The 52,235-nt window shown below is 59.8% G+C and carries 49 protein-coding genes (1 of these 49 only partly in view); 25 read left to right on the top strand and 24 right to left on the bottom strand.

The features are described 5' to 3' along the window. Positions 1 to 104 precede the first annotated feature (104 nt). On the bottom strand, positions 105 to 1,304 hold the full coding sequence (gene tyrS / locus ACI77D_RS23975) for a tyrosine--tRNA ligase (RefSeq protein WP_064454362.1): 1,200 nt from the start codon (positions 1,302 to 1,304) through the stop codon (positions 105 to 107). Between the two features lie 209 nt (positions 1,305 to 1,513). Here tyrS and ACI77D_RS23970 point away from each other — a divergent pair, with 209 nt between their 5' ends. Continuing rightward, positions 1,514 to 2,926, top strand: a complete 1,413-nt coding sequence (locus ACI77D_RS23970; protein ID WP_221295751.1) for a peptidoglycan DD-metalloendopeptidase family protein — start codon at positions 1,514 to 1,516, stop codon at positions 2,924 to 2,926. Positions 2,927 to 2,929: 3 nt separating this feature from the next. Further along, positions 2,930 to 4,021, top strand: coding sequence for an anhydro-N-acetylmuramic acid kinase (locus tag ACI77D_RS23965; RefSeq protein ID WP_262666372.1), 1,092 nt, complete (start codon positions 2,930 to 2,932; stop codon positions 4,019 to 4,021). 78 nt (positions 4,022 to 4,099) lie between these two features. Here ACI77D_RS23965 and erpA read toward each other — a convergent pair whose 3' ends face one another. Both erpA and argC read right to left on the bottom strand, forming a co-directional pair. After that, complete coding sequence (gene erpA / locus ACI77D_RS23960; RefSeq protein ID WP_003176443.1) at positions 4,100 to 4,450, bottom strand: iron-sulfur cluster insertion protein ErpA; 351 nt, start codon at positions 4,448 to 4,450, stop codon at positions 4,100 to 4,102. Positions 4,451 to 4,604: 154 nt separating this feature from the next. After that, positions 4,605 to 5,639 (bottom strand): N-acetyl-gamma-glutamyl-phosphate reductase, encoded by a 1,035-nt coding sequence (gene argC, locus ACI77D_RS23955; RefSeq protein ID WP_407017614.1) that lies wholly within the window; start codon positions 5,637 to 5,639, stop codon positions 4,605 to 4,607. 136 nt (positions 5,640 to 5,775) lie between these two features. On the opposite strand from argC, the gene hemJ reads away from it, so the two are divergent. The 6 genes from hemJ to coq7 all read left to right on the top strand — a co-directional run bounded on the left by hemJ (position 5,776) and on the right by coq7 (position 10,227). Then, positions 5,776 to 6,204, top strand: coding sequence for a protoporphyrinogen oxidase HemJ (hemJ, locus tag ACI77D_RS23950; protein ID WP_064454366.1), 429 nt, complete (start codon positions 5,776 to 5,778; stop codon positions 6,202 to 6,204). Between the two features lie 24 nt (positions 6,205 to 6,228). Continuing rightward, positions 6,229 to 7,191 carry an NAD(P)H-dependent flavin oxidoreductase gene (locus ACI77D_RS23945; protein ID WP_407017613.1) on the top strand — a complete coding sequence of 321 codons (963 nt, stop codon included), beginning with the start codon at positions 6,229 to 6,231 and terminating at the stop codon, positions 7,189 to 7,191. 69 nt (positions 7,192 to 7,260) lie between these two features. Beyond that, positions 7,261 to 8,226, top strand: a complete 966-nt coding sequence (locus tag ACI77D_RS23940; protein WP_064454368.1) for a DUF805 domain-containing protein — start codon at positions 7,261 to 7,263, stop codon at positions 8,224 to 8,226. A 63-nt stretch (positions 8,227 to 8,289) separates the two neighbouring features. Beyond that, positions 8,290 to 9,078: an SDR family oxidoreductase gene (locus ACI77D_RS23935; protein ID WP_064454369.1), complete on the top strand. Its 789-nt coding sequence runs from the start codon at positions 8,290 to 8,292 to the stop codon at positions 9,076 to 9,078. A gap of 45 nt (positions 9,079 to 9,123) precedes the next feature. Next, positions 9,124 to 9,462: a histidine triad nucleotide-binding protein gene (locus tag ACI77D_RS23930; RefSeq protein WP_003210943.1), complete on the top strand. Its 339-nt coding sequence runs from the start codon at positions 9,124 to 9,126 to the stop codon at positions 9,460 to 9,462. Positions 9,463 to 9,579: 117 nt separating this feature from the next. Then, positions 9,580 to 10,227 (top strand): 2-polyprenyl-3-methyl-6-methoxy-1,4-benzoquinone monooxygenase, encoded by a 648-nt coding sequence (coq7, locus tag ACI77D_RS23925; protein ID WP_053258296.1) that lies wholly within the window; start codon positions 9,580 to 9,582, stop codon positions 10,225 to 10,227. 64 nt (positions 10,228 to 10,291) lie between these two features. On the opposite strand, the gene ACI77D_RS23920 is transcribed toward coq7, so the two are convergent. Beyond that, the gene (locus ACI77D_RS23920) at positions 10,292 to 10,714 is read right to left on the bottom strand and encodes an OsmC family protein (RefSeq protein WP_017138086.1); all 423 of its coding nucleotides are present in this window, start codon (positions 10,712 to 10,714) and stop codon (positions 10,292 to 10,294) included. Between the two features lie 249 nt (positions 10,715 to 10,963). Between ACI77D_RS23920 and crp the strand changes: the two genes are divergently transcribed. After that, positions 10,964 to 11,608 (top strand): cAMP-activated global transcriptional regulator CRP, encoded by a 645-nt coding sequence (gene crp / locus ACI77D_RS23915; protein WP_064454370.1) that lies wholly within the window; start codon positions 10,964 to 10,966, stop codon positions 11,606 to 11,608. Here crp and ACI77D_RS23910 read toward each other — a convergent pair. The 4 genes from ACI77D_RS23910 to ACI77D_RS23895 all read right to left on the bottom strand — a co-directional run bounded on the left by ACI77D_RS23910 (position 11,605) and on the right by ACI77D_RS23895 (position 14,924). Beyond that, a complete protein-coding gene (locus ACI77D_RS23910) occupies positions 11,605 to 12,300 on the bottom strand; it encodes a biotin/lipoate A/B protein ligase family protein (protein WP_407017612.1) in 696 nt (231 codons plus the stop codon). The genes crp and ACI77D_RS23910 overlap by 4 nt on opposite strands. Before the next feature lie 138 nt (positions 12,301 to 12,438). Beyond that, a complete protein-coding gene (gene trpC / locus ACI77D_RS23905) occupies positions 12,439 to 13,275 on the bottom strand; it encodes an indole-3-glycerol phosphate synthase TrpC (protein WP_064454372.1) in 837 nt (278 codons plus the stop codon). Then, positions 13,272 to 14,321 carry an anthranilate phosphoribosyltransferase gene (trpD, locus tag ACI77D_RS23900; RefSeq protein WP_407017611.1) on the bottom strand — a complete coding sequence of 350 codons (1,050 nt, stop codon included), beginning with the start codon at positions 14,319 to 14,321 and terminating at the stop codon, positions 13,272 to 13,274. Before trpD ends, trpC begins: the two co-directional genes overlap by 4 nt. Positions 14,322 to 14,330: 9 nt before the next feature. Then, a complete protein-coding gene (locus tag ACI77D_RS23895) occupies positions 14,331 to 14,924 on the bottom strand; it encodes an aminodeoxychorismate/anthranilate synthase component II (protein ID WP_053258301.1) in 594 nt (197 codons plus the stop codon). Positions 14,925 to 15,347: 423 nt separating this feature from the next. Here ACI77D_RS23895 and estP point away from each other — a divergent pair, with 423 nt between their 5' ends. Next, positions 15,348 to 17,270, top strand: a complete 1,923-nt coding sequence (gene estP / locus ACI77D_RS23890; RefSeq protein ID WP_407017610.1) for an esterase EstP — start codon at positions 15,348 to 15,350, stop codon at positions 17,268 to 17,270. A 132-nt stretch (positions 17,271 to 17,402) separates the two neighbouring features. Here the strand turns inward: estP and trpE are convergent, their stop codons facing one another. From trpE to ACI77D_RS23840, 10 genes are all read right to left on the bottom strand, one after another. Next, positions 17,403 to 18,884: an anthranilate synthase component I gene (trpE, locus tag ACI77D_RS23885; RefSeq protein ID WP_128589081.1), complete on the bottom strand. Its 1,482-nt coding sequence runs from the start codon at positions 18,882 to 18,884 to the stop codon at positions 17,403 to 17,405. 68 nt (positions 18,885 to 18,952) lie between these two features. Next, entirely contained in the window at positions 18,953 to 19,771 is an 819-nt protein-coding gene (locus ACI77D_RS23880; RefSeq protein ID WP_053258304.1) for a phosphoglycolate phosphatase, read from the bottom strand. After that, the gene (gene rpe / locus ACI77D_RS23875) at positions 19,768 to 20,442 is read right to left on the bottom strand and encodes a ribulose-phosphate 3-epimerase (RefSeq protein WP_236379111.1); all 675 of its coding nucleotides are present in this window, start codon (positions 20,440 to 20,442) and stop codon (positions 19,768 to 19,770) included. Before rpe ends, ACI77D_RS23880 begins: the two co-directional genes overlap by 4 nt. A gap of 83 nt (positions 20,443 to 20,525) precedes the next feature. Next, positions 20,526 to 21,674 carry an iron-containing alcohol dehydrogenase gene (locus tag ACI77D_RS23870; protein WP_064454377.1) on the bottom strand — a complete coding sequence of 383 codons (1,149 nt, stop codon included), beginning with the start codon at positions 21,672 to 21,674 and terminating at the stop codon, positions 20,526 to 20,528. A 215-nt stretch (positions 21,675 to 21,889) separates the two neighbouring features. Further along, positions 21,890 to 22,714, bottom strand: a complete 825-nt coding sequence (locus ACI77D_RS23865) for an ABC transporter permease (protein ID WP_407017609.1) — start codon at positions 22,712 to 22,714, stop codon at positions 21,890 to 21,892. 12 nt (positions 22,715 to 22,726) lie between these two features. Next, positions 22,727 to 23,959 (bottom strand): ABC transporter permease, encoded by a 1,233-nt coding sequence (locus tag ACI77D_RS23860; protein WP_053258306.1) that lies wholly within the window; start codon positions 23,957 to 23,959, stop codon positions 22,727 to 22,729. Positions 23,960 to 24,156: 197 nt separating this feature from the next. Continuing rightward, positions 24,157 to 25,197: an ABC transporter substrate-binding protein gene (locus ACI77D_RS23855; protein WP_064454379.1), complete on the bottom strand. Its 1,041-nt coding sequence runs from the start codon at positions 25,195 to 25,197 to the stop codon at positions 24,157 to 24,159. Positions 25,198 to 25,240: 43 nt separating this feature from the next. Next, entirely contained in the window at positions 25,241 to 26,353 is a 1,113-nt protein-coding gene (locus tag ACI77D_RS23850; protein ID WP_064454380.1) for an ABC transporter ATP-binding protein, read from the bottom strand. Between the two features lie 214 nt (positions 26,354 to 26,567). Then, the gene (locus tag ACI77D_RS23845; RefSeq protein WP_064454381.1) at positions 26,568 to 27,197 is read right to left on the bottom strand and encodes a response regulator transcription factor; all 630 of its coding nucleotides are present in this window, start codon (positions 27,195 to 27,197) and stop codon (positions 26,568 to 26,570) included. 18 nt (positions 27,198 to 27,215) lie between these two features. After that, on the bottom strand, positions 27,216 to 29,210 hold the full coding sequence (locus tag ACI77D_RS23840) for an ATP-binding protein (protein WP_064454382.1): 1,995 nt from the start codon (positions 29,208 to 29,210) through the stop codon (positions 27,216 to 27,218). Positions 29,211 to 29,287: 77 nt separating this feature from the next. On the opposite strand from ACI77D_RS23840, the gene ACI77D_RS23835 reads away from it, so the two are divergent. Continuing rightward, a complete protein-coding gene (locus tag ACI77D_RS23835; protein ID WP_221295759.1) occupies positions 29,288 to 30,262 on the top strand; it encodes an alpha/beta hydrolase family protein in 975 nt (324 codons plus the stop codon). Positions 30,263 to 30,406: 144 nt separating this feature from the next. Here ACI77D_RS23835 and ACI77D_RS23830 read toward each other — a convergent pair whose 3' ends face one another. The 3 genes from ACI77D_RS23830 to ACI77D_RS23820 are packed head-to-tail and all read right to left on the bottom strand — an operon-like array spanning position 30,407 to position 32,875. Beyond that, positions 30,407 to 31,174, bottom strand: coding sequence for a TerB family tellurite resistance protein (locus ACI77D_RS23830; protein WP_064454384.1), 768 nt, complete (start codon positions 31,172 to 31,174; stop codon positions 30,407 to 30,409). Between the two features lies 1 nt (position 31,175). Next, positions 31,176 to 31,853, bottom strand: a complete 678-nt coding sequence (gene murU, locus ACI77D_RS23825; RefSeq protein ID WP_262666379.1) for an N-acetylmuramate alpha-1-phosphate uridylyltransferase MurU — start codon at positions 31,851 to 31,853, stop codon at positions 31,176 to 31,178. Then, positions 31,850 to 32,875 carry an aminoglycoside phosphotransferase family protein gene (locus ACI77D_RS23820; protein ID WP_262666380.1) on the bottom strand — a complete coding sequence of 342 codons (1,026 nt, stop codon included), beginning with the start codon at positions 32,873 to 32,875 and terminating at the stop codon, positions 31,850 to 31,852. The genes murU and ACI77D_RS23820 overlap by 4 nt, the downstream gene beginning before the upstream one ends. 130 nt (positions 32,876 to 33,005) lie before the next feature. Between ACI77D_RS23820 and ACI77D_RS23815 the strand changes: the two genes are divergently transcribed. The 11 genes from ACI77D_RS23815 (at position 33,006) to ACI77D_RS23765 (ending at position 47,062) form a co-directional block, all read left to right on the top strand. Then, positions 33,006 to 35,831 (top strand): LPS-assembly protein LptD, encoded by a 2,826-nt coding sequence (locus ACI77D_RS23815; protein ID WP_064454387.1) that lies wholly within the window; start codon positions 33,006 to 33,008, stop codon positions 35,829 to 35,831. After that, positions 35,812 to 37,146: a peptidylprolyl isomerase gene (locus ACI77D_RS23810; RefSeq protein ID WP_064455018.1), complete on the top strand. Its 1,335-nt coding sequence runs from the start codon at positions 35,812 to 35,814 to the stop codon at positions 37,144 to 37,146. The genes ACI77D_RS23815 and ACI77D_RS23810 overlap by 20 nt, the downstream gene beginning before the upstream one ends. Further along, positions 37,143 to 38,132, top strand: coding sequence for a 4-hydroxythreonine-4-phosphate dehydrogenase PdxA (pdxA, locus tag ACI77D_RS23805; protein WP_064454388.1), 990 nt, complete (start codon positions 37,143 to 37,145; stop codon positions 38,130 to 38,132). Before ACI77D_RS23810 ends, pdxA begins: the two co-directional genes overlap by 4 nt. Then, positions 38,129 to 38,941, top strand: a complete 813-nt coding sequence (gene rsmA, locus ACI77D_RS23800; protein WP_064454389.1) for a 16S rRNA (adenine(1518)-N(6)/adenine(1519)-N(6))-dimethyltransferase RsmA — start codon at positions 38,129 to 38,131, stop codon at positions 38,939 to 38,941. The genes pdxA and rsmA overlap by 4 nt, the downstream gene beginning before the upstream one ends. Positions 38,942 to 39,047: 106 nt before the next feature. Further along, positions 39,048 to 39,428, top strand: a complete 381-nt coding sequence (gene apaG / locus ACI77D_RS23795) for a Co2+/Mg2+ efflux protein ApaG (protein WP_064454390.1) — start codon at positions 39,048 to 39,050, stop codon at positions 39,426 to 39,428. Next, positions 39,428 to 40,276, top strand: a complete 849-nt coding sequence (locus tag ACI77D_RS23790; protein ID WP_262666382.1) for a symmetrical bis(5'-nucleosyl)-tetraphosphatase — start codon at positions 39,428 to 39,430, stop codon at positions 40,274 to 40,276. The genes apaG and ACI77D_RS23790 overlap by 1 nt, the downstream gene beginning before the upstream one ends. Positions 40,277 to 40,285: 9 nt before the next feature. Continuing rightward, the gene (gene glpE, locus ACI77D_RS23785) at positions 40,286 to 40,615 is read left to right on the top strand and encodes a thiosulfate sulfurtransferase GlpE (protein ID WP_221295762.1); all 330 of its coding nucleotides are present in this window, start codon (positions 40,286 to 40,288) and stop codon (positions 40,613 to 40,615) included. Positions 40,616 to 40,899: 284 nt separating this feature from the next. After that, the gene (locus ACI77D_RS23780) at positions 40,900 to 42,822 is read left to right on the top strand and encodes a PrkA family serine protein kinase (RefSeq protein WP_003194732.1); all 1,923 of its coding nucleotides are present in this window, start codon (positions 40,900 to 40,902) and stop codon (positions 42,820 to 42,822) included. Positions 42,823 to 42,938: 116 nt separating this feature from the next. Further along, positions 42,939 to 44,210 (top strand): YeaH/YhbH family protein, encoded by a 1,272-nt coding sequence (locus tag ACI77D_RS23775; RefSeq protein WP_407017608.1) that lies wholly within the window; start codon positions 42,939 to 42,941, stop codon positions 44,208 to 44,210. Next, the gene (locus tag ACI77D_RS23770) at positions 44,207 to 45,769 is read left to right on the top strand and encodes a SpoVR family protein (protein WP_407017607.1); all 1,563 of its coding nucleotides are present in this window, start codon (positions 44,207 to 44,209) and stop codon (positions 45,767 to 45,769) included. The genes ACI77D_RS23775 and ACI77D_RS23770 overlap by 4 nt, the downstream gene beginning before the upstream one ends. A 63-nt stretch (positions 45,770 to 45,832) precedes the next feature. Beyond that, positions 45,833 to 47,062, top strand: a complete 1,230-nt coding sequence (locus tag ACI77D_RS23765) for a multifunctional CCA addition/repair protein (protein WP_407017606.1) — start codon at positions 45,833 to 45,835, stop codon at positions 47,060 to 47,062. On the opposite strand, the gene folK is transcribed toward ACI77D_RS23765, so the two are convergent. Beyond that, entirely contained in the window at positions 47,057 to 47,575 is a 519-nt protein-coding gene (folK, locus tag ACI77D_RS23760; RefSeq protein WP_064454394.1) for a 2-amino-4-hydroxy-6-hydroxymethyldihydropteridine diphosphokinase, read from the bottom strand. The two genes, ACI77D_RS23765 and folK, sit on opposite strands and share 6 nt — an antisense overlap. Further along, complete coding sequence (gene folB, locus ACI77D_RS23755; protein ID WP_053258324.1) at positions 47,566 to 47,919, bottom strand: dihydroneopterin aldolase; 354 nt, start codon at positions 47,917 to 47,919, stop codon at positions 47,566 to 47,568. The genes folK and folB overlap by 10 nt, the downstream gene beginning before the upstream one ends. Before the next feature lie 72 nt (positions 47,920 to 47,991). Between folB and plsY the strand changes: the two genes are divergently transcribed. After that, positions 47,992 to 48,561 carry a glycerol-3-phosphate 1-O-acyltransferase PlsY gene (plsY, locus tag ACI77D_RS23750; RefSeq protein WP_064454395.1) on the top strand — a complete coding sequence of 190 codons (570 nt, stop codon included), beginning with the start codon at positions 47,992 to 47,994 and terminating at the stop codon, positions 48,559 to 48,561. A gap of 33 nt (positions 48,562 to 48,594) precedes the next feature. Here plsY and tsaD read toward each other — a convergent pair whose 3' ends face one another. Then, positions 48,595 to 49,620: a tRNA (adenosine(37)-N6)-threonylcarbamoyltransferase complex transferase subunit TsaD gene (tsaD, locus tag ACI77D_RS23745; protein ID WP_407017605.1), complete on the bottom strand. Its 1,026-nt coding sequence runs from the start codon at positions 49,618 to 49,620 to the stop codon at positions 48,595 to 48,597. A 203-nt stretch (positions 49,621 to 49,823) separates the two neighbouring features. Between tsaD and rpsU the strand changes: the two genes are divergently transcribed. Next, the gene (gene rpsU, locus ACI77D_RS23740; protein WP_002551877.1) at positions 49,824 to 50,039 is read left to right on the top strand and encodes a 30S ribosomal protein S21; all 216 of its coding nucleotides are present in this window, start codon (positions 49,824 to 49,826) and stop codon (positions 50,037 to 50,039) included. A gap of 441 nt (positions 50,040 to 50,480) precedes the next feature. After that, positions 50,481 to 52,235, top strand: the 5' portion of a protein-coding gene (gene dnaG, locus ACI77D_RS23735) for a DNA primase (protein ID WP_262666384.1). The gene runs 216 nt beyond the window's last position; only the first 1,755 of its 1,971 coding nucleotides appear in the window; it begins with the start codon at positions 50,481 to 50,483; its stop codon lies beyond the right edge, outside the window.

The following is a 52,235-nucleotide window of genomic DNA, read 5'->3' as shown; positions in this document are numbered from 1 at the left end:
CCTGCGTAACTCTTTGTTTACCAAGGAGTTTTCCGTTTCGACTGCGCCGGAAGTGGGGCGAATTATAGACAGATATAAATCGCCGTCAACACCTAATTCCAGCTTTATTCGGATTTGAGCGTAATACGCGCAAATGCCTTCTTGCCGGCCTGGCAAACGTGGGTAGCGCCCAGCTCGTATATAAAGGTGCGATCCACAACCTCACCATCTATACGCACACCACCGGAACCCAAAAGGTCGCGAGCAACCGCGGAATTCTTCACCAGACCCGCCTTATTAAGGACGGCAGCAATCGGCATCGCCTCAGCAGCAGTCAATTCGATCTCCGGCAGATCATCCGGCAGCTCGCCATCCTTCATACGGTTACCCGCTGCACGGTGAGCATTGGCCGCAGCCTCCTCACCATGGAAGCGCGCCACAATCTCTTCCGCCAACTTGATCTTCACATCACGCGGATTGGCGCCCGCCTCGACTTCAGCGCGCAGTGCATTAATCTCGTCCATCGAGCGGAAGCTCAACAGCTCGAAGTAACGCCACATCAATGCATCTGGAATCGAAACCAGCTTACCGTACATAACACCCGGCGCTTCTTGGATACCCACATAGTTACCCAAGGACTTGGACATCTTCTTGACGCCGTCCAACCCCTCCAGCAACGGCATGGTCAGAATGCACTGGGCCTCTTGACCGTATGCGCGCTGCAGCTCACGCCCCATCAGCAGGTTGAACTTCTGGTCAGTGCCGCCCAGCTCAACGTCTGCGCGCAATGCCACCGAGTCATACCCTTGTACCAGCGGGTAGAGGAACTCATGGATAGCGATAGGCTGATTGGTGGAGTAGCGCTTGTCGAAGTCATCACGCTCAAGCATGCGCGCTACGGTGTACTGGGATGTCAGGCGAATGAAATCCGCCGGCCCCATCTGATCCATCCAGGTGGAGTTGAATGCCACCTCGGTCTTGGCCGGATCGAGAATCTTGAACACTTGGGTCTTATAGGTCTCGGCATTATCGAGAACCTGCTCACGAGTCAACGGCGGACGCGTCGCGCTCTTGCCGCTCGGATCACCGATCATCCCGGTGAAGTCACCTATAAGGAAGATCACCTGGTGCCCCAGTTCCTGGAACTGGCGCAGCTTATTAATAAGCACGGTGTGACCCAGGTGTAGATCCGGCGCTGTCGGATCAAAGCCAGCCTTGATACGCAGGGGTTGGCCACGCTTGAGCTTTTCGATCAGCTCGGCCTCGACCAACAGTTCTTCCGCACCACGTTTTATCAGCGCTAGCTGCTCTTCAACCGACTTCATAACAGACCCGCAAGGCTCAGATTCAAAAGGGAACCAACCATACAAGATCAGGGACTAATTACAAGTTTTGCCCTGCGCACGGACACCGTTCAGCAAGCCCAGCGTTCGCGAGCTTGCGCCACAGATGATTTGGTTATATTTTATACAGTTATTTCATCTTCATCATGTCATTCATCTTTTCCATTTCATCTTCAAAGTCAAAATTACTTATGACCACAGAACCGTCTAAAGCGCCGCCGCTTTACCCGAAGACCCACCTGCTCGCCGCAAGTGGTATCGCCGCCCTTCTCAGCCTGGCACTCCTGGTATTCCCTTCCAGTGACGTAGAAGCCAAACGAACATCCCTGAGCCTTGACCTGGAAAGTCCAGTTGAACAACTGACACAAGATCAAGACGCTTCCGACGCGCAACAAGCCACAAACGCACCAGCCGAATCACCATTTGCACAGATAGAAAGCACTCCCGAAGACACTCAACACGCCGCTCAAGAGCAGCCTGCTGCGGTTGTCCCAAAGAATCCCCTGCACCGCGAAGTAATCGTCGCCAAAGGCGATACGCTTTCAACGCTGTTCGAAAAGGTCGGCCTGCCCACTGCTACTGTTAATGAGGTGCTGGCCAGCGATAAACAAGCCAAGCAATTCACCCAGCTCAAACACGGCCAGAAGCTTGAGTTCGAATTGGCACCCAATGGCCAGTTGAAGAACCTGCACAGTAATGTCAGCGACCTCGAGAGCATTACCCTCACCAAGGGCGCCAAAGGCTTTGCCTTCAACCGCATCACCACCAAACCGGTTATGCGCTCCGCCTACGTACACGGTGTGATCAACAGTTCATTGTCACAATCGGCCGCCCGCGCCGGCTTGTCACACAGCATGACCATGGACATGGCCAGCGTGTTTGGCTACGACATCGATTTCGCCCAGGACATTCGCCAGGGTGACGAATTCGACGTGATATACGAACAAAAAGTCGCCAACGGCAAGGTGGTCGGCACCGGCGCCATTCTTTCCGCGCGCTTCACCAACCGTGGCAAGACCTACACCGCTGTGCGCTACACCAACAAACAAGGCAATAGCAGCTACTACACGGCTGACGGCAACAGCATGCGCAAAGCCTTCATCCGCACGCCAGTGGACTTTGCTCGCATCAGCTCGCGCTTCTCCATGGGTCGCAAGCATCCAATCCTGAACAAAATCCGCGCCCACAAAGGCGTCGACTATGCCGCTCCACGCGGCACGCCAATCAAAGCGGCCGGTGATGGCAAGGTCCTGCTGGCCGGACGTCGCGGTGGCTACGGCAATACCGTAATCATCCAGCACGGCAACACCTACCGCACGCTGTACGGCCATATGCAAGGGTTCGCCAAAGGCGTCTCCACGGGCAGTAACGTGAAGCAAGGCCAGGTGATCGGCTACATCGGCACCACGGGCCTGTCCACCGGCCCGCATTTGCACTATGAATTCCAGGTGAATGGCGTCCACGTCGATCCATTGGGTCAGAAACTGCCGATGGCCGACCCCATCGCCAAAGCCGAGCGCGCGCGCTTCCTGCAACAAAGCCAGCCGTTGATGGCACGCATGGACCAGGAGCGCTCCACCCTGCTGGCCTCGGCGAAGCGTTAAGGTATGCCGCTCTATATAGGTGTGATGTCCGGGACCAGCCTTGATGGCCTGGATATCGCCCTGATCGAACAAAACCCGGCGATCAACTTGATCGCCACGCACTACATCCCTATGCCAGACACCCTGCGCGCAGAGCTGCTAAGCCTGTGCGCCAGCGGCCCGGACGAAATCGCTCGTTCGGCCATTGCCCAGCAACACTGGGTGACACTTGCAGCCCAAGGCATTCACGCCTTGCTGGGCCAGCAGCACCTCATGCCTCATGACATTCGCGCAATTGGCAGCCACGGCCAGACTATTCGCCACGAACCTGCACGCGGCTTCACCGTACAGATCGGCAACCCGGCCCTGCTGACCGAGCTGACTGGCATTACTGTCGTCAGTGATTTTCGCAGTCGCGATGTCGCCGCCGGGGGCCAGGGCGCACCATTAGTGCCTGCCTTTCATGAAGCATTGTTCGGGGAACATACCGGTAACCGCGCGGTGTTGAATATCGGCGGGTTCAGCAACCTTAGCCTGATCGAGACCGGCAAACCTGTAGCCGGCTTCGACTGCGGCCCAGGCAACGTCCTGCTCGACGCCTGGATTCACCATCAACGTGGCGAACAATTTGATCGCGACGGCCAATGGGCCGCCAGTGGCAAAGTCGAGATTCAGTTGCTTAACGCGCTACTCAGCGACCCATTCTTCCTGACCCGGGGCCCCAAAAGTACCGGGCGTGAAGTCTTCAACTTGGGATGGCTGCAACATCACCTTGGCAGATTGCCAGCCTTCCAACCCCGGGATGTACAAGCAACCCTGCTTGAACTGACCGCGTTGACCATCGTCGAGTCCCTGCAAGCGGCACAAGCCGACACCGAGACGTTACTGGTGTGTGGCGGCGGCGCGCATAACGCAGCAGTCATGAGCCGTTTGGCGGCGCTGTTGCCGTCCACCCAGGTCAGCAGCACCGCGACTTACGGCGTGGACCCCGACTGGGTTGAAGCCATGGCCTTCGCCTGGCTGGCCCATTGCTGCCTGGAAGGCATCGCCGCCAACCGCCCCAGCGTCACCGGCGCACACGGGCTGCGGGTACTGGGCGCGATCTACCCCGCCTGACTACCCCTTCAGAATCTGCAGACAGCAAAACGCCGCTTGGCCTATTAAGCCAAGCGGCGTTTTTGTTTCCGTTGCCGATCAGATCGAGAACGAAGACCCGCAACCACAGGTCGTGGTGGCGTTAGGGTTTTTGATCACGAAACGCGAACCTTCAAGACCTTCCTGGTAATCCACCTCGGCACCTGCCAGGTATTGGAAGCTCATCGGGTCCACGACCAGGCTGACGCCCTCGCGCTCAACGATGGTGTCGTCATCGGCTACATCTTCATCGAAGGTAAAACCGTACTGAAACCCTGAACAACCGCCGCCCGTAACGAATACGCGCAGCTTCAAGCGATCATTACCCTCTTCATCGACCAGGCTCTTCACCTTGTGCGCAGCACCGTGGGTGAATTGCAAAGCCGTGGGGGTGAAGGATTCAACGCTCATGCTGATAATCTCCCGGCGTACCGCCGCCATATGCGTAATGACGGGCATTATCCGCTTCTCCTAGAAAAGCGGTCAACTATTATGGGAGCAGAGGCCAGCTTCAAGCCGTTAAGCTTCAAGCTGGCCGCTGACAACTTGAGGCTATCAGCTGCTTTTAAGGCAACATGCCTCCGTGGGACAGGCCCAGCTTCTCATCCAGGCCAAACAAGATGTTCATGTTCTGTACCGCCTGGCCCGACGCGCCCTTGACCAGGTTATCGATCACCGACAACACCACCACCAGGTCGCCATCCTGCGGCCGATGAACCGCAATACGGCACACGTTTGCACCGCGCACGCTGCGGGTTTCGGGGTGACTGCCGGCAGGCATCACATCGACGAACGGTTCATTGGCATAGCGCTTTTCAAACAGCGCCTGCAGGTCTACCGAGCGATCGACAACGGTTGCGTACAGCGTGGAGTGAATGCCACGGATCATCGGCGTCAGGTGCGGAACGAAGGTCAGGCCCACATCCTTACCGGCAGCACGACGCAGCCCCTGGCGGATTTCAGGCAAGTGACGATGCCCTTTTACTGCATAGGCCTTCATGCTTTCCGACGTCTCGGAGTACAGAGAACCCACTGCAGCACCACGACCGGCGCCGCTGACACCCGACTTGCAGTCCGCGATCAGGCGCGAAGTATCCGCCAACCCCGCTTCCAGCAATGGCAGGAACCCCAACTGCGTCGCGGTTGGATAGCAACCTGGCACCGCAATCAGGCGCGCTTGCTTGATTTGCTCGCGATTGACTTCCGGCAGGCCATACACCGCCTCCTCCAACAACTCAGGGGCGCCATGCGGCTGGCCGTACCACTTGGCCCACTCATCGGCGTCCTGTAAACGGAAGTCAGCCGACAGGTCGATGACTTTGGTACCCGCAGCAAGCAGTTCGCCAGCCAGTGCATGGGCCACCCCGTGCGGGGTAGCAAAGAACACCACATCACACGCGCCAAGGGTCTTGATGTCCGGAACGCTGAACGCCAGGCCGTCGTAGTGGCCTCGCAGGTTCGGGTACATATCGGCAACGGCCAGCCCGGCCTCGGATCGGGAAGTGATGACCACCACCTCAGCTTGCGGATGCTGAGCCAACAGACGCAGCAATTCGACACCGGTGTAACCCGTGCCGCCGACGATACCGACCTTGACCATAAACCTGCCCTCAACGAACCCACTGGAAAGCCGTCGATAATAGGGGCCGTATCGTCCTGCGACAACCGCCAACGTGACGTAAGGGCGCATGAGCCACTACTATCTTCAGTTACCGTGAACCTGGGAATAACTAGAAATGCTCTATCTATGGGTCAAAGCCTTCCACATCGTCAGTATCGTCTGCTGGTTTGCCGCGCTGTTCTACCTGCCACGCCTGTTCGTCTACCACGCCCAAAGTGAAGACACCGTCAGCAAAGAACGCTTCAGCATCATGGAGCGCAAGCTCTACCGCGGCATCATGGGCCCGGCGATGATTGCCAGCCTGGTGTTCGGCGGCTGGCTGATCTACCTCAACCCCGCCATCTTTCAATCCGGCGCGTGGATCCACGCCAAGCTGACGCTCGTGGTGCTGCTCATCGGCTACCACCATATGTGCGGCGCCCAGGTAAAACGCTTCGCCCGTGGCGAAAACACCCGCAGCCATGTCTTTTATCGCTGGTTCAACGAAGTGCCCGTTCTGATATTGCTGGCTATCGTAATTTTGGTCGTGGTCAAACCGTTCTAATTTCAATTACTCGGGGTACCTCCAATGTCACTGCCTGCTTTGCTCGAACAACGTCTGCGCCTGCCCGTGGTGGCGGCGCCGATGTTTCTGATTTCCAACCCGCAACTGGTCCTGGCGTGCTGTCGCAATGGGGTGGTCGGGAGTTTCCCGGCGCTCAACCAGCGCGAGAGCAGCGGCTTCAAGGCCTGGCTGGAAGAAATCGAAGCGGGCCTGGCGCAACTGGACAACCCTGCGCCATATGCCGTGAACCTGATCGTGCACAACAGCAACCCACGCCTGGAAGCCGACTTGGCGATTTGCGTCGAGCACAAAGTGCCGATCGTCATCACCAGCCTGGGCGCAGTAAAGGAGTTGGTCGATGCCGTGCACAGCTACGGCGGCCTGGTGTTTCACGACGTGACCACTCGGCGCCATGCCGAGAAAGCCGCAGAAGCCGGTGTTGATGGCCTGATTGCCGTGGCCGCAGGCGCCGGTGGCCATGCCGGCACGTGGAGCCCATTTTCTCTGATTGCCGAGATTCGCCAATTCTTCGATAAAACCCTGCTGCTGGCCGGCTGCCTCAACCATGGGCACGAGATCCTCGCCGCCCAAGTGCTGGGCGCAGACCTCGCCTATTTCGGCACGCGCTTTATCGGCACCACTGAAAGCCACGCCACGGATGCCTATAAAGAGATGCTGCTCACATCGCGCGCCGCCGACATCGTGCACACTCCCGCAGTCTCCGGCGTACCGGCGAGCTTCATGCGCCAAAGCCTGGAAAACGCCGGTTTCGACCTCGCTGCCTTACAAGGCAAAGGTGAAGTAAACTTCGGCTCCAAGCTCAAGCCGTTGAGCGACGAAGCCAAAGCCTGGAAGACCGTATGGTCCGCCGGCCAGGGCGTCGGTGAGATTAATGATTTGCCCAGCGTCGATGAACTGATTGCCCGCCTGGATGCCGAATACCGCAAGGCACGCGAGCACTCGGCACAACTTCGCTGGCCACGCTGATAACCGCCAGGCCTGCTGACCGAAGTCGGCCTGTACTCCTTCCCTGATTCAAGTGACAAGGATGCCCGCATGAGCGACAACCGTTTCAAGATTGTGTTTGACGGAGCCCTGCTCCCGGGTGTCGAAAGCACCACTGCCAAGCTGAACCTCGCCGAACTGTTCAAAAGCGATGTGGCAGCCATCGAAAAGCTTTTTACCGGCCGCCCGGTCGCGCTCAAGCGTGACCTGTCCCGCTCCGATGCCGAAACCTACCTCACGGCGCTGAAAAACGCCGGGGTCGATGCACGTATCGAACCTGAGCAACCCGTGGCCTTCAGCCTGGCCGAAGCTCACGAGACGGATACCCGCGCGTCTGACTTCTCGCGTTCCGCTGCTTCGCCCTATGCTCCGCCGCGTGCGGCAGTGGGTGACCACACCGAGGAGTACTCGACACTCAAGGTCTTCACCATCAACGGGCGTATCGGCCGTCTCCGGTATCTCGCCTGGACGCTGGTGTTGACCCTGGCAATGCTGGTCGCTGGCGGCATCATCAGCACCGCGAGCTTTGCCGTGGCGACCGCCTCACCGACCGCCGGCATCATTCTCGGCTCGCTGCTGGGCTTCGCGCTGGTTGTTGCGATTGTCTGGGTCAGTGTGCAAATCGGTGTGCAACGCCTGCACGACCTGGGTTGGTCGGGCTGGCTGTGGTTCCTGCACCTGGTGCCTTTGGTGAACAGCGTCTTCCCGATCCTGTTGCTGGTATTGCCGGGTAATGCAGGCGCCAACCAATACGGCGCGCCGCCTCCGCGCAACTCCACCGCGGTAAAAGTGTTGGCTGCCCTGTGGCTGGCATTCATTCCGGTGATGTTCGCCATTGTGGTGGCGCTGGGTATGAACGGCTACTTGAACCAACTCGAAGCCAATATGGACAGCAGTTACGAAAGCAGCTCCATCACCTCCGATGACGCCACCGATCAAAGCGTCACTGTTGATGAAGAAGAAGGCGCGCAAAGTGCTGACGACACGGCCGAACCTGTAGACTCTCCAGAACAGTGAAGAAACGCCCGCCGCCTGTGATGCCTCTGTCACAGGCCCGGCGGCGTTGCGATGGAGAAAGGCATGACCCGTTACGCTCTGATCACCGGTGCCTCCAGCGGCATCGGCCTGGCTTTGGCCGAAGCACTGGCCCGTCGCGGCCGCAGCTTGATTCTGGTGGCCCGCCAGCGTGATCAGTTGGAAAGCATTGCAATTGAATTGACTCAACGCTTCGGCGTCGAGGTGCTGTTTCGTGCCTGCGACCTGGGCGAGCCGCTGCGCTTGTCCGGGTTTCTGCTGGAACTTGAAGAAGGTGAGCGCCAGATAGACCTGCTGGTCAATTGCGCCGGCATGGGCACCAGCGGGCCATTCCTGGCCCAGGACTGGATGACTGAACAAGACCTGATCGAAGTCAACATCCTGGCCCTGACCCGCATGTGCCATGCCCTTGGTAACGCCATGGCCCTCAATGGTGGGGGCCAGATTCTCAACGTTGCCTCGGTCGCAGCCTTTCAGCCTGGCCCGTGGATGAGCAGTTACTACGCCAGCAAGGCGTATGTGTTGCACTTCTCCGAAGGCTTGCGCGAAGAGTTGAAGACCTGCGGCATCAAAGTCTCGGTACTGTGCCCCGGCCCTACGCGCACTGCGTTCTTCGGCACCGCCCAAATGGACACCGCCAAGCTGGACCGCAGTAAGCAACTGATGAGCCCCGAAGAAGTTGCGCTCTACACCGTGCGTGCGCTGGAAAGAAACAAAGCCATCATCATTCCCGGGCGACGCAACCGTTGGCTGGCCTTCAGCCCGCGTTTCAGCCCTCGCTGGCTGACACGCAAGATCGCCGGTGCGATCAACAAGGCCTATTGCCCACGCTGACTGGCTGGGTACACTCCCCTGCACTTTCACAATGGAGAAACAGCTGTGGATACTCTGTTCACCAAGATCATCAACAGGGAAATACCCGCGAAGATCATCTATGAAGATGACCAGGTCCTCGCCTTCCACGATATTGCCCCAATGGCGCCCGTGCATTTTCTGGTGATTCCGAAAAAGCCTATTCGTACCCTCAACGACCTGACCGAAGAAGACAAAGCCCTCGCTGGACACATTTTGTTCACCGCTCAGCGATTGGCGGTGGAGCAAGGCTGCGAGAAGGGCTTTCGCGTGGTCATGAACTGCAATGAGGATGGCGGGCAGACCGTTTATCACATTCATATGCACGTGCTGGGTCAGCGCCAGATGAACTGGCCACCGGGCTGATCAACCCTGCAACCACGGTCGCAGCCCCGGGCTGCGACCCAATGCCCTTGACTCAGCGCAAACGCTTCACCCTCTCTTGCGGTAAACTGACCGCCGAGATTCTTCCCGGAGGTCAGCATGACTACCCAACGTCACTACTCGCCGATTGACCGTCTGTTGCTGCAAGCCGACACGGCCATGCGCACGCTGTTGCCGTTCAGCGGCCAACCGTACCGCCCATCGCCTGCCATCGTGCAGCCCGACGCGCAGATGAGCGAGACCGACACCCGCCACGTTGCCGGCCTGATGCGCATCAACCATACCGGAGAAGTCTGTGCCCAGGCGTTGTACCAAGGCCAGGCGCTGACCGCCAAGCTGCCGCAAGTACGGGCAGCGATGGAACATGCGGCCGAAGAAGAGATCGACCACCTGGCCTGGTGCGAGCAACGCATTCGCCAGCTCGGTAGCCATCCCAGCGTGCTCAACCCACTGTTTTACGGTTTGTCGTTTGGTATCGGCGCCGCCGCCGGCTTGATCAGCGACAAGGTCAGCCTCGGTTTTGTCGCCGCCACGGAACATCAGGTCTGCAAACACCTGGATGAACACCTGGAGCAACTGCCGGCCGAGGACGAAAAGTCTCGCGCCATTCTTGAGCAGATGCGTATTGATGAAGAACATCACGCAGATAGCGCACTGGATGCGGGCGGCTTCCGCTTCCCGGCGCCGGTGCGGTTTGGTATGAGCCTGCTGGCCAAAGTAATGACCAAAAGCACCTATCGCATCTAAGTGCGTCAAAACTGATCCACAAAAAAGGGCGCTATCGAAGCGCCCTTTTCTTTTGCGGTGTGTCTCAACCTAACTCAATGATCTCGTAATCATGAGTGATAGCCACACCGGCCGCGCCGAGCATGATCGACGCCGAGCAATACTTCTCAGCTGACAGCTCAATGGCTCGCTTGACCTGGGCTTCCTTCAGCGCCCGACCCTTCACCACGAAATGCATGTGGATCTTGGTGAACACCTTGGGATCTTCGGTGGCGCGCTCGGCTTCCAGGAAGGCTTCGCAGCTTTCCACGGCCTGACGGGATTTCTTCAGGATGCTGACCACGTCGAAGTTGCTGCAACCGCCTACCCCCAGCAGGAGCATTTCCATCGGGCGTACGCCCAGGTTACGGCCACCGGCGTCCGGCGGGCCATCCATGACCACTACATGGCCACTGCCCGACTCACCGAGGAACATGGCCTCGCCCGCCCATTGGATGCGTGCCTTCATCGCCCAGACTCCACTGCTAAAAAAGGGTCGCCAGCTTAGCACAGGGCTTTGAAACAGCAGCGCCCAGCATGAAAGCTGTAAATAGCAGTCTTTGCCCGGTAAATTCCTTAATCGAAGCAGAATGTGTCTGTTAAGCTGGCGCCAATTCAATGGCGCATTGCCATCCTTTGTACAGCGTGTCTCAATGCCGACACCGCTGGATAAAAAAATAAATCCAACCACACCGTGCAGTCTTTCCGGGATACAACCATGGTTGCTCTTACTCCCACACCCAAGATCAAGAACCTCGACAAACTGTTGATGCATTGCCAGCGCCGGCGTTATCCGGCCAAGCACAACATCATCTGCGCGGGCGAACGTTCGGAAACACTGTTCTTCATTATCAAGGGCTCGGTCACCATCCTGATCGAGGATGAAGAGGGCCGCGAAATGATCATCGCCTACCTCAATACCGGCGATTTCTTTGGGGAACTGGGGTTGTTTGAACAGGCGGGCAAAGAGCAGGAACGCAGCGCCTGGGTGCGGGCCAAGGTCGAGTGCGAAGTCGCTGAAATCAGTTACACGAAGTTCCGCGAACTGGCCCAGCATGATCCCGACATCCTGTACGCCCTGAGCGGTCAGATCGCCCAGCGGCTGCGCGACACCACACGCAAAGTGGGTGACCTGGCGTTCTTTGATGTCACCGGACGCGTGGCCCGTTGCCTGCTGGAGCTGTGCAAGCAACCGGACGCCATGACCCATCCTGACGGCATGCAGATCAAAGTCACGCGCCAGGAAATCGGGCGCATTGTCGGCTGCTCACGGGAAATGGTCGGTCGCGTGCTCAAGGACTTGGAAGAACGCAACCTCGTGCACGTCAAAGGCAAGACGATGGTGGTGTTCGGTACGCGTTAAACCGGCAGGAACCCGGCCAGCATCTGACGGTACAACGCATCCAGACGGGTGATCGCATCCGGCGCGGGAAAGGCTTCGTGCAAGGCAATATGGCTGTCGGCACGCACCCGCTGGTCGAGGCCACACGCTTCATTGAAGCGATTGACCGCCGCAATCAACTCCTCGCGGTCGTTATCCAGCAACAAAGCACCGTGCACCAAACCCACCGGGCGGCCGCCGCTTTGCCGCCAGCGCTGGGCGGTGCCCACCATCTTGCGACCGTTGAGGTTGACGTTGTAACGGCCATCGCAGAAGGCGCCGTCAATCTCACCGACACTGGCATCACCGCCCAACGCAATCAGAAAGTCACAGATCGGCTGGCACAAACGCTGGTAGCCGGTTTCGATCCGCCCTTGATCGCCTTCACTGCGCGGCGGTGCGTAAACCAGCGCGATATTAACGGTCGCAGCAGATTGCGGCACCGGTTCACCGCCGGTTTCGCGCAGCAATACCGGCCAACCGGCATCGGCCGAGACTTGGCTGGCCGCATCAAAAGCCGGCAAGCGGCTCAACCGGCGCGGCATGACCAAGGCCTGATCACTGGGCTGCCAGAACAGCAGGCCGAATTCTTGCTCGCCCGCGCAAACGGCCGCCAGCAGGTCCTGCTCGGCGGCAAGGCCTGCTTCAACTGTCATCGGCACTGGCTTGAGCATCGAACACCTATTTCTATGAATAGACACAAAACCAAATGTGGGAGTTGGCTTGCCTGCGATAGCATCACCTGGGGGTAACTGCTACACCGAGGTGTCTGCATCGCAGGCAAGCCAGCTCCCACACTGACCGCACTTCAATCAATCCAGGGTCGAACCGCTGACGGCCACGCCACGCTCAGGGAAGAACAGGCGTTGCAGTTCCGCGCCCGGGTTCTCGGCGCGCATGAAGGTCTCGCCCACCAGGAACGAATACACACCGCTGATTTCCATCAGTTCCACGTCGGCGCGGTTGACGATGCCACTTTCGGTAATCACCAGGCGATCGCGTGGAATACGTGGCAGCAGGTCGAGGGTGTTTTCCAGGCTGACTTCAAAGGTGTGCAGGTTACGGTTGTTGACCCCCACCAGCGGTGTGTCGAGGGTTTTCAGCGCTCGCTCAAGTTCGTCGCCGTCGTGCACTTCAACCAGCACGTCCAGGCCGACGCTTTTGGCGACTGCCGCCAACTCCGCCATTTTCACGTCATCCAATGCGGAGACGATCAGCAATACGCAGTCGGCGCCCAAGGCACGGGCTTCGACGATCTGGTAAGGGTCGACCATGAAGTCCTTGCGGATCACCGGCAACTTGCACGCGGCGCGAGCCTGCTGCAGGAACAGATCGGAGCCCTGGAAGTAGTCGATATCGGTCAGCACGGACAAACACGTGGCACCGCCCTTCTCGTAGCTCTTGGCAATGTCTTCAGGAATGAAGATCTCGCGAATCACGCCCTTGCTGGGTGAAGCTTTTTTGATCTCGGCAATGACGGCGGGCTGCTTTTCCTTGGCCTGCTTGATCAAGGCATTGGCAAAGCCACGCGGTGCATCGGCGCTTTTCGCCAGGCCTTCCAACTCGGCCAGGCTGACACGGGCGCGGCGCTCGGCGACTTCTTCAGCCTTGCGGGCCAGAATTTTTTCCAGAACGGTCGGAACACTCATTCTTCATTCTCCATTTTGAACACCGCAGTAAAGGCACCCAGCTCTTCGAGTTTCTCGCGAGCAAGCCCGGTGTGCAGAGCATCATGAGCGAGGGCCACGCCCTCTTTAAGACTGTAGGCGTGATCCGCGGCATACAGCGCCGCACCGGCATTGAGCACAATCATTTCTGCCGCTTTCTGGCCGTTCTCAGTCTTGCGGCGCCCCAGGGCATCACGAATCAGCTCAAGAGACGCTGCAGGGCTTTCTACGGACAGTCCATGCAAACTCTGGCTTTTCATACCAAGGTCTTCAGGCTCGACCCAATATTCAGTGACCTCGTCATTCTTCAGCTCCGCCACAAAGGTTGGGGCGGCCAGGCTGAATTCGTCCAGGCCATCTTTGGAATGCACCACCAGCACATGCTTGCTGCCCAGGCGCTGCAGGACTTCAGCCAATGGCCGACACAGTGCCTGGCTGAACACGCCTACCACCTGATGTTTCACACCGGCCGGATTCGTAAGCGGGCCGAGCATGTTGAACAGGGTGCGCAGGCCGAGGTCCTTGCGCGGGCCGGCGGCGTGTTTCATCGCGCCGTGATGGGACTGGGCAAACATGAAGCCAATGCCGACGCTGTCGATGCAGCGCGCCACTTGCACTGGCGTCAGGTTCAGGTAGATCCCGGCGGCTTCCAACAGGTCGGCACTGCCGCTCTTGCCGGAGACCGCACGGTTACCGTGCTTGGCCACGGTGCAGCCAGCCGCTGCGACCACAAAGGACGCCGCCGTGGATACGTTGAAAATATTCGCACCGTCACCGCCGGTGCCGACCACATCGACCACACCGTCGAGGGTCTTGAGTTCGACCTTGTCCGCCAGCTCACGCATGACCGATACGGCGCCGACGATTTCGTCGATGCTTTCGCTCTTCATGCGCATCGCCATCATGAACGCGCCAATCTGCGCATCGGTGCATTGGCCGGTCATGATCTCGCGCATCACATCGCTCATTTCAGCGGTGCTCAGGTCCAGGTGGCCGACGATACGGCTCAGGGCAGTCTTGATATCCATGGAAAGTCCTTAGCGCGTGCCGCCGCTTTGCTTGAGAAAGTTGGCGAACAGCTCGTAGCCCTGCTCGGTCAGGATTGACTCGGGGTGAAACTGCACCCCTTCGATATTCAGTGTCTTGTGGCGCAGGCCCATGATCTCGTCGACCGAGCCGTCTTCCAGTTGGGTCCAGGCCGTCAGTTCCAGGCACTCGGGCAGGGTTTCACGCTTGACCACCAGCGAGTGGTAGCGGGTTACCGTCACCGGCAGGTTCAAACCGTGGAATACACCGAGGTCCTTATGGAATACCGGGCTGGTCTTGCCGTGCATCACCTGGCGCGCCCGCACCACATCACCGCCAAAGGCCTGACCGATGGACTGGTGGCCCAGGCACACGCCCAGAATCGGCAACTTGCCGGCGAAATACTGGATGGCTTCGAGAGAGATGCCCGCTTCGGTCGGCGTGCAAGGGCCAGGCGAAACCACGATGCGCTCCGGGTTCAGGGCAGCGATTTCGGCAACCGTCAGTTCATCGTTACGCACCACCTTGACCTCGGCACCGAGTTCGCCCAGGTACTGCACAACGTTGTAGGTAAAGGAATCGTAGTTATCAATCATCAGCAACATGTGGGTTCAAACCTCTTGAATTCACTGATTTCGAATGACCGCCTTCCAAGAGAGTGTCCCGCTGCCAGACGCACGTTCCGGTTGCCAGGGTTAGCCGGCAAGGGGCGTCGAACAACGGGTGAAGAAGGCAAATCGGTACAGGTCCGGCCGGGCCGGCAGAGAAAAATGTCAGGCGCGCCAACGCCAACGGGCGTGTGCCTTGACTACTCGCATCAAGAGTTTGCTGATGATCAACACGGGAAGGGTCTCATTCATACGTTCAGGCACAGTAACGTAGCCTCGCCAGCGGTGCAATATGGAGCAGCGAATACGGGGGAATCACTACGACTTCTTTATAGGAAAAAACTGTTTTCTTCGAAGAAAACCCTCACTACATTGCTAGTGTTTCGCGTCCGATACAAAAACAACTAAATGGAATTTCGCATGCTCAGACCACCGTTTTTCGCTCCCCTCGCTGGCGCTCTCTTGTCCCTGGCCTGCGCGCAGGCGTTTGCAGCCCCTTCACCCTATTCAACCATGGTCGTTTTTGGCGACAGCCTGGCAGACGCCGGCCAGTTCCCCGATGGCTCGGCCGGCGCCACTTTGCGCTTCACCAACCGCACCGGGCCGACCTTTCAGGGCGACTATGGCCTTGTCTCATCGACCCTCCTGGGTGCGAAACTGGGTGTAGCGCCCAACGACCTGAATGCCTCCACCTCGCCGGTTCGCGCGGCACAAGGCCTGCCTGACGGGAACAACTGGGCGGTCGGCGGCTACCGTACCGACAACATCCTGGACTCCATCACCTCAGTCTCCAATGCGGCGATTCCGCCTGGAAACCCCGGTGGCGGCACCGTTTTGCGCAGTCGCCAGGGTTATCTGCCGACAAACGGCGGGCGGGCCGACCCGAACGCGCTGTATTTTCTGTCCGGTGGCGGCAATGACTTCCTGCAAGGGCGTGTGCTCAGCCCGGGTCAAGCCGTTGCCGCGGGTGGGCGCCTGGCGGACAGCGCCCAAGCCCTGCAACAGGCCGGGGCTCGCTACATCATGGTGTGGATGCTGCCCGACCTGGGCTTGACCCCCGCCATCAACGGCACGCCGGCGCAGGCAGCAAGCTCGGCCCTGAGCGGCATCTTCAACCAGTCACTGGTGCAACGCCTGTCGCAGATCGATGCCCAGATCATCCCGCTGAACATCCCGCTGCTGTTAAACGAAACCTTCGCTGACCCAGCCCGCTTCGGCTTGGCCTCCGGGCAAAACCTCACGGGCACCTGCTTCAGCGGCAACAGTTGCACCGCCAACCCGACCTACGGCATCGGCGGCACCCAGCCGGACCCGACCAAGCTGATCTACAACGACTCGGTCCACCCCACCATCGCCGGCCAACAACTGATCGCCGACTACGCCTATTCCCTGCTCGCAGCCCCCTGGGAAATCACCTTGCTGCCGGAGATGGCCCAAGGCACCTTGCGCGCCCACCAGGATGAACTGCGCAACCAGTGGCAAGCCGACAACGGCAACTGGCAAGCCGTCGGCCAATGGCGCGCGATCGTGGCCGGTGGTGGCCAGCACTTGGACTTCGATGATCAACGCAGCTCGGCCAGTGGCGACGGCAGTGGCTACAACGTGAATGTCGGCGGCAGCTATCGGCTCGACGACAGTTGGCGCGTCGGTGTGGCCGCCGGGCTGTATCGCCAGACACTCGAAGTCGGCGCCCGCGACTCGGACTACACGCTCAACAGCTACATGGGCACCGCCTTCGCTCAATATCAGCAAAATCACTGGTGGGCCGATGCCGCGCTGACCGGCGGCAAGCTGGACTTCGACAGCCTCAAGCGCAAGTTCGCCCTGGGCGTCAGCGAAGGCTCCGAAAAAGGCGACACCGATGGCTGGCTCTGGGCCTTGAGCGGACGAGTGGGCTATGACATTGCCGGCGTCGGCAGCGATTGGCACCTGTCACCGTTTATCAGCGCCGACTATGCGCGGGTCGAAGTGAACGGTTATTCGGAAAAGGACAGCCGCTCCACGGCACTGACGTTTGATGATCAGCAACGCGACTCCAAGCGTCTCGGCGTCGGCCTGCAGGGCAGCTACCGCGTCACCCCGCAAACCCAAGTATTTGGCGAAGTGGCCCACGAGCACGAGTTCGAAAACGATGCTCAGAAGGTCAACATCTCACTCAACAGCGTGCAGGGAATCGACTTCAAGCTGGACGGCTACACACCTCGCAGCAATTCGGATCGCTTGAACCTCGGCATCAGCCACAAGCTGACTCAGGAGCTGGCGTTGCGGGCGGTGTATAACGTGAGGAAGGATGACAGCCTGACCCAGCAAGGGGTGAGTGTCGGGGTGAGTCTGGATTTCTAAACGGGTCTGAAACACGCTACAAAACAATGGTGGGAGCTGGCTTGCCTGCGATGCAGACACCTCGGTGAATCAGGTACACCGAGGTGATGCTATCGCAGGCAAGCCAGCTCCCACATGTTCCAGCGCCAGCCGTTAACCCTGAGGAGTCTGCTCGGCCAACGCCACAGCCCGGAACATCGCGCGGCGTTTGTTCAGCGTCTCTTCCCATTCGAGCGCCGGCACCGAGTCAGCAACAATCCCGCCACCCGCCTGCACGTGCAGCTCGCCGTCCTTGATCACGGCGGTGCGGATCGCAATCGCGGTGTCCATGTTGCCGTTCCAGGCGAAATACCCCACGGCGCCGCCGTAGACACCACGCTTGACCGGCTCCAGTTCGTCGATGATTTCCATCGCGCGAATCTTTGGCGCACCCGACAACGTGCCCGCCGGCAGAATCGCGCGCAACGCGTCCATCGCGGTCAACCCGGCTTTCAGCTCGCCGGTGACGTTGGACACAATGTGCATCACGTTGGAATAACGCTCGATCACCATCTTCTCGGTCAACTTCACCGAACCGATTTCCGAGACGCGCCCAGTATCGTTACGGCCCAGGTCGATCAGCATCAAGTGCTCGGCAATTTCCTTGTCGTCACTGAGCAAGTCTTCTTCCAGCGCCAGATCAGCCTCTTCGGTCGCGCCACGCGGGCGAGTGCCGGCGATCGGGCGCACGGTAATCAGGTTGTCTTCGACGCGCACCAGCACTTCCGGTGAACTGCCCACCACGTGGAAGTCGCCGAAGTTGAAGAAATACATGTACGGCGTCGGGTTGAAGCAACGCAGCGCGCGATACAGGTCAATCGGCGCAGCCTTGAAGTCGATGGACATGCGTTGCGACGGCACCACCTGCATGCAATCACCGGCCAGGATGTATTCCTTGATCGTGTCGACCGCGCGCTCGTAGTCATCCTGAGTAAAGCTTGAACGAAAGATCGGATCGGCAGCAGGCGGACGGCTGAGGTCCAGGCCACGACGCGGGGTGATCGGCTGGCGCAGTTTTTCCAGCAGGGCTTCCAGGCTGGCCTGGCCTTGCTCGAAGGCATCGGCCTGGGAAGGGTCGGCGAGGACAATCGCGTGCATCTTGCCGGCGAGGTTGTCGAACACCACCACCGCGTCGGAGACCATCAACAGAATGTCCGGCACGCCCAGCGGGTCTGGATTCGGGCATTTGCCCAGGCGTTTTTCCACATAACGCACACAGTCGTAGCCGAAATACCCCACCAGGCCGCCGTTAAAGCGCGGCAGGCCGGCAATGGTCGGCACGTTGTAGCGCGCCTTGAACGCTTCGACGAAGGCCAGCGGGTCTTCAACGTCGTGGCTTTCGATCTCGACGCCGTCCTGCGTGATGCTCACATGGTGATCATGCACGCGCAGCACGGTGCGGCATGGCAGGCCGATGATCGAGTAACGGCCCCACTTCTCGCCGCCCTGTACCGATTCCAGCAGGTAGGAATTGGGCTCGTCGGCAAGTTTCAGGTAGATCGACAGCGGCGTATCGAAGTCGGCCAGGGTTTCGCAGGCCAAGGGGATACGGTTATAGCCGGCAGCGGCCAAACGCAGGAATTCTTCGCGGTTCATGAGGTGCCTCGTGGCTTGAGGGTCAAACGGTCAGGTGTGCAAACATGCCGCAGCGCGGCCAGGATCAGTCAGGCGCGCCAACGCCAGCGGGCCAGGGCCTTGATGACTTTCATCCAGAGTTTGCGAGTGACCACCACGATGGGATTTCCAGAAGGGGACGGTTCGGTGTCGGGCAACGTTATCTCAGCGCCCGCTCCCAAGCAACCGGGTATTAGCAGTCGCAGGTCATCAATCACCAGTGCCGGCGATTCTTCGGCAATCGGACGACCATGGTTGTAGCCGTAACTCAGGGCCACGCACTGCACACCGGCGGCTTTTGCGGCCAGCACGTCACTGCGCGAATCGCCGACAAACAACGATTGGGATGCCGGGATGTTGGCCATTTTCATCACGAAAAACAGCGCTGCCGGGTCGGGTTTCTTCTGCGGCAAAGTATCGCCACCGATGATCCAGCGGAAGTAACGGCCGATTTTCATCTGGTCCAACAGCGGCGCGACAAAGCGCTCCGGCTTGTTGGTGATCAGGGCCATTTCCACGCCCTGCTTGTGCAGCCATTTGAGCGTGTCGCGCACGCCGGGGTAAACCACGGTCAGTTCGTGGCTGCTTTCGTAGGCTGCATTGAACAATTCCAGGGCGTGCTCGGCTTCGACATCATCGACGCCTTCAGCCTCGATATGGTTGGCCAGGGCCCGGCGCACCAGCATCTGCGCGCCATTGCCGACCCACTCGCGTACCGACTCGATACCCGCCGGCTTGCGCCCCAGCTTGAGCAGCATCTCGTCCACCGCCGCCGCCAGGTCAGGCACCGAGTCGATCAACGTACCGTCCAGATCGAACATCACCAGCCGTGGCAGTTTGCCGGGGAACAGCCGCTCAAAACCGCTCATGGACGCGCCAGCGCGAGTTCGGCACGCATCTTGTCGATGACTTCCTGGTAGTCCGGGGCGTTGAAGATCGCCGAGCCGGCCACAAAGGTATCGGCCCCGGCGGCGGCGATCTCACGGATATTGTTGACGTTAACCCCACCGTCGATTTCCAGGCGGATATCACGCCCAGACGCATCGATCAGCGCGCGGGCTTCGCGCAGCTTGTTCAAGGTGCCGGGGATGAACTTCTGGCCACCGAAGCCTGGGTTGACGCTCATCAGCAGGATCATGTCGACCTTGTCCATCACGTACTCAAGCACGCTCAACGGGGTCGCCGGGTTGAACACCAGGCCCGCCTTGCAACCGCCTTCGCGGATCAGTTGCAGGGTGCGGTCGACGTGCAGCGAGGCTTCCGGGTGGAAAGTGATGTAGGTCGCGCCAGCGTCAACGAAGTCGCCGATGATGCGATCCACCGGGCTGACCATCAGGTGCGCATCAATCGGCGCGGTGATGCCGTACTTGCGCAGTGCGGCGCACACCATCGGGCCGATGGTCAGGTTGGGCACGTAGTGGTTGTCCATGACATCGAAGTGCACGAAATCGGCACCGGCGGCCAATACCTTGTCCACTTCATCACCCAGGCGGGCAAAATCGGCGGAGAGAATCGATGGAGCAATGACGAAGGGCTGCATGACGCACCTTTTTGAGCTAAATCACGATGGCGCGCATTGTATACCTCATGCTTTGCCATGCGCACCGTGACCTCACTCAACGGTTAGTAAGCTGCCCGGTAGATTTTCTCGATATCCGCTGCGCTGAGCTTGCGTGGATTGTTGCGCATCAGGCGTTCGATACCCGCCGCTTCCGTGGCCATGGCCGGGATTGCATCCTCGGGTATCCCAAAGCTGCGCAGGCCCGAAGGGATTTCCACTGCGGCACACAGTCGCGTCATCGCCTCAACCGCCTGGTCGGCTGCGTCGTTGATGCTGAGCCCGGTGACATTGACCCCCATCGCCTGGGCAATGTCCTGCATGCGCTCGACACACGCCAGCTTGTTCCAGTGCATCACGTAGGGCAGCAACAGCGCGTTGCTCACACCGTGGGCAATATTGAATCGCCCGCCCAGCGGGTAGGCCAACGCATGCACCGCGCCCACCCCGGCATTGCCGAACGCCATACCGGCCATCAGGCTGGCAGTGGCCATGTCATCGCGTGCTTGCAGGTTGGCCGGGTTGGCGTAGGCCTTGGGGAGCGCATTGGCAATCAGTTTGATCGCGCCAATGGCCAGGGCATCGGTGATCGGCGAGGCATTCAGTGACAGGTAGGATTCGATGGCGTGCACCAAAGCATCCACGCCACTGGCGGCGGTGACACTGCGCGGGCACGTGAGCGTCATTTGCGGGCTGATCAGCGCGACGTCCGGCAGCAGGTAATCGCTGACGATGCCTTTTTTCAGCTGTGCCACTTTGTCCGAGAGGATCGCCACATTGGTCACCTCCGAGCCGGTACCGGCCGTGGTCGGGATGGCGATCAGCGGCGGGCCCTTGCGCGGCACCTGGTCAACGCCGAACAAGTCCGCCAGGGCGCCGTGGTAACCGGCATAGGCCGCAACGCTTTTGGCAATGTCGATGGCACTGCCGCCGCCCACACCGATCAGGCCGTCATGCCCGCCTTCGCGGTATGCGCGCATGCAGTCTTCGACGATGGCGATTTCCGGGTCGGGCAGCACACGGTCGAAGATTTCATAGGGCCGCTCGCCCAAGTGTTCCAACGCCAGCGCCACGGTGCCGGACTTGACCAGCGCGGCGTCGGTGACGATCAGCGGGTTATCCACATCCAGGCGTGTGAGTTCGGCGGCCAGTTGTTCGATGGCGCCAGCGCCGGTCAACAGTTTGTGGGCGATCTTGAATGAGGAAGTGCTCATGTGCGCGGCCTCTCGTTAATGTTGGGCTTGCACAAGAGTAGCTGAGGCAAATGGGTTGTCTGCCATTCAGCGGCTGAATGGTCATTATCTGAATAAACACAAACCAATGTGGGAGCGGGCTTGCTCGCGAATGCGGTGTGTCAGTTAAAGATGCATTGACTGACACACCGCATTCGCGAGCAAGCCCGCTCCCACATTTTGAGCTCGGTTTGGCCTCAGACCTGTGCAGTGCGCAGTTTTTCGCTGCGGCCTCGTAGCCATTCCAGTGTCAGCAACAGCAGCACCGAGAAGGCAATCAGCAAGGTCGCCGCTGCGGCAATCGTCGGGCTGAGGTTTTCACGGATGCCGCTGAACATCTGCCGAGGCAAGGTTGCTTGCTCAGGGCCGGCAAGGAACAGCGTCACGACCACTTCATCGAATGACGTGGAGAACGCAAACAGCGCCCCGGAAATCACCCCGGGCGCAATCAACGGCAAGGTCACCCGACGAAACGCAGTCAACGGCGAAGCGCCCAGGCTGGCGGCCGCCCGTACCAGGTTATGGTTGAAGCCCTGCAAGGTCGCCGACACCGTGATAATCACAAACGGCACGCCCAACACCGCATGCACCACAATCAGCGAGAAGAAACTGTTGCCCAGCCCCAATGGCGCAAAGAACAGGTAACTGGCCACGCCGATAATCACTACCGGCACCACCATCGGCGAAATAACCAGCGCCATCACCAGCGCCTTGCCGGGGAAGTTGCCGCGGGTCAGGCCAATCGCCGCCAGGGTGCCGAACACCATTGCCAGCACGGTGGCCGCCGGGGCAACGATGATGCTGTTCTTCAGTGCGCGCAACCATTCGGCCGAGGCGAAGAAGTCCTGGTACCAGTGCAGCGAGAAACCTTGCAGCGGGTACACCAGGAAACTCCCGCTGTTGAACGACAGCGGGATAATCACCAGTACCGGCAATATCAGGAACAGCAGGATCAAGCCGCACAAGATCCGCAAGCTGTAGAACCACACCCGTTCCACCGGTGACATATAAGGGCTCAGCATCGCAAGGTCTCCTCAGCTCAGGCGCAGGCGACTGGCGCCCACCAGCCGGTTGTAGATCAGGTACAGCAGCACGGTCGCCAGCAGCAGTAAGCCGCCCAATGCCGTGGCCATGCCCCAGTTGATGCTGGTGTTGGTGTAGAAGGCTACAAAGTAGCTGACCATCTGGTCGTTCGGGCTGCCCAGCAGTGCCGGCGTAATGTAGTAACCAATCGCCAGGATGAACACCAGCAGGCAACCGGCGCCGACACCGGCATAGGTCTGCGGGAAGTACACGCGCCAGAAGCTGGCGAACGGGTGGCACCCCAGGGAGATCGCCGCCCGCATATACGTGGGCGAGATGCCTTTCATCACGCTGTAGATCGGCAGGATCATGAACGGCAGCAGGATATGCACCATGGAGATGTACACGCCGGTGCGGTTGAACACCAATTCCAACGGTTTATCGATCAGGCCCACACTCATCAGCGCGCTGTTGATCAGCCCACCGGATTGCAGCAACACAATCCACGCTGCCACGCGCACCAGGATCGAGGTCCAGAACGGCAGCAACACCAGGATCATCAGCAAGTTACTTTTGCGTGCCGGCAGGTTGGCCAGCAAGTAGGCCAACGGGTAAGCCAGCAGCAGACAGATGAAGGTAATCACCAGGCCCATCCAGAACGTGCGGGCGAAGATGTCCAGGTAGATCGCCTGGTCCGGCGTTGCCGGGGCGACTTCGCCGAGGTCATCAATGCGGTGATCGACGGCCGCCAACAGGTAGTAAGGCGTAAGGCTGCTGGTATTGCGCCGGATAGCCTGCCAGTACGCCGGGTCGCCCCAGCGCTCGTCGAGGGTTTCCAGCGCCTGTTTATAAGAGGCAGGCGCTTCGGTAAACGGCAGCGCCCGCGCGGTTTTGGTCAGCAGGCTACGGTAGCCGGCCAGTTCCATGTTCAAGCGTTTGGACAGGTCGCCCAGTGTCTGGTTTTTACGCGCTTCGCCCAGGTCTTCGCTGAGTGCCTGATACACCGGTTCACCCGGCAGACCACGACCATCCCAGGTCTTGACCGCCACCACGGTACGCGGCAAACCACCCACCACTTCCGGGTTGCCGACGCTTTTGTAAAGCAGCGCAACGATCGGCACCAGGAACACCAGCAGCAAAAACAACACCAATGGCGCAATCAAGGCTTGGGCCTTCCAGCGGTTGAGCCGCTCGGCACGCGCCAGGCGCTGCTTGAGGGTGGGGCTGGGAATGGCGATAACCATGGCAAACTCCGGAACTTAAAAATGAATGCGCTCTGCCCAACACAACAGATCCCAAATGGGAGCGGGGTTGTGTGGGAGCGGGCTTGCTCGCGAATGCGATGTGACAGTCAGCGCATGAAGCGACTGATCCACCGTATTCGCGAGCAAGCCCGCTCCCACACTTACCGGTTCGCACAAGGATTTAGCGGTGTTGCTGGTTACTTAGCAGCCCACGAATTGAAGCGCTGCTCCAACTGCTCGCCGTTATCCGCCCAGAAGCTCACGTCGATCTGCACCTGGTTGGCAATGTTTTCCGGCGTGGTCGGCATATCCTTCAACACATCCTTGGCCAGCAACGGCACAGCCTGGGTATTGGCCGGGCCGTAGGCGATGTTTTCCGAATAGGTCTTTTGCTGTTGCGGCTGTACCGAGAAGGCGATGAACTTCTTCGCCGCTTCCGCGCGGTCCTTGGCCAAGCCTTTAGGGATGGCCCACGCGTCGAAGTCGTAGATGCCGCCGTTCCAGACTACTTTCAGGTTGCTTTCTTTTTGCACGGCGGCGATGCGACCGTTGTAGGCAGAGCTCATGACCACGTCGCCAGAAGCGAGGTACTGCGGTGGTTGGGCGCCAGCTTCCCACCATTGGATCGACGGTTTGAGTTCATCCAGCTTCTTGAATGCACGGTCCTGGCCATCTTTGCCGGCCAGCACTTTGTACACGTCCTTCGGTGCCACACCGTCAGCCATCAAGGCGAATTCCAGGGTGTACTTGGCGCCCTTACGCAGGCCGCGCTTTCCGGGGAATTTCTTGGTGTCCCAGAAATCCGCCCAACTGGTCGGTGCGCTGGTCAGCTTGTCGGCGTTGTAGGCCAGCACGGTAGACCACACGAAGAAACCCACGCCGCAGGGCTGGATCGCGCCTTTGACGTAGTCGCCAGGGTTACCGAACAGTTTGGGGTCGAGCGGCTCGAACATGTCTTCGTCACAGCCACGGGACAGCTCCGGCGACTCCACTTCCACCAGGTCCCAGGACACGCTCTTGGTGTCGACCATGGCTTTGACCTTGGCCATTTCACCGTTGTACTCGCCGGCGACGATCTTGCCGTTGCCCGCACTTTCCCACGGTGCATAGAAGGCCTTGACCTGGGCCGCCTTGTTCGCGCCACCAAAGGACACGACCGTCAGGTCCGGGCCTGCCATGGCCTGTGTCGCGCCCATCAGGCCTAAAGCCAGGGCGGAATATTTAAGGGATCTCAACATTGTTGTTCTCTCCACGTGCAGGGTTGGTGAAGCCATGGGGCGATTAATTCGCCTCTAGAAGTGGGTCGAGTGCGCGAACGTGCTCGACTTGCCAGCCAATCGGTACCACGTCGCCGACCGCCAGGGCCGGGTCCAGCTCGGCAATCGGTTGTTTCACAAAAAAATCGGCCTTGCCGCAGACTTCCAGGCGCACGCGCACGTGGTCGCCCAGGTAGATAAATTCCACCACCCGTCCGGAGAAGCGGTTCACGCAGCTTTCGCTGGAGCCGTTGAGACTCACGCGCTCCGGGCGCACCGAGAGGGTCACCGGGCCGCCAATCTGGCCGACATTCACCGCCAGCGCCTCGACCTTTTCGCCACGCGCCAGCTCCACCACGCAACGCTCGCCGCTGTGGCTGTGCAGGCGCCCGTTGAGGCGGTTGTTCTCACCGATGAAGTTGGCGACGAAGGTGTTTTTAGGTTCTTCGTACAAGGTGCGCGGCGCGGCGATCTGCTGGATTTCGCCTTGGTGGAACACCGCCACGCGGTCGGACATGGTCAAGGCTTCGCCCTGGTCGTGGGTCACGTACACCACCGTCACACCGAGACGCTGGTGCAGGTGCTTGATCTCCATCTGCATGTGCTCGCGCAATTGTTTGTCGAGCGCGCCGAGGGGTTCGTCCATCAGCACCAGCTGCGGTTCGAACACCAGCGCCCGGGCCAGGGCCACGCGCTGCTGCTGGCCGCCGGAAAGTTGCGCCGGGTAACGCTGGGCGAAGGCGTCGAGCTGGACCATGCTCAACACACGTTTGACCCGTTCGCTGACATCGGTCTTGCTCAAGCCGCGCACCGACAACGGGAACGCCAGGTTTTCGGCGACGGTCATGTGCGGGAACAACGCATAGTTCTGGAACACCATGCCGATGTCGCGTTTGTGCGGCGGCACGTTGTTGATCGCGCGCCCGGCCAGCAGGATTTCACCGGCGGTCGGTGTCTCGAAACCGGCGAGCATCATCAGGCTGGTGGTCTTGCCCGAGCCGGATGGCCCGAGCAGGGTGAGGAACTCGCCCTTGCGAATCTCCAGGTTGAGGTCTTTGACGATCAGGTTCTCGCCGTCGTAGCTTTTCTGCACGCCACGAAAGCTGACCAGCACATCATTTGAATCCACCTCGCTCATACCCGCACCTTTGTGTTTTGGACTGCTGTGGCACAAGCGTAGTCCAGGCGCGAGGCCCCGGAAATCGGGGGCCAGGAGAGAATTGCATCAGCAGGATGGAAGCCTGGGGGTAGGGATTGCCCTACAGCGATGGCGGGGATGGAACAGTGTCAGGGTTGCGCCCGCAGGGAACGCTCACGACAGGGCTCAAGGGAGGTCGCAAACAGGCATGTCGTCACAACAGCTTATGTTCCATGGCGTACTTCACCAATTCGGCCAGGGAGGTAATATTGAGCTTTTGCATCAGGCGCGCCTTGTGGGTGCTGATGGTCTTGCTGCTCAGCGCCAGTTGCTGCGCGATGTCATTGACGTTGGCGCCCTGGGCCAGGCGCTCGAACACCGAAAACTCGCGCTCCGAGAGCAACGAATGCAGCGGCCGCGTATCCGTCAGGCCGACTTCAAACACCATGCGGTCAGCCAGGTCCGGGTCGATATAGCGCCCGCCCGCCGCGACTTTGCGAATCGCCGTCAGCAACAGGGCCGGGTCGCTGTCCTTGGTCGCATACCCCGCCGCACCGACTTTCAAGGCTCGGGCGGCCATTTGCGCTTCATCGTGCATGGACAACACCAGGATCGCCGGCGGGTTATTCAGTGCACGGATGCGCGCAATGGCTTCCAGCCCATTCACACCCGGCATCGAGATATCCAGCAACACAACCTCGCACGCCACATGGCGCAAGGTCTCCAGCAACTGCTCGCCGTTACTCGCCTCGCCCACCACTTGCAGGTCTTTGGCCAGGCCGATCAATTGCTTGATGCCTTCACGGACGATGGTGTGGTCTTCGGCTACCAATACGCGAATCACAGGGGTTTCCTCTTATAGTTATGCATCCAACGGCACCCTGACAGTCAAGGTGGTGCCCTCCCCCGGCTCGCTGTGCAGGCTCAGTTGCCCGCCCATCATCAACACCCGTTCGCGCATACCCACTACGCCAAAGGAGACGGGCCGCCCCTGGGACTCAACGAAACCGATACCGTCATCGCTGATGGTCAACTGCAGGTCGCCGCCCTCAACGACCAGGGTCAGCTCGACAGTATGCGCCCGGGCATGGCGCATCACATTGGTCAACGCCTCCTGCAGGATGCGGAACAGGCCGATGGCCTTGGCGTCGCTCAGGGCCGGCAGGTTATCCGGGACTTGTACCAGGCAGGGGATTTGCGTGCGGGCTTCAAAGCGGCGGGCTTGCCATTCGATGGCCGAGGCGATGCCCGCGTCCAGAATCGGCGGGCGTAAGGCGGTTGCCACGTCGCGCACCAGTTGGAACAGCTGGGCGATCAAGCGCTTCATGCTGTTCAGGCGCTCGTTCAAGCCCGGGTCCAATTGCGCATAGGCCAGTTCGCACATCGAGGTTTCCAGCTTGAGCACCGTGAGCATCTGCCCGAGTTCGTCGTGCACTTCGCGGGCGATACGGGCCTTTTCTTCTTCGCGTACGGTTTCCAGGTGGGCGGACAATTCGCGCAACTGCGCCTCGCTTTGCAGCAAGGCGGCCACATAACGGCGGCGCTCGGTCACGTCATTGAGATAAACGACCAGGTATTCGCCATCGGCAAAGCGCAGAAAGCTCAGGGACACATCGGCGGGCAGGACTGTGCCGTCTGCGCGCACGCAATCGGCCGCAAAGTTTTGCGGGCCTTCTTCGCTGGCGCGGGCGCGCTTCCACAGGTTGAGCCAGCGGTCCATGTTCAACGTCGGGTCAAAATCGATCAACGGCCTTTCGATCAATGCCCCTGCGCCATAACCGAGCATGGTTTCGGCCGCAAGGTTGGCATAGCGCACATGACTGTCCCAATTGACCCACAGGATGCCGACCGTACTTTGATCGATGGAAAATTGCGTCAACCGCAAGGCTTCGGCACTGGCGGCGCGCGCGGCACTTTCTTCCCGAGCCGCCAGCAGGCGCTGTTCCAGCTCACGCTGCTGGCGACGCTGCCAGACCACCACGGCGAGACTGGCGATCAGGAACAACCCCAAGAGCAGGCTGAGGTTTTTCCAGAAGGCCGGTGACTCCGACAAACGCGGGTACTTGGGTTGTAACCAGCGACTATGCAGTTGGTCCAGATCGCGGGCGGGGATCGCACGCAAGGCACTTTGCATGATGGTTGCCAGTTCCGGCCATTCACGGCGGGTGGCCACACGCAGCAATTGCGGCAAGCCGATATCCCCCACCACGGCCAGCCCGGCAAACTCTGCCTCGCCGGACAACCGGCTCAGCTGCGCCTCATCCACCACGGCATAACGCGCCTGCTGGCTGACCAGTAATTGCAAGGCCTGACGTTCCATGGGCACGCCTTGCACATTCAGGTTGGGATAGTTGCTGCGCAGGTAATCCGCCACGGCGCTGGGCATGCGCACGGCAACGCGAGACTGCTCATCGAGTTTTTCCAGCTCCACGGCACCGCCGCCTTCGCGGAAACCGACGATATGCTGGGGCACGCGCATGTACGGGTCGGTGAATAACCACAGGCGCAAGCCTGCGGGCGTTTGCTGCAGGCCGGGGGCGATATCCACCTCGCCGTCACGCACGGCGGCTTCCAATTGCTCCTGGCTGGGAAAGTTGCGCCAGGTCAGCTCAATGTTCAGCGCCTTGGCCAACCACTGCATCAACTCGACATTGGCCCCGGACAACCGCTGCAAGCGCCGGTCGTATTGTGCGTAAGGCGCCTGTAATACCAGGCCCACGCGCAACTCCGGATGCTGGGCCAGCCATTCCCGCTGCTGTGCATTCAGTTGCGCCAGTGGTGCAGCAGGCGCAGGCGCGGCACTCGCCATCAAGGCAAAGCACCAACAGCCGATAACCAGCAGACAGCGAAAACCCATGATCCACGTCTCACATCACTGACAAATACTGACCAACCCATTAGGCTGCTGGAATGACTTCTGGCCGGGAATTAACGATGCTCTTTCTCCACCGTTCGGCACTGCCAGCATTGTGCCTGTCGCTACTATTTACCAGCGCCTTTTCTGTACAGGCCGCCGACGCACCTGCGCCCGCCGCCGAAAAACCGGTTGAACGCCAACCCCTGCCCGAGCGCAGCCAGGAAGAAGCCAACGCCCTCGAGCGGCAACTTCCGCAACAGGAACAGCAACAGTTGCAGGCCGGCACCGACTCATTCCTGGCCCTGTGGAAGCCGGCCAACAGCGCCGAGCCCCAAGGTGTGGTGATTATCGTACCCGGCGCCGGGGAAAGTGCTGACTGGCCGCAAGCAATTGCGCCTTTGCGCAGTAAATTGCCGGACGCCAATTGGGGCACCCTCAGCCTTTCGTTACCGGACCTGAACATGGACACCTTGCCGCCACGGGTCATGGAAGCACCCAAGGCAGCGGTCGACACCAGCAGCAAAGAAGGCAGCACCGCCGCCAAACCCATCGAACAAGCCGCCAGCGCCGAAGCTGAAGGGACGGACCCGGCGGTGGTGCCGGGTGCGGAGCAACAGGACAAGACTGACGCCAAGCGCATCTTTGATCGTATCGACGCCGCCGTCGCCTTCGCCCAAACCCAGAGCGCGCGCAGCGTGGTGTTGCTCGGCCATGGCACCGGCGCGTGGTGGGCCGCGCGTTACCTGAGCGAGAAGCAGCCGTCCCAAGTGCAGAAGTTGGTGATGGTGGCCGGCAAGACGCCTGCGGGTCGGCAGCCGAATCTGCAACAACTGGCCCCAACGCTGAAAGTGCCTACGGCGGACGTCTTCTACCAGGACGGCGCCCAGGAGCGCAAAAACGCACTGGAGCGTGCGCAAGCCGCCAAGCGTGCGAAGAATGACGGCTACAAACAGGTGTCACTCAAAACCCTGCCCGGCAATAGCTCGGCCGAGCAGGAGCAGTTGTATCGGCGGGTTCGCGGGTGGCTGAGCCCGCAGGCCGCCAACAATTGATCCTGGCCTGACAACCCAATCAAATGTGGGAGCTGGCTTGCCTGCGATAGCGGGCTGTCAGTGACGATTGCTTAGCTGACACACCGCTATCGCAGGCAAGCCAGCTCCCACACCTATTGGGTTGGCCGCTCCAAAGGGTGGTAGCTATCTGAAATCCCGCCGCTCGCGAATCAATGCATAGGCGTTATGCAGTTCGCGGGTTCGCTCGGTCGCCTCGCGCACTTGCGCGGGGCTGGCGCCAGTGCCGGCAATCTTGTCCGGGTGGTGGCGACTGAGCAGGCGACGATAGGCACGCTTGATTACCGACGGTTCGCTGGTGGCGGTTACGCCAAGCGTCCGCAACGCCTCCTGATAGGCGCCGCTGCGGCTGACCATTGGCTTGCGTTCCGGCGCGTAATCGGAGGCCAGCGCCTGCAACTGTTGCGGCGTCCAACCCAGCCACTTGCCCCATTGATCGATCAGGTCGCGCTCGGCCTCATCTGCCCTGCCATCCGCCCAGGCCATTCGCCAGCACGCACGCAACACGCCTTCCGCCGCATGCGGCTGAGCCTTGAGCACGCGCAGATAAGTGCGCACACGGTCGGACCCGGACTTGCCGCGATTGAACGCGGTAATTGCCCGGCGCCGTGCCGGCTCGCTCATGTCCAGCGAGCGCATCTCCTGGCGCGCCTGCTGGATATGCCCATCCACGACCCGGCCATTACTTTTGGCCAGGCGCCCCAGCAGCACAAACAGCAGTTCGTCGTTACGCAACGCCGTGCGCCCGCCCAGGCGTTCGCGCAATTGCGCCCAACTGTGCAATTGCAGGCGGCGATCCAGTGCCTGCCCCAACAATGCGCCCAACAAGGCCCCCGGAATACTGGCAATGGCAAAGCCAGCCCCGGCACCGATCAGTGTCCCTGGCCACAACATCCTATCGCCCCGCAGTCAGCAAGGTTTCGACCCGCGCCAGACGTTCCAGCGTGCCGACATCAATCCAGCGTCCCGTCATGTGTTCCCCCGTTACCCGTCCTTTGGCCATGGCCTCCCGCAACAGCGGCGCCAACTTGAAGGCTCCGGCGCTGCAACCCGCGAACAACTGGGGGTCGAGCACTGAGATGCCACTGAAGGTCAGGTTATCGGCACCGGGCGCGGCATCATGAAGCACGCCGTCGCTCAAATAGAAGTCGCCGCCCATAGGGGCATGGTCAGGCATGTCGACCATCACCAGGTGGGCAAGCCCTTGCAGCGGCTTGTTGCGCAGGCTGGCGAAGTCGAAGTCGGTCCAGATGTCGCCGTTGACCAGCAGGAAGGGTTCGTCGCCCAGCAGTGGCAGTGCCTTGAAAATACCCCCGCCGGTTTCCAGCGGCTCGCCTTCGGCCGAGTACTGGATGCGCAGGCCAAACTGCGCGCCGTCGCCCAGGTAGCTTTCGATCTGCTGCCCGAGCCAGGCATGGTTAATGACGATATCGGTGAAGCCGGCCTTGGCCAGCGCTTCAAGGTGATACTCGATCAACCGCTTGCCGCCCGCCTGCACCAAGGGCTTGGGCGTGTGCAGCGTGAGCGGACGCATGCGCTCGCCTTTGCCTGCCGCCAGGATCATCGCCTTCATACGCCCGCCTCGGCCGGTTCGCGCAGGCTAGCGAGCAATTCACCCAGCTCATCCAGTTCAGGCCGGTCGGCCAGTACCGCTTCTATATAAGCAAAGAAGCGCGGCACGTCCGCCAGGTAGCGTGGCTTACCGTCGCGATGGCAAATGCGCGCAAAGATGCCGATCACCTTGAGGTGGCGCTGCACACCCATCAGGTCACTGGCGCGCAGGAACGCTTGAAAATCGTCCTGCACGGGGATGCCCAATTGCCCGGCACGCTCCCAGTAACCACGCTGCCATTCGCGCACGCGCGCCTTGGGCCAACTGAGGAACGCATCCTTGAACAGGCAGGTGATGTCGTAGGTCACCGGGCCGTAGACCGCGTCCTGGAAATCCAGCACGCCCGGGTTCGGCGTGCTGATCATCAGGTTGCGTGGCATATAGTCGCGATGCACCAGCACTTTGGGCTGGGCCAGGGCGCTGTCGATCAAGTGATCACTGACGCGCTGCCACAAGGCTTGTTGCCGGGCGTCGAAATCGATACCCAAATGCCGGCGAACGTACCACTCCGGAAACAATTCCAGCTCACGGCGCAACAAGGCGACGTCATAGCTGGGCAGCGGCGTGTCCATCGGCAACTGCTGAAAAGCCAGCAGCGCATCGATGGCATCGGCAAACAATTGATCGGCGTTTTGCTCGTCAATCACGTCCAGATAGGTTTTTCTGCCCAGGTCATTGAGCAAAAGAAAGCCGCGAGGCAAATCTTCTGCATAAATTTTTGGCACATTAATTCCCGATTTCGCGAGCAAATCAGCGATATCGACGAAAGGTTTGCAGTTTTCCTGGGGGGGCGGCGCGTCCATGACGACGAACGTTCGACCGCCACCCTCCCAACGGAAGTAACGCCTGAAACTCGCGTCGCTGCTGGCCGCGGTCAATGTGGCCGGTGGTACGACACCCCAATCCTGAGCGTTGAAAAGGATCGGCAACTGCTCATCCAGCCATACTTTCAGCTGTTGTAAACGTAGATCTTGCTCGGGCATTACAAGGGTCTCCGACGGCGCTAGCCGTCAAGCGGGTCATGCTTTATTATCACGCATCTTTTTCAGACCATCGAGAGGCGTGCGGCCCAAACCGCGGGCAGATGGCACGCAGGAAGCCCGGACTAATAAGATGGCATTGAAATCCCCCGCGTTTCGTAGAAAATTTCCGTTGCTGGTAACCGGCAGTCTGCTGGCCATGCAACCTTTCGCCACCTCATTCGTGGTCGCCGCGGAACAGTATGACTGCTCAGTCTCTGCTTCGGGTGCCTGGGATTGCGCGCCGAAAACCGCCGCAGCCCCGTTGCCACCGCGCCCGGTGCATGACGGTGCAGCCGTCAGCTCGGCCGGCAGTACGGCGCAAGCCGACGCTGGCGGCAGCGGCGACGCTGAACCGAAGACCGCGCTGGTCACCGAAGCCAAGGGCCGTGGCCTGCGTTCGCGCAGCGCCGACTACAGCCACCTGGACTGGGTGCCTCGCGAGAAGCTGACCGCGGCCCAACTGGCCGAAACCGGTCCTTATTGCTCCGGCGCGTACATCGAGCCGACCCGTCCTGGCATGAACGACAAGACGGACAAAAGCGATACGCCGACCTTCATCGGTGCCAAGGCCTCTCGTTACGAGCAGGAACAGCAAGTCGCGACCCTGGCCGGTGACGTCGTCATGCGCCAGGGCAGCATGCAGCTGGAGGCTCAGGAAGCCAGCCTGTATCAGGCCGAGAACCGTGGCGAGCTGAACGGCAACGTTCGTCTGCGCGACAACGGTGCCCTGATCGTGGGCGACCACGCAGAGGTCCAGCTCGACACGGGCGCCGCCCAGATCGACAACGCCGAATACGTACTGCACAAGTCGCGCATTCGCGGTAGCGCGCTGTACGCCAAGCGTGCCGAGAACGCGATTATCCGTCTCAAGGACGGTACGTACACCACCTGCGAGCCGGACAGCAACGCCTGGCAGATCAAGGGCAACAACATCACGTTGAACCCGGCCACCGGTTTCGGTACGGCGACCAACGCGACGTTGCGGATCAAGAACATCCCGATCCTGTACACCCCATACATCTATTTCCCGATCGACGACCGTCGTCAATCCGGCTTCCTGCCGCCGAGCTTCAGCACCGGTGGGGAAACTGGCTTTACCCTGATTACGCCGTATTACTTCAACCTGGCGCCAAACTACGACGCCACGTTGTACCCGCAATACATGACCAAACGCGGCTTGATGATGGAAGGCGAATTCCGCTACCTCACCAAGACCAGCGAAGGTCAGTTTGGCGGCGCGTACCTGAACGACGACAGCGACGAACGGAAAAAGCAGAGCGACTACGAAAAAACTCGCTACATGCTCAACTGGCAGCATAAAGGTGGGCTGGATTCGCGACTGACGACCCTGGTCGACTACACCAAGATCAGCGATCCGTACTTCTACCAGGATCTGAAAACCAACCAGGAAGGCGTTCAAGCTCAGGACTTCGTGAACCAACAGGGCGCCTTGACCTATCGCGGCGACTCCTATCAGGCGCGCTTGAACGTCCAGTCTTATCAACTGGCGACCGTTTCGCAGATCACCCCGTATGACCGACTGCCGCAGCTGACCTTCAACGGTACGCTGCCTTACCACCCGGGCGGCTTGGACTTTGCTTACGAGACCGAGGCAGTGCGCTTTGACCGGGATCTTGAGACCGGCAATTACACGGAAAAAGACGGAGGCCCGTTCAATACGCCACCGTTGGCGAATGGCACCCCTCGCCTGGACACTTACGTATTTGGCTTGAACCGCGCCAACGGCACGCGTCTGAACCTGGCACCAAGCATGTCCCTGCCGATGACTGCAACCTACGGGTACATTACGCCGAAGCTCAAGTACGTCTACACCAAGTACGATCTTGACCTGGACAGCACTGGCAAGGCTGACTTGGTAACCAATAGAGGCGGCGCCTCGCAGTTGGGTGAGAGCTTCAACAGTTCACAGGATCGCGCAGTCCCTATCGCCAGTATCGACAGCGGCCTGTATTTCGACCGCAATACCCAATGGTTCGGCGAAAACTATCGCCAGACCCTTGAACCGCGCATGTTCTATCTCTACGTCCCAGAGACAGACCAGAAAGACATTCCGGTGTTCGACACCAGCGAAAACACGTTCAGCTACTCCTCGCTGTTTCGGGATAACCGTTTCTCCGGCTCGGACCGTATCGGCGACGAGAACAAGCTGTCGTTTGGCTTGACCAGCCGCTGGATTCAAGAGAACGGCTTTGAACGCCAACGGGCATCCATCGGCCAGGCGGTATATTTCAAAGATCGTGAAGTGCAACTGCCTGGTATCGATGCCAAGACACGCGATGACGCTCACTCGAACGTTTCGCCAATCGCCTTGGAATACGAATTCCGCTTCAACCATGACTGGCGCGCTACTGCCGACTACAACTGGGACCCGGAGAGCCGTTCCCCACGTTCCGGCAGCGCAATGTTCCACTACCAGCCGGAAGACAACCCGAACAAGGTTGTTAACCTCGGTTATCGCTATCGCAACGACCAAGTGGTTTATAACCAGTTGACCGGTAAATACCAGTTTGGCGGTGACTACGGCACACCTGGCACCGCTAACTACGTGAAGGATTACTACAAAATCCAGCAACACGACTTCTCGATGATGTGGCCGATCATTCCCCAGTGGAACCTGATCACCCGCTGGCAGTATGACTATGCCCGCAACCGCACCCTGGAAGCCTTCGGTGGTTTCGAGTACGACAACTGCTGCTGGAAACTGCGTGTGATCAACCGTTACTGGGTTTCCAACGACGAATACACTCAGATCGCCCCGCTGAACGAAAAGGGTGACCACGGGCTCTTCTTCCAGATCGTCCTTAAAGGACTCGGCGGCCTGACCGGCGCCAAGGTAGAGAGCTTCCTCGACAAAGGCATTGAAGGTTATCGTGAACGTGAAGACCAAGCTTTCTGATTGCGTGCGCCCGCTGGTGCTGGGCGCGCTGTTCCTGGGGGCCGCATCGGCACACGCTGCGGTTCAACAGCTGGACAAAGTTGTGGCCATTGTCGATAACGACGTGATCATGCAGAGCCAACTCGACCAACGGGTCAAGGAAGTTCAGCAAACTATCGCCAAGCGTGGTGGCGGCGTGCCGCCTACCAGCGTGCTCGATCCACAGGTGCTGGAACGCCTGATCGTCGAAAACCTGCAACTGCAGATCGGCGATCGTTCCGGCATCCGTATTTCGGATGAAGAACTGAACCAGGCAGTAGGCACCATCGCTCAGCGCAACAACATGAGCATTGACCAGTTCAAAGCTGCTCTGGCCCACGACGGCCTGTCCTATGAGGACGCCCGTGACCAGATCAAGCGTGAAATGATCATCAGCCGTGTGCGTCAGCGCCGTGTGGCCGAGCGGGTTCAAGTGTCCGAGCAGGAAGTGAAAAACTTCCTGGCGTCGGACCTGGGCAAGATGCAGCTCTCCGAAGAGCTGCACCTGGCCAATATCCTGATCCCGACACCGGACAGCGCCAACGCCGAGCAGCTCAATGCAGCTGCCGCAAAGACTCAGGCCGTTTATGACCGTTTGAAAGCCGGCGCTGACTTCGCCCAGACGGCAATTGCCGTCTCCGGCAGCGACAACGCCCTGGACGGCGGTGATATGGGCTGGCGTAAAGCCGCTCAGTTGCCACCTCCGTTTGACCGTGAACTGAGCGCCATGCAGCCGGGTGAAATTACCCAGCCAGCACGCACACCGGGCGGCTTCATCATCCTCAAGTTGCTGGAAAAACGCGGCGGCGAGACCTCGCTGAAAGACGAAGTGCATGTTCGTCACATCCTGGTCAAACCAAGCGAAATCCGAACCGAGGCGCAAACCAAGGAACTGGCCCAGAAGATCTATGACCGCATCGAAGGCGGTGAAGACTTCGCCACCTTGGCCAAGAGCTTCTCGGAAGACCCGGGTTCGGCCCTCAACGGTGGCGACCTGAACTGGATCGACCCGAAAGCGCTGGTGCCGGAGTTCCAGGACGTTATGGCCAAGACCCCGCAAGGCGTTCTGTCCAAGCCGTTCAAGACTCAATATGGCTGGCATGTACTGGAAGTTCTTGGCCGCCGCGCGACCGACAACACCACCCAGGCCCGCGAGCAACAAGCCCTGAGCGTATTGCGTAACCGCAAATATGACGAAGAGCTGCAAACCTGGTTGCGTCAGATCCGTGACGAAGCCTACGTGGAAAACAAGCTGCCAGGCGCCGAGCAAACAGGCACCGACCAGGCAACGAAGTGAAACCACAGCGTTTCGCGGTCACACCCGGCGAGCCGGCCGGCATTGGTCCAGACCTGTGCCTGCTCCTCGCCTCGCAACCCCAGCCACATCCCCTGATTGCCATAACCAGCCGCGACCTGCTCCTTGAGCGGGCCGCGCAACTGGGTGTGGCCGTCACGTTGCTGGACGTGGCGCCGGGCAATTGGCCTGACCTGCCGGCCCCCGCAGGCAGCCTGTATGTGTGGGACACCCCGCTTGCGGCCAAGGTCGTTGCCGGGCAACTGAACAAGGCCAATGCGGCGTTTGTGCTGGAAACCCTGACCCGTGCCGGCCAAGGCTGTATCGACGGCGACTTCGCGGGCATGATCACCGCCCCTGTGCACAAGGGCGTCATCAACGACTCCGGTATCGCCTTTTCCGGCCATACCGAATTCCTCGCCGAACTGACCCACACCGCTCAAGTCGTGATGATGCTTGCCACACGCGGCCTGCGCGTGGCCCTGGTGACCACGCACCTGCCGTTGCGCGATATCGCCGATGCCATCACCGCCGAGCGCGTGGAGCGCGTCACGCGCATCCTGTATACCGACTTGCAACAAAAATTCGGCATTGCCCAACCCCGAATCCTGGTCTGCGGGCTTAACCCGCACGCCGGTGAAGGCGGCCATTTGGGCCATGAAGAAATCGACATCATTGAACCGACATTAGAGCGTCTGCGCCAAGAAGGCATGGACCTGCGTGGCCCACTGCCTGCGGACACTCTGTTTACCCCCAAATATCTGGAGCACTGCGACGCAGTGCTGGCGATGTACCATGACCAGGGGCTGCCCGTACTGAAATACAAAGGCTTCGGCGCCGCAGTCAACGTGACACTGGGCCTGCCGATCATCCGCACCTCCGTCGACCATGGCACTGCCCTGGACCTGGCGGGCAGCGGCAAGATCGATACCGGCAGCCTGCACGTGGCCCTGGAAACCGCCTATCAGATGGCCGAGACCCGTATATGACCGAGCATTACCAACACCGGGCGCGCAAGCGCTTCGGGCAGAACTTCCTGCACGACGCCGGCGTGATCGACCGCATCCTGCGCTCCATCCATGCCAAACCTGAAGACCGCCTGCTGGAAATCGGTCCGGGCCAGGGCGCACTGACCCAAGGCCTGCTGGCCAGTGGCGGTCAACTGGACGTGGTTGAACTGGACAAGGACCTGATCCCGATCCTCAACCAGCAGTTCGCAGGCAAGTCCAACTTCAACCTGCACCAGGGCGACGCGCTGAAGTTCGACTTCAACAGCCTCAATGCCGCGCCCAACAGCCTGCGGGTGGTCGGCAACCTGCCTTACAACATCTCCACACCGCTGATTTTCCACCTGCTGAACAACGCCGGGATCATTCGCGACATGCACTTCATGCTGCAAAAAGAAGTGGTTGAGCGCTTGGCGGCGGGGCCTGGTGGTGGTGATTGGGGCCGTCTGTCGATCATGGTTCAATACCATTGCCGCGTGGAACACCTGTTCAATGTTGGCCCAGGCGCGTTTAATCCGCCGCCGAAGGTCGACTCGGCCATCGTGCGCCTGGTGCCTCACGCCGTACTGCCGCACCCGGCCAAGGACCACAAGCTACTGGAGCGGGTGGTGCGCGAAGCGTTCAACCAGCGCCGCAAGACCCTGCGCAACACGCTCAAGGCGCTGCTGAGCAACGCTGAGATCGAAGCCGCCGGCGTCGATGGCAGCCTGCGCCCCGAGCAACTGGACCTGGCCGCGTTCGTGCGCCTGGCCGACCAGCTTGCCATCCAGCCTGCGCCAACCGTGGACTGAAGCCTGCCATGCATGGGCCAGACAGCATGTCTGGCCTAGTGCCCTGCTGATGGCCTAGACTGATCCGCATCTGCTGTCCTCCGCTTTTGCTTTTAAGGCCTCTTGCATGTCCGATCCTCGCTACCAGATCGACGTCAGCGTCGTCACCCGCTTCCTCGCGGACCAATCTCAACCCGAACATAACCGTTTCGCCTTTGCCTACACCATCACGGTGAAGAACAACGGGCAGGTGCCGGCCAAGCTGCTGTCGCGCCACTGGGTGATCACCGACGGTGACGGTCAGGTTGAAGAAGTGCGCGGCGCCGGTGTGGTTGGCCAGCAACCGTTGATCGACGTTGGCGCCAGCCATACCTACAGCAGCGGCACGGTGATGACCTCTAAAGTCGGCACCATGCAGGGCTCGTATCAGATGAAAGCCACCGACGGCAAACTGTTCGACGCCATCATCGCGCCCTTCCGCCTCGCCGTGCCTGGAGCCCTGCACTGATGGCGACGTACGCGGTCGGCGACCTGCAAGGCTGCCTGGAACCCCTCAAGTGCCTGCTGGAGCGGGTTGCCTTCAACCCGGCAAGCGATCGCCTGTGGCTGGTGGGTGACTTGGTCAATCGCGGCCCCGAGTCCCTGGAAACCCTGCGTTTCCTGTATGGCCTGCGCGACTCCCTGGTGTGTGTACTGGGCAACCATGATCTGCACTTGCTGGCGGCCGGCAATAACATCGAACGCCTGAAAAAGAGCGACACCCTGCGCGAAATCCTTGAAGCACCGGATCGCGCGCAACTGCTGGATTGGCTGCGTCGACAAAAGCTCATGCATTACGACGAAGGCCGCAACATGGCCTTGGTCCATGCTGGCATCCCGCCTCAATGGACACTGAAAAAAGCCCTCAAGTGTGCCGCTGAAGTGGAAAGCGCACTGGCCGATGACAGCCTCTACACCGCTTACCTCGACGGCATGTACGGCAATGAGCCCGTCAAGTGGGACAACGACCTCACCGGCGTGACCCGCCTGCGCGTCATCACCAACTACTTCACACGCATGCGCTTCTGCACCGCAGAGGGCAAACTGGACCTCAAAAGCAAGGAAGGCGCCGACACCGCGCTGCCCGGCTACAAGCCCTGGTTTGCCCACAAGGAGCGCAAGACCCGCGACACGCAAATCATCTTCGGCCACTGGGCTGCCCTTGAAGGCAAATGCGACGAGCCGGGTGTCTTTGCCCTCGATACCGGCTGCGTGTGGGGCGGCGCCATGACCCTGATGAACATCGACACCGGCGAGCGCTTGAGCTGCCAGTGTGAATCCCCCCTTTCCGTGACACTGCCGGCCGCCAAGCCATAGGAGCCCGCCATGAGCGAATTCAAACGTATCCCTCCCGAACAAGCCCAGGCCCTGCGCGAGCAAGGTGCCGTGGTGGTCGACATCCGCGACCCTCAGGCTCACGCCGCTGGCCATATCACCGGCGCGCAGCATCTGGACAACCACAACATCGCCGACTTCATCCGTGCCGCGGACCTCGACGCACCGGTGATCGTGGCCTGCTATCACGGCAACTCCAGCCAGAGCGCGGCCGCCTACCTGATCAGCCAGGGCTTCTCCGACGTCTATAGCCTGGACGGTGGCTTTGAGCTGTGGCGTACGACCTATCCTGCAGAAATTGCCTCCGGCGATTCGCAATAATTTTTTTCACACCCCGCTACCCCGCGTGACGCATGGGCTCGCGCCGTTTCTGACGAACGGCGCAGCCAACTAATTGCGCATCGCGCCTTGAACTCCCGGATTCCGAACTATCCTTAAGCGCAGGCCATCCGAATCAGGGGAGAGCCGGTACACCGGCGTGCGGGTCATCGGTAGCGTTTGAGGGTGTTCTGGGGGGAAAACAGCCATTGGTGATCACCAATGACTGCCAGCATCGACTGATTGATCCGGCGTCGGCTCCACGTATCGAGCGAGGTGACGACGTCATGAGTATCTTTAGCCACTTCCAACAACGCTTCGCGTCCACACAGCAGGAAGAGCTCACGCTGCAAGAGTATCTCGAGCTGTGCAAGCAGGACCGCAGCACCTACGCGTCTGCCGCCGAACGTCTGCTATTGGCAATTGGTGAGCCGGAACTGGTGGAAACCGCCAACAATTCGCGACTGTCGCGAATATTTTCCAACAAGGTGATCCGCCGCTATCCGGCCTTTGAAGACTTCCATGGTATGGAAGAATGCATCGACCAGATCGTCTCCTACTTCCGCCATGCCGCCCAAGGCCTGGAAGAGAAGAAACAGATCCTTTACCTGCTCGGCCCCGTCGGCGGCGGCAAGTCGTCCCTGGCTGAAAAACTCAAACAACTGATCGAGAAGGTGCCCTTCTACGCGATCAAGGGCTCACCGGTATTCGAGTCGCCACTGGGCCTGTTCAACGCCACGGAAGATGGCGCGATCCTCGAAGAGGACTTCGGCATTCCGCGCCGCTACCTCAATACCATCATGTCGCCCTGGGCCACCAAGCGCCTGGCCGAATTTGGCGGTGATATCAGCCAGTTCCGCGTGGTGAAACTCTACCCGTCGATCCTCAACCAGATCGGAGTGGCCAAGACCGAGCCAGGCGATGAGAACAACCAGGACATTTCGGCCTTGGTGGGTAAAGTCGATATCCGCAAACTCGAAGAATTCCCGCAGAACGACGCCGACGCCTACAGCTATTCGGGCGCACTGTGCCGGGCCAACCAGGGCCTGATGGAATTCGTGGAAATGTTCAAGGCACCGATCAAGGTGCTGCACCCACTCCTGACCGCGACCCAGGAAGGCAACTACAACAGTACCGAAGGTCTGGGCGCGATTCCGTTCACCGGGATCCTGCTGGCCCACTCCAACGAATCGGAATGGCATACCTTCCGCAACAACAAGAACAACGAAGCCTTCATCGACCGGATCTACATCGTCAAGGTGCCGTACTGCCTGCGGGTCAGCGACGAGATCAAGATTTACGACAAGCTGCTGTTCAACAGTTCTCTGGCCAAGGCTCACTGCGCGCCCGACACCCTGAAAATGCTTGCGCAATTCACCGTACTGTCGCGCCTCAAGGAGCCGGAGAATTCGAACATCTACTCGAAGATGCGCGTGTACGACGGCGAAAACCTCAAGGACACCGATCCCAAGGCCAAGTCGATCCAGGAATATCGCGACACGGCGGGCGTGGATGAGGGCATGAACGGCCTTTCCACACGTTTCGCGTTCAAGATCCTCTCCAAGGTCTTCAACTTCGACCCGCACGAGATCGCCGCCAACCCGGTGCACCTGCTCTATGTACTGGAACAGCAGATCGAACAGGAGCAATTCCAGGCGGAAACCCGCGAACGCTACCTGCGCTTCCTCAAGGAATACCTGGCGCCGCGCTACATAGAGTTTATCGGCAAGGAAATCCAGACCGCGTACCTGGAGTCCTACAGCGAGTACGGCCAGAACATTTTCGACCGCTACGTGCTGTACGCAGACTTCTGGATTCAGGACCAGGAATACCGCGACCCGGAAACCGGCGAAATCCTCAACCGCGTAGCCCTCAACGAGGAGCTGGAAAAGATCGAGAAACCAGCCGGCATCAGCAATCCGAAGGATTTCCGCAACGAAATCGTCAACTTCGTGCTGCGCGCCCGGGCCAACAACAACGGCAAGAACCCTACCTGGCTCAGCTACGAGAAGCTGCGGGTGGTTATCGAGAAGAAAATGTTCTCCAACACCGAGGATCTGCTGCCGGTCATCAGCTTCAATGCCAAGGCCAGCAAGGAGGACCAGCAAAAACACAACGACTTCGTTACACGAATGGTCGAGCGTGGCTACACCGACAAACAGGTACGGCTGCTCTCCGAGTGGTATCTGCGGGTTCGCAAATCGCAGTGAAATAGCGACAAGCTTCTAGCGACAAGCTGCAAGATAAAGGCGAGTGAGCCGTCATATTGGGCGCACACTCCTCTTGCAGCTTGTAGCTTACGACTTGAAGCTCCCCGGAGGGGCCTATGAGCTATGTGATCGACCGACGCCTTAATGGCAAGAACAAGAGCACGGTAAACCGCCAGCGTTTCCTGCGGCGCTATCGTGACCACATCAAAAAGGCCGTTGAAGAGGCTGTCAGCCGCCGCTCCATCACCGACATGGAGCATGGTGAACAAATCAGCATTCCTGGACGGGACATCGACGAACCGGTGCTGCACCATGGCCGGGGCGGCAAGCAGACCGTCGTGCACCCCGGCAACAAGGAGTTCACCACCGGCGAACACATCCAACGCCCCCAAGGTGGCGGCGGGGGTAAAGGCCCGGGCAAGGCCGGCAACTCCGGCGAAGGCATGGATGAGTTCGTATTCCAGATTACCCAGAAAGAATTCCTCGAATTCATGTTCGAGGACCTGGAGCTGCCTAACCTGGTCAAACGCAACCTGACCGGCACCGATACGTTCAAGACCGTGCGCGCCGGGATCAGCAACGAGGGCAATCCGTCCCGGATCAACATCATCCGCACCCTGCGCTCGGCCCATGCTCGCCGTATCGCACTGTCGGGCAGCAGCCGCGCCAAACTAAAACAGGCCAAGGAAGAGTTGGCCCGCTTGAAGCGCGAAGAGCCGGACAACTTCGGCGATATCCAGGAAATCGAGGCCGAAATCGAAAAACTCAGCGCGCGCATTCACCGCGTGCCGTTTCTCGATACCTTTGACCTGAAATACAACCTGCTGGTGAAGCAACCCAACCCCAGCTCCAAGGCGGTCATGTTCTGCCTGATGGACGTGTCCGGCTCCATGACCCAGGCCACCAAGGACATCGCCAAGCGCTTCTTCATCCTGCTGTACCTGTTTCTGAAGCGGAACTACGACAAGATCGACGTGGTGTTCATCCGCCATCACACCAGCGCCCGGGAAGTGGACGAAGAAGAGTTCTTTTACTCGCGGGAAACCGGCGGCACCATCGTGTCCAGCGCTTTGAAGCTGATGCAGGAGATCATGGCCGAGCGCTACCCGGCCAACGAGTGGAATATCTACGCCGCCCAGGCTTCCGACGGCGACAACTGGAATGATGATTCGCCCATCTGCCGCGACATCCTGATCAACCAGATCATGCCGTTTGTGCAGTACTACACGTACGTCGAAATTACCCCCCGTGAGCACCAGGCCCTGTGGTTCGAATACGAGCGCATCGGCGAAGCCTTTGCCGATACCTTCGCCCAGCAGCAACTGGTCTCGGCCGGCGATATCTACCCGGTCTTCCGTGAACTCTTCCAGCGCAGGTTAGTGACATGACGGCCAAAGCGCATAAGCGCCAACCCATTTCCACCGGGTCCGAGTGGACCTTTGAACTGATCCAGGCCTATGACCGGGAAATCAGCCGTATCGCGGCGGGTTATGCCCTGGACACTTACCCTAACCAGATCGAAGTCATCACCGCCGAACAGATGATGGATGCGTATGCGTCAGTCGGCATGCCCTTGGGCTATCACCACTGGTCCTATGGCAAGCACTTCCTCAGCACCGAAAAGTCCTACACCCGCGGCCAGATGGGCCTGGCCTACGAGATCGTCATCAACTCCGACCCATGCATCGCCTATCTGATGGAGGAAAACACCATCTGCATGCAGGCGTTGGTGGTGGCCCATGCATGCTACGGGCACAACAGTTTCTTCAAAGGCAATTACCTGTTCCGCACCTGGACCGATGCCAGCTCGATCATCGATTATCTGGTGTTCGCCAAGCAGTACATCATGCAGTGCGAGGAGCGTCATGGCATCGACGCGGTGGAGGACTTGCTCGATTCCTGCCACGCCCTGATGAACTATGGGGTTGATCGCTACAAACGTCCGTACCCGATTTCTGCCGAGGAAGAACGCCTGCGCCAGAAGGAGCGTGAGGAACACTTGCAGAAACAGATCAACGACCTGTGGCGCACCATTCCAAAACGTGCGGGCAAAAACAGCGACAAGGACAATGCGCGCTTCCCCGCCGAACCTCAGGAAAACATCCTCTATTTCCTGGAAAAACACGCGCCACTGCTGGAGCCGTGGCAGCGGGAAATCGTGCGCATCGTGCGCAAGATCGCCCAGTACTTTTATCCACAGCGCCAGACCCAGGTGATGAACGAAGGTTGGGCCACGTTCTGGCACTACACCTTGATGAATGACCTGTACGACGAGGGCCTGGTCACCGACGGTTTCATGATGGAGTTCCTCACGTCCCACACCAGCGTAGTGTTCCAGCCAGGCTTTGATAGCCCGTATTACAGCGGCATCAACCCCTACGCACTGGGCTTTGCGATGTATCGCGATATCCGGCGCATGTGCGAACACCCCACCGAAGAGGACCGCCGCTGGTTCCCGGAAATCGCCGGCAGCGATTGGCTGTCGACCATCAAGTTCGCCATGAGCAGCTTCAAGGATGAGAGCTTCATCCTGCAGTACCTGTCACCCCAGGTGATTCGCGACCTCAAGCTGTTCAGCATCATGGATGACGACCTCAAGGATGACTTGGTGGTGCCTGCGATTCATGACGAACCCGGCTACCGCACCATCCGTGAAACCCTGGCGGCGCAGTACAACCTGGGCAATCGTGAGCCTAACGTGCAGATCTACAGCATCGATGTACGCGGCGACCGCTCGCTGACCCTGCGTCATCAGCAGCACGACCGCAAACCCTTGGGCGAATCCACCGAGGAAGTGCTCAAGCACCTGCATCGGTTATGGGGCTTCGACATTCACCTGGAAACCCTGCAGGACGATCAAGTGATGAAGACCCACCACGTGCCGCCACGCAGCGATCATAACGACAACGACTACGGCCGCCTGGACCTGGCCGTCGTTCACCTCTGAAACAGCAAAGCCTCCATTGGTCAGGCACAGGCGTTATCCTGTGCCGCTAATGGAGGCTTTTTCATGAAAATCTACAAAGTCGGCGGTGCGGTGCGTGACCGCTTGCTGGGCATCAAGGTCACCGACATCGACCGTGTTGTCGTCGGCGCAACCACTGAAGAAATGCTCGCCAAGGGCTACAAACCGGTGGGCGCTGACTTTCCGGTATTCCTGGACCCCAAAAACGGCGACGAATACGCCCTCGCCCGTACCGAACGCAAGAGCGGCCGGGGTTATGGTGGTTTTGTATTCCATGCCAGCCCCGAGGTGACGCTGGAAGAAGACCTGATTCGTCGCGACCTGACCATCAACGCCATGGCGGAGGATGATGACGGCAACCTGACCGATCCCTATCACGGCCAGCAGGATTTGACAGCGCGCGTTTTGCGTCACGTTTCCCCCGCTTTTGCCGAAGATCCCCTCCGTGTACTGCGCGTTGCACGCTTTGCAGCGCGTTACGCTCACCTCGGCTTTACCGTCGCGCCGGCAACGTTGGAGCTGATGCGTCAGCTCAGCGAATCCGGCGAACTGGAAGCCCTGACGCCAGAGCGCAGTTGGAAAGAAATCTCTCGGGCGCTGATGGAGGATAAGCCTCAAGTCTTTATTCAGGTACTGCGCGACTGCAACGCGCTGAAAACCCTGATGCCGGAAGTGGATGCCCTGTTCGGTGTACCGCAACCAGCAGCCCATCACCCTGAAATCGACACCGGCCTACATACCTTGAGCGTGCTGGAACAGGCGGCCCGGCACAAACAGCCGCTCACCGTGCGCTGGGCCTGCCTGCTGCATGACGTGGGCAAAGGCCTGACACCTGTGGATAAGTTGCCGCAGCATATTGCCCACGAACATACCGGCCTGAAGCTGATCAAGGCGGTGAACGAGCGCTTCAAGGTGCCGAAGGATTGTCAGGAATTAGCCCTGCTTGTCGGCCAATATCACACCCACGGCCATCGCGCGCTGGAGCTGAAAGCGTCGACATTGCTGGAATTGCTGCAGAGTTTTGACGTTTATCGCAGGCCACAGCGTTTTGAAGAGTTCGTGGTGAGCTGTGAAATGGACGCTCGGGGCCGCAAAGGCCTGGAACAAAGAAGTTATCCACAAGCGGATTATTTACGCGGCGCGGCGAAAGCGGCCCGTGAGGTGCCTGTGGCGCCTTTGCTGGAGAAAGGTTTCAAAGGCCCCGAGCTGGGTGAGGCGCTCAAGCGTGAGCGGCTCAAGGTGTTGAAAGCCTACAAAGAACAACACGCCCTATAGGGGCGCGTCCGGCGTCAGCTGCTGGCCCTGCCACTCAAAACCGACAGGCGCCAGCACTTGATCGATCTGTGCATCGCGCCATAGCTGCGCCAATGTCTTGCCCGCCTCAGGGTGCACACGATCGGGCGCCATCAACGACAGCGGCCACAGCACAAAGGCGTTTTTCAGGATCTCTGCCCGCGGCAGGATCAAGCCATCAAAATTTCCCACCAGCTCGCCGTACAGCAACACATCGATATCCAGCGGCAGCCCTTTGCGGTCCGGGGCATAACGGCCGTTGTCGGCCTCGATGAATTTCAACCGGCGATCCAGCTCCATCAGCGGCAGGTCAGTGTAGGCCGAGACCACCAGATTGAAGAATGGCCCGCTTTTGATCCCCACTGGCTGGCTTTCGAACACTGGAGAACAGCGCACATCGGTCAAGAAGCTCGCCAGCGCATCCAGGCCGGCGACCAAATGGCGCTCGCGCTCGATATTGCTGCCAAGGCCCAGGTAAATCTGAGTTAGCGACATCCGCGCTCGATCTCCACGCCCACGCCTTTGGCTGCCGGTACGGCGCCGGGCTTGGTCAACTTGAGGTGCAACCAGGGAATCTGAAATTCACGCATCAGCACTTCGGCCAGGCGCTCGGCAAAGGTTTCCACCAACTGGTACTGGGATTGTTCGGCAAAGGCCTGGATACGCGCAGATACGCTGGCGTAATCGAGCGCCAGGGTCAGATCGTCACCCGCAGCAGCCGGGCGGTTGTCCCAGGCAAAGCTCAGGTCCAGACGCAGACATTGCTTGATGCCGCGCTCCCAGTCGTAGGCCCCGATCACGGTGTCGACTTCCAGGCCTTCGATAAACACTCTGTCCAAGCTCTTCTCCGCAGCACGACAAGGGCGCGTTGCCCCGTTAGAATCAGGGCGTCCTCGCCCGGAATAGTTAGCATGTTTTGGTTACTGGCGACTCTCGCCTACCTGCTCGGCTCGCTGTCCTTCGCCATTTTGCTCAGCCGCCTGACGGGAAATCCCGACCCGCGAATGAGTGGCTCAGGCAATGCCGGCGCCACCAATATGTTGCGCCTGGCCGGCAAGAAACTCGCCGTCCTGACGCTGCTGGGCGACGTGTGCAAGGGCCTGCTGCCCGTGCTGATCGCCAACGGCGTCGGCCTCTCCCTGCAACAGCAAGCCTGGGTGGGCGTGTCTGCCGTCCTGGGCCATCTGTTTCCGCTGTACTTCCGCTTTCGCGGTGGCAAAGGCGTCGCCACGGCGGCCGGCATGTTGCTGGGGATTTACCCTCCGGCAGCGTTGCTGGCCGTGCTCGCCTGGTTACTGACGTTCTACCTGACCCGCACGAGCTCCTTGGCCGCACTGATCGCCACGCCGCTCACTCTGCCATTGCTGGCCTGGCAAGAACCTGCGGCGCTGTTGCCGATGAGCGTGCTGACACTGCTGATCGTCTGGCGCCACCGCGGCAATTTACGCGACCTGTTTGCCGGGCGCGAACGGCATTTTTAAATACGCTCGATGAACCCGGTTCACAGTGAGCCCTTACAACGGTGTCAGCTGCTCCATCGGCCAGCGGGCCTGCACGCTGATCGCCAGGCTCTCATGCTGGCCGGCCTGCAGGCGCTGGCAACCGGCATACGCAATCATTGCGCCGTTGTCGGTGCAGAACTCAGGGCGCGCGTAAAAAACATCGCCCTTCATGTCGCCGAGCATTTTTTCCAGCGAAGTGCGCAGGGCCTTGTTGGCACTGACGCCGCCCGCAATCACCAGGCGCTTCATACCGGCCTGCTTGAGGGCGCGCTTGCACTTGATGGTCAAAGTCTCCACCACGGCCTGCTGGAACGCCAGCGCGATGTCGCAACGGGCTTGCTCACTGTCGTCCCCGGCGCTGACGCTCTGTTGCCAGGTGTTGAGCGCGGAGGTTTTCAAGCCGCTGAAACTGAACATCAGGCCAGGGCGATCACACATCGGACGCGGGAACGTGTAGCGGCCCGGGATGCCTTTTTCGGCAAGACGGGCAATTTCCGGCCCGCCGGGGTAATTGAGGCCCATCATCTTCGCGGTTTTGTCGAAAGCCTCGCCGGCAGCGTCATCCAGAGACTCGCCTAAAAGCGTGTATTGGCCTATCCCATCGACCTGAACCAGCTGCGTATGGCCGCCGGAAACCAACAAAGCGACGAACGGGAACTCTGGAGGTGTTTTTTCCAACATCGGGGCCAGCAAATGGCCCTCCATGTGGTGCACACCCAGGGCAGGAATGCCCCAGGCAAACGCCAGTGCCTGGGCGCAAGAAGCCCCAACCAGCAGGGCTCCGACCAATCCAGGGCCAGCGGTGTAAGCGATGGCATCGATCTCGGTCGGCACGCAGCCGGCCTCGTCCAACACCTGGCGAATCAACGGCAGCATACGTTTGACGTGATCACGGCTGGCCAGCTCCGGCACCACGCCGCCATAGGCGCGATGCAGGTCGATCTGACTGAACAGTGCATCGGCCAAAAGCCCGCGTTCACTGTCGTAAAGTGCGACACCGGTTTCGTCGCAGGAGGTTTCAAGTCCCAGTACTAGCATGGGTTTGCGCCTTGTAGAGGCTGAATTCGAAGGCGCGCATAATAGTCGCCACTCCCCCTCCCGACTAGCGGTTTTCGATCAGAGGCTTTGCATTCCGGGCAATGAGGGGTTAACATCCGCAACCCTTAAAAACCGACGACCTCAGCCGCGAATTTTTTGCGACGAGAACGTTGATTCCCGGTAATGAAAGAAGGTAGCTCTGGATGCCAGCCGTCAAAGTAAAAGAGAACGAACCCTTCGACGTAGCTCTGCGTCGTTTCAAGCGCTCCTGCGAAAAAGCCGGTGTTCTGGCTGAAGTTCGTAGCCGCGAATTTTATGAGAAGCCAACTTCTGAGCGTAAGCGTAAAGCAGCAGCCGCTGTTAAGCGTCACGCTAAGAAAGTTCAGCGCGAGCAGCGCCGCGCCGTTCGTCTGTACTAATACACAGACGTTCGTAGCAAGCTTCTGCCAAGCCCGGCCCTCAGCCGGGCTATTGGCATTTGCGGATATCGCTTGATGCTTCACCGTCGACGCCGCACACGCGACCGAGACACTGCTTCAAACGTCAGGACTGGCTTTTCTGCCAGCGGTGCGCGTCTCTTCTGACGAGCCTAACAAGGCTACTGACGAGCACACTTATTTTTTAACAGGCGATCAACAGATCGACTGCGCCCACCGATGAGCTTCCGAGGCCCGCACACGGCCAAGACCGGACTCCCGGGCAACATGTCCATGCCGAAATCTGATTGAAATTAACGTCAGTGAATGTTCGGCAGATACACTTCCTGACAGCCCAAGCAGACGACAGTTGATCGAGCCGCACAATTTGCGCGCCCGAGCACTTCACGGGCCTCATTGACACGCAGTGATGACGAGAACGCCATGGCCGGGCTAATTCCCCAGAGCTTTATTGACGACCTTCTGAACCGCACCGACATCGTCGATGTAGTCAGCTCGCGCGTGCAAATGAAGAAGGCTGGCAAGAACTACACCGCCTGCTGCCCGTTTCACAAAGAAAAAACCCCGTCGTTCAGCGTCAGCCCCGACAAACAGTTCTACTACTGTTTCGGCTGCGGCGCGGGCGGCAACGCCCTCGGCTTCATCATGGACCACGACAACCTGGACTTCCCCCAGGCCGTCGAGGAACTGGCGAAAGCCGCCGGCATGGAAATCCCTCGCGAAGAAAGTGGCCGCCCGCACAAACCGCGACAACCCACCGACTCGCCGCTGTACCCGCTGCTGACGGCCGCTGCCGACTTCTATCGTCAGGCGCTTAAAAGCCATCCGCAGCGCAAGGCCGCCGTCGATTACCTCAAGGGCCGCGGCCTCACGGGCGAGATCGCAAGGGACTTCGGCCTCGGCTTCGCCCCGCCCGGCTGGGACAACCTGTACAAGCACCTGAGCAGCGACACCTTGCAACAGAAGGCGATGATCGACGCCGGCCTGCTGGTGGAAAATGCCGAGACGGGTAAGCGCTACGACCGGTTCCGCGACCGCGTGATGTTCCCGATCCGCGACAGCCGTGGCCGGATCATCGCTTTCGGCGGCCGAGTACTGGGGGACGATAAACCCAAGTACCTGAACTCCCCGGAAACCCCCGTGTTTCATAAAGGCCAGGAACTCTACGGCCTGTTCGAGGCGCGCAAAAACAATCGCAACCTCGATGAAATCATCGTGGTGGAAGGCTACATGGACGTGATTGCCCTCGCCCAGCAGGGCCTGCGCAATGCCGTCGCCACCCTGGGGACTGCCACCAGCGAAGAACACATGAAACGCCTGTTTCGCGTGGTGCCCAACGTATTGTTCTGCTTCGACGGCGACCAGGCCGGCCGTAACGCCGCCTGGCGCGCACTCGAAGCCACACTGTCGAGCCTGCAGGATGGGCGCCGCGCACGCTTCCTGTTCCTGCCTGAAGGCGAAGACCCTGACACCCTGGTGCGCTCCGAAGGCACCGACGCCTTCCGCGCGCGCATTAATCAGCATGCGCAGCCCCTGGCGGACTATTTCTTCCAGCAACTGACCGAAGAAGCCGACCCGCGCTCCCTCGAAGGCAAGGCCCACATGGCCACCCTCGCAGCACCGCTGATCGACAAAGTGCCGGGCGCCAACCTGAAGTCACTGATGCGCATGCGCCTGCTGGAAATAACCGGCTTGAGCGGCGAGGCCGTCAGCCAGCTGGTACACAACGCACCGCAAGACGCGCCACCCGCGTACGACCCAGGCATGGATTACGACGCCATGCCGGACTATTCCGACTTCCACCAACCGCAGGACGCCTACGCGCCACAGCAGGAGTGGACACCGAAAAAGCCCGGCGCCGGCGGTAAAAAATGGGACAAGAAGCCCTGGAGCAAGAACGGCAAGCGCGGTGATCGTGATGAGTCCTACGCTCCACGCACGCCCCTGGCGGTCGAAGCCCCGACACTTATTGCGTTGCGAACGCTTATTCACCACCCGCAATTGGCGGGAAAGGTGGAAAGCGCCGACCATTTTGCCAACGAGAGCAACACCTATGCTCAGGTACTGATCGCCTTGATCGAGGCGGTACAGAAAAATCCTAAGCTAAACTCAATTCAGTTGATGGCTCGTTGGCATGGCACCGAACAAGGCCGCCTCCTTAAAGCACTTGCAGAAAAG

This window comes from Pseudomonas sp. O39, from assembly GCF_045447295.1.
GTDB lineage: Bacteria > Pseudomonadota > Gammaproteobacteria > Pseudomonadales > Pseudomonadaceae > Aquipseudomonas > Aquipseudomonas antarctica_A.
The sequence above is the reverse complement of the archived record's forward strand: the minus strand, read 5'-3'. Positions and strand labels throughout refer to the sequence as shown.

What these genes read in the sequence shown, in the direction of transcription:
- ACI77D_RS23775 (WP_407017608.1), top strand. Translation starts at nt 42,939, where the DNA reads ATGAGCTATGTGATCGACCGACGCCTTAATGGCAAGAACAAGAGCACG.
- ACI77D_RS23970 (WP_221295751.1), top strand. Translation starts at nt 1,514, where the DNA reads ATGACCACAGAACCGTCTAAAGCGCCGCCGCTTTACCCGAAGACCCAC.
- ACI77D_RS23765 (WP_407017606.1), top strand. Translation starts at nt 45,833, where the DNA reads ATGAAAATCTACAAAGTCGGCGGTGCGGTGCGTGACCGCTTGCTGGGC.
- plsY (WP_064454395.1), top strand. Translation starts at nt 47,992, where the DNA reads ATGTTTTGGTTACTGGCGACTCTCGCCTACCTGCTCGGCTCGCTGTCC.
- ACI77D_RS23820 (WP_262666380.1), bottom strand. Translation starts at nt 32,875, where the DNA reads ATGCCCGAGCAAGATCTACGTTTACAACAGCTGAAAGTATGGCTGGAT.
- trpE (WP_128589081.1), bottom strand. Translation starts at nt 18,884, where the DNA reads ATGAACCGCGAAGAATTCCTGCGTTTGGCCGCTGCCGGCTATAACCGT.
- ACI77D_RS23815 (WP_064454387.1), top strand. Translation starts at nt 33,006, where the DNA reads ATGGCATTGAAATCCCCCGCGTTTCGTAGAAAATTTCCGTTGCTGGTA.
- tyrS (WP_064454362.1), bottom strand. Translation starts at nt 1,304, where the DNA reads ATGAAGTCGGTTGAAGAGCAGCTAGCGCTGATAAAACGTGGTGCGGAA.
- ACI77D_RS23860 (WP_053258306.1), bottom strand. Translation starts at nt 23,959, where the DNA reads ATGGTTATCGCCATTCCCAGCCCCACCCTCAAGCAGCGCCTGGCGCGT.
- erpA (WP_003176443.1), bottom strand. Translation starts at nt 4,450, where the DNA reads ATGAGCGTTGAATCCTTCACCCCCACGGCTTTGCAATTCACCCACGGT.
- ACI77D_RS23865 (WP_407017609.1), bottom strand. Translation starts at nt 22,714, where the DNA reads ATGCTGAGCCCTTATATGTCACCGGTGGAACGGGTGTGGTTCTACAGC.
- coq7 (WP_053258296.1), top strand. Translation starts at nt 9,580, where the DNA reads ATGACTACCCAACGTCACTACTCGCCGATTGACCGTCTGTTGCTGCAA.
- ACI77D_RS23850 (WP_064454380.1), bottom strand. Translation starts at nt 26,353, where the DNA reads ATGAGCGAGGTGGATTCAAATGATGTGCTGGTCAGCTTTCGTGGCGTG.
- trpC (WP_064454372.1), bottom strand. Translation starts at nt 13,275, where the DNA reads ATGAGTGTTCCGACCGTTCTGGAAAAAATTCTGGCCCGCAAGGCTGAA.
- glpE (WP_221295762.1), top strand. Translation starts at nt 40,286, where the DNA reads ATGAGCGAATTCAAACGTATCCCTCCCGAACAAGCCCAGGCCCTGCGC.
- ACI77D_RS23920 (WP_017138086.1), bottom strand. Translation starts at nt 10,714, where the DNA reads ATGAAGGCACGCATCCAATGGGCGGGCGAGGCCATGTTCCTCGGTGAG.
- hemJ (WP_064454366.1), top strand. Translation starts at nt 5,776, where the DNA reads ATGCTCTATCTATGGGTCAAAGCCTTCCACATCGTCAGTATCGTCTGC.
- crp (WP_064454370.1), top strand. Translation starts at nt 10,964, where the DNA reads ATGGTTGCTCTTACTCCCACACCCAAGATCAAGAACCTCGACAAACTG.
- folK (WP_064454394.1), bottom strand. Translation starts at nt 47,575, where the DNA reads ATGTCGCTAACTCAGATTTACCTGGGCCTTGGCAGCAATATCGAGCGC.
- ACI77D_RS23780 (WP_003194732.1), top strand. Translation starts at nt 40,900, where the DNA reads ATGAGTATCTTTAGCCACTTCCAACAACGCTTCGCGTCCACACAGCAG.
- ACI77D_RS23830 (WP_064454384.1), bottom strand. Translation starts at nt 31,174, where the DNA reads ATGTTGTGGCCAGGGACACTGATCGGTGCCGGGGCTGGCTTTGCCATT.
- rpe (WP_236379111.1), bottom strand. Translation starts at nt 20,442, where the DNA reads ATGCAGCCCTTCGTCATTGCTCCATCGATTCTCTCCGCCGATTTTGCC.
- estP (WP_407017610.1), top strand. Translation starts at nt 15,348, where the DNA reads ATGCTCAGACCACCGTTTTTCGCTCCCCTCGCTGGCGCTCTCTTGTCC.
- murU (WP_262666379.1), bottom strand. Translation starts at nt 31,853, where the DNA reads ATGAAGGCGATGATCCTGGCGGCAGGCAAAGGCGAGCGCATGCGTCCG.
- rpsU (WP_002551877.1), top strand. Translation starts at nt 49,824, where the DNA reads ATGCCAGCCGTCAAAGTAAAAGAGAACGAACCCTTCGACGTAGCTCTG.
- ACI77D_RS23790 (WP_262666382.1), top strand. Translation starts at nt 39,428, where the DNA reads ATGGCGACGTACGCGGTCGGCGACCTGCAAGGCTGCCTGGAACCCCTC.
- ACI77D_RS23935 (WP_064454369.1), top strand. Translation starts at nt 8,290, where the DNA reads ATGACCCGTTACGCTCTGATCACCGGTGCCTCCAGCGGCATCGGCCTG.
- rsmA (WP_064454389.1), top strand. Translation starts at nt 38,129, where the DNA reads ATGACCGAGCATTACCAACACCGGGCGCGCAAGCGCTTCGGGCAGAAC.
- apaG (WP_064454390.1), top strand. Translation starts at nt 39,048, where the DNA reads ATGTCCGATCCTCGCTACCAGATCGACGTCAGCGTCGTCACCCGCTTC.
- ACI77D_RS23895 (WP_053258301.1), bottom strand. Translation starts at nt 14,924, where the DNA reads ATGTTGCTGATGATTGATAACTACGATTCCTTTACCTACAACGTTGTG.
- ACI77D_RS23965 (WP_262666372.1), top strand. Translation starts at nt 2,930, where the DNA reads ATGCCGCTCTATATAGGTGTGATGTCCGGGACCAGCCTTGATGGCCTG.
- ACI77D_RS23770 (WP_407017607.1), top strand. Translation starts at nt 44,207, where the DNA reads ATGACGGCCAAAGCGCATAAGCGCCAACCCATTTCCACCGGGTCCGAG.
- ACI77D_RS23870 (WP_064454377.1), bottom strand. Translation starts at nt 21,674, where the DNA reads ATGAGCACTTCCTCATTCAAGATCGCCCACAAACTGTTGACCGGCGCT.
- ACI77D_RS23940 (WP_064454368.1), top strand. Translation starts at nt 7,261, where the DNA reads ATGAGCGACAACCGTTTCAAGATTGTGTTTGACGGAGCCCTGCTCCCG.
- ACI77D_RS23945 (WP_407017613.1), top strand. Translation starts at nt 6,229, where the DNA reads ATGTCACTGCCTGCTTTGCTCGAACAACGTCTGCGCCTGCCCGTGGTG.
- ACI77D_RS23840 (WP_064454382.1), bottom strand. Translation starts at nt 29,210, where the DNA reads ATGGGTTTTCGCTGTCTGCTGGTTATCGGCTGTTGGTGCTTTGCCTTG.
- ACI77D_RS23910 (WP_407017612.1), bottom strand. Translation starts at nt 12,300, where the DNA reads ATGCTCAAGCCAGTGCCGATGACAGTTGAAGCAGGCCTTGCCGCCGAG.
- argC (WP_407017614.1), bottom strand. Translation starts at nt 5,639, where the DNA reads ATGGTCAAGGTCGGTATCGTCGGCGGCACGGGTTACACCGGTGTCGAA.
- ACI77D_RS23855 (WP_064454379.1), bottom strand. Translation starts at nt 25,197, where the DNA reads ATGTTGAGATCCCTTAAATATTCCGCCCTGGCTTTAGGCCTGATGGGC.
- ACI77D_RS23835 (WP_221295759.1), top strand. Translation starts at nt 29,288, where the DNA reads ATGCTCTTTCTCCACCGTTCGGCACTGCCAGCATTGTGCCTGTCGCTA.
- trpD (WP_407017611.1), bottom strand. Translation starts at nt 14,321, where the DNA reads ATGGATATCAAGACTGCCCTGAGCCGTATCGTCGGCCACCTGGACCTG.
- ACI77D_RS23880 (WP_053258304.1), bottom strand. Translation starts at nt 19,771, where the DNA reads ATGAGCGGTTTTGAGCGGCTGTTCCCCGGCAAACTGCCACGGCTGGTG.
- tsaD (WP_407017605.1), bottom strand. Translation starts at nt 49,620, where the DNA reads ATGCTAGTACTGGGACTTGAAACCTCCTGCGACGAAACCGGTGTCGCA.